Raw genomic sequence first — 50,877 nt, forward strand, 5'->3', positions numbered from 1 at the left:
GTTTGAGTGATGGGGTGACGGAGAAGGGTAGGTCAGCCGGGTGTTGGACGTCCCGGTTCAAACCTGTAGGCGGAGATGGCAGGTAAATCCACCGTCTCATTACGCCGAGAGGCGATGACGAGCGATTGCGTCAGCTCTCGCGAAGTGATTGAGCCCATACTCCCTAGAAAAACCTCTAAACGAGTTCGCCAGGTGACCGTACCGCAAACCGACTCAGGTGGACGGGTAGAGCATACCAAGGCGCTTGAGAGAACCGTGGTTAAGGAACTCAGCAAACTAACACCGTAACTTCGGAAGAAGGTGTGCCTGCTGATGTCAGGGGGCTTGCCCCTCGAAGCATCGGCGGGTCGCAGAGAGCAGTGGGTAGCGACTGTTTAGCAAAAACACAGGACTCTGCTAAGCCGCAAGGCGACGTATAGGGTCTGACGCCTGCCCGGTGCCGGAAGGTTAAGGGGACTCGTTAGCTCGCAAGGGCGAAGCGGGGAACCGAAGCCCCGGTAAACGGCGGCCGTAACTATAACGGTCCTAAGGTAGCGAAATTCCTTGTCGGGTAAGTTCCGACCTGCACGAATGGCGTAACGACTTCCCAACTGTCTCAACCATAGACTCGGCGAAATTGCACTACGAGTAAAGATGCTCGTTACGCGCGGCAGGACGAAAAGACCCCGGGACCTTCACTACAACTTGGTATTGGTGTTCGGTACGGTTTGTGTAGGATAGGTGGGAGACTGTGAAACCTCAACGCCAGTTGGGGCGGAGTCGTTGTTGAAATACCACTCTGATCGTATTGGACACCTAACGTCGAACCCTTATCGGGTTCACGGACAGTGCCTGGCGGGTAGTTTAACTGGGGCGGTTGCCTCCTAAAATGTAACGGAGGCGCCCAAAGGTTCCCTCAACCTGGACGGCAATCAGGTGTTGAGTGTAAATGCACAAGGGAGCTTGACTGCGAGACTTACAAGTCAAGCAGGGACGAAAGTCGGGATTAGTGATCCGGCACCCCCGAGTGGAAGGGGTGTCGCTCAACGGATAAAAGGTACCCCGGGGATAACAGGCTGATCTTCCCCAAGAGTCCATATCGACGGGATGGTTTGGCACCTCGATGTCGGCTCGTCGCATCCTGGGGCTGGAGTAGGTCCCAAGGGTTGGGCTGTTCGCCCATTAAAGCGGTACGCGAGCTGGGTTTAGAACGTCGTGAGACAGTTCGGTCCCTATCCGCTGTGCGCGCAGGAGACTTGAGAAGGGCTGTCCCTAGTACGAGAGGACCGGGACGGACGAACCTCTGGTGTGTCAGTTGTTCCGCCAGGAGCACGGCTGATTAGCTACGTTCGGAAGGGATAACCGCTGAAAGCATCTAAGCGGGAAGCCTGCTTCAAGATGAGGTCTCCCACAGGGTCAACCTGGTAAGGCCCCCAGTAGACGACTGGGTTGATAGGCCGGAGGTGGAAGCGTGGTAACACGTGCAGCCGACCGGTACTAATAGGCCGAGGACTTGACTCACATATCTACTCACCAACTGGTGAGTGCGCATCGCGTCCACTGTGCGGTTCCCGAGATACGGTCGGGAACGCCCAAAGAAAGCGCCCGCGCTTTCGACTGACATCTCCATAGAGTTTCGGCGGCCATGGCGAAGGGGAAACGCCCGGTGACATTCCGAACCCGGAAGCTAAGCCCTTCAGCGCCGATGGTACTGCCCTGGTGACGGGGTGGGAGAGTAGGACGCCGCCGGACATTCTTTGCGATGAGGGCCACCCTGAATTCTCGGGTGGCCCTCATCGATTTTCCGGGCAGGAGGTCAGGTGGACCAGGGCGCATCCGCGGGCAGGCCGCGCCGGCATCGGCCGGGCGGGCCGTCGCGCGGCTCGACGCCGGCTGCGCGCGAGTCCGGCGCTGCCGCTCGGCGCGCCGCACCCCGAGGGCACCCGCGGCCCGAGCCGGCGGAGTCGACCCGACCACGGCGCCGCGTGCCGGCCGCCCCCGAGCCGGACGAGGACGCGACCCTCGCCGAGCTCGACCGCGCGACCCGGGCGCAGCTGCGGACCCTGCCCGCGCAGCTCGCCGACGACGTCGGTCGCCACCTGGTCATGGTCGGGCGCCTGCTGGAGGAGGATCCCCAGACGGCGTACTTGCACGCCGCGAAGGCCCAGGCGCTCGCCTCCCGCGTCAGCGTGGTGCGCGAGGCGCTCGGGCTGGCCGCGTACCGGACCGGGAGGTGGGCGCAGGCGCTGGCCGAGCTGCGCGCCGCCCGCCGGATGGGCGGCCACGACGACCTGGTGCCGTTGATCGCGGACTGCGAGCGGGCGCTCGGTCGGCCGGAGCGGGCGCTGGCGCTCGCCGGTGACCCGGCGGTGGCGCGGCTGGACGAGGCGGGTCGGGTGGAGATGCTCATCGTGGGCGCGGGCGCGCGCCGGGACCTGGGGCAGCCGGAGGCGGCGGTCCTGGCCCTTCAGGTCAAGGAGCTGACCCCACCGGTGCTGCGGCCTTGGACGGCCCGGCTGCGCTTCGCCTACGCGGACGCGCTGGCGGCCGTGGGACGCGACGCCGAGGCGCGGCGCTGGTTCGCCGCAGCCGTCGAGGCCGACGTGGAGGGGGAGACCGACGCCGCTCTTCGCCTCGCCGAGATGGACGGCATCGTGGTCGAGCCGCCGGGGCCCGACCCCGGTGTGGTCGTGGTGACCGACGCCCTCGTCGACGCCGAGGAGTGCGACTAGGTCCGGTCCGACCCGTCCACGTGGTCCACCTGGTCCATGCGGTCCACCTGGTCCATGCGGTCCACCTGGTCGAGGAAGCGCATGATCCCGACCACGTTGGACCGGTCGGCGTTGAGGTGCTCGTAGCGGGCCACCCGACCGGGGTCGGCGAGGAAGGCCGCGTAGCGCTCCAGGGTGGCCTCGCGGACGCGGGCCACGGCGTGGTCGAGGTCGAGCCCGTCCGTGCGCGCCCCGCGCACGAGCTCGACCCACAGCCGCAGCTCCTCCTCCGAGCGGGCCAGGGTCGCCCCGACGTCGGTGACCGGCCCGAAGTGGCTGAACAGCAGCCGGGTGGGCGCCTGGTCGCGGAACCGGTGCAGGGAGTCCACCGCCAGCTCGAGGTCGAAGTCGGGGGGCGGTGTGGACGGCCGGAGGTCGGCCGTCTCCGGGATGTAGATCCCCGCGGCGTCGCCGACGTACAGGTCGCCCGTCGCGGAGTCGACGAGACCCAGGTGGTGCTTGGCGTGACCGGGGGAGTGGAAGGCAGCCAGCCGCCGGCCCTCCCCGAGGTCGACCGAGCCGGTCTCGCCAAGGGACCGGATCCGGGCCGCGTCGGTCGGCCGGAGCAGGCCGAACACGTCGTCGAGCACCGACCCGAAGACCTGCCGGGCGCTGGCGAGCAGTCGTTCGGGATGGGCCAGGTGCCGGGCGCCGCTCTCGTGGACGACCACCTGGGCCTTCGGGAACGCCGCGGCGAGGTCACCGACGCCTCCTGCATGGTCGAGGTGCACGTGGGTCACCACGATCGTCGCGAGGTCGTCGGGGCCGACGCCGAGCTCGCGCAGGCCCGCGACGACGGTTCCCGCCGACGTGGCGGTGCCGGTCTCCACCAGGCAGGGGTGTGCGGAGCGGATCAGGTAGGCGCTGGTGATCCCGGGGTAGCCGGACATGGTGGTGTCGACGAGGAACACCTCGCCGCCGAGTGGCACCGCAGCGTCCACAGCCGATCTCCTCTCGCCCTCGTCCCCATCCTGCCGGACGGGCCGGCTCCCTCCCCTCGGGTCGCAGCAGGCTGGAGCGTCACCCCCCGATGCGCAGGAGGCTGCATGTCCGCGACCACTCCCGCCCACCTCAACGAGGTCCACCTCGTCGGTCGGCTGTCCGCACCGCCCGTCGAGCGGGAGCTGCCCTCCGGCGACCACGTGGCCCTCTTCCGGGTGGTCGTCGAGCGCCCGGTGGGAGCCGCCGGAGCACCGGTGGACACCCTGGACTGCGCCGCCTGGCGGGCCGGCCTTCGACGTGCGGTGTCGCGGTGGAACGCCGGCGACGTGGTCAGCGTCGACGGCCAGCTGCGCCGCCGGTTCTTCCGGCGGGCGCAGGGGCTCGGCAGCCGCTACGAGGTCGAGGTCAGCCGCGCGCGGCGCCTCAGCCGGCCGACGTGACCGGGGGCTCGAGCACGCGCAGGAGCAGGCCCGAGCGCGGCTTCGGCCAAAACGACGTGGACTTGCGCGGCATCCGGACCCCCCGCCCGGCGAGGTCGAAGACGGTGCCGATGTCGACCGGGGCGAGCAGCACCGCCGTCCCGCCGGCCTCCGCCGCGCGGCGTACCGCGTGCTCGGCGTCGTGGTGGTAGGTGACCGCCTCGTCGGGCACGCCCCAGGCCGGCAGCACGACGTGGTGCAGCACGACGGTGTCCAGCGCGCGCCACTGGGGTGGTCGTTCGTCCGGCGCCAGGGCGGCTCGTACCGTGCGGTCGACCGCCGCCCGGTCGTCGACCCGCGCGACCCGGGCCTCGCCCCCCGGCCCGACCAGCAACATCTCCCCCGCGCTCAGGCGGGGCAGCCGGTCCCACCACTCGGCTCCCGCGTCCTCGAGGCGGACCCCTTGTGGGGCGCTCGCCCGCGCTGGGACCACCCCGTCCACGTGGCGGTGGATCGCCGCCAGCCGCGGGGGGTAGGCCTGGAGGTCGACGAGCAGCGCCAGGCCCCGCTCCCACGGCCCGCCGGGCCGGCCGGCCCGAAGGCGCCGGTACGCCGCCAGCCGGTGGTGCCCGTCGGCCACCAGCGCCTGGCGTCCGGCGAGGTCCCGCGCGACGCGGGCGAGCGTTTCGGGGTCGGTGAGCGCCCACAGCCGGTGGCGCAGCCCGTCGGGGGTCACGGCCTGCGCGAGGGGCTGCGTCGTGGCCACCTCGTCGACGGTGCGGGTGGTCGTCGCATCGTCACCGTGGAAGAGCAGCCAGATGGGCTCCAGGTTCGCGCCGGTGGCCGCCATCAGGCGCGTGCGGTCCTCCACCGGACCGGGCATGACGTCCTCGTGCGCCAGCACCGCGCCGCCCTCGGGGTCGCCGAGGCCCAGGGCCCCGATGACCCCTCGCTGGAGGACGCGGGTGCCCTCGGACTGCTCGTAGACGTACAGCGCGTCGAGCTCGTCGGGGACAACCACCCCCTCGGCGATCCACGTGCTCAGGGTGCGCGCCGCGGCGGCCGCCGGGTCCGGCCCCACGGGCAGGACCAGCCGGACCACGTTGTGCTCGTCCCGGTGAGCGAGGGCGAGCGCCTCGTCGCGCTCCACGACGTCGTACGGCGGCGCGAGCACCGCCCCCAGCGGGATCCGCGGCGCGTAGCGCCACGCGCGGAATCCCGCCAGGGAGAGGGTGTCCGGTCCCGCCACGCGCCGCATCGTACGGTGGGCCCGTGGACCACCCGGCGCTCGCCGCCAGCTACGACGGGACGATCCTCGACCTCGACGGCACCGTGCACCGCTCGGGAACGCTCATCCCGGGCGTCCTCGAGGCGCTCGCCGAGTCCTCGCAGCGCTACGGCATGCAGCACGTCTTCGTGACGAACAACGCCAGCCGCACGCCGGAGGAGCTCGCGGCAGACCTGCACGGCCTGGGCATCGAGGTCGAGGCCGATCACGTCTTCACCAGCGCACAAGCCGCGGCCCGGCTGCTCGTCGACCGGGTGCCGGCCGGCTCGCCGGTCCTCGCGGTGGGTGGCTCCGGGGTCCGTGCCGCCCTGGAGGCGGCCGGCTTCCGGTTGGTGGAGCGCTCGGACACCGGACGCCCGGTCGCCGTGGTCCAGGGGTGGTTCCCGGACCTGGCGTGGCGGCTGCTCGCCGAAGGGGCGTTCGCGCTCGCGGCCGGTGCGCTGTGGGTGGCCACCAACCTCGATGCGACGCTGCCGACCCACCGCGGCCTGGCTCCCGGCAACGGGTCCTTCGTCCGGGTGCTCGCGGCCACGACGGGGCGTGAGCCGGACCTCGTCGCCGGGAAGCCCGGTCCGGGGATCCTCCTCGAGGCCGCCGCAGTGCTCGGCCTGCGCCGGGCGCTCGTCGTGGGGGACCGGCTGGACACCGACATCGAGGGTGCCCGGGCCGCCGGCCTCGACAGCCTCCTCGTGCTGACCGGGGTGACCGACGTGTGGCAGCTGCTCCAGGCGCCGGTCAGCCGGCGCCCGACCTACGTCGGCGCCGGCCTGGACGCTCTCCTGCGACCGACCTCCCTGCCGGTCATCGTCGACGGGGTGGTCACCTGTGGAGCGGCGTCGGTCGTACGCGGCTCCGACGGCGTCCTCGACCTCCATGCCGCGGGTGACCGGCTGGACCTCCTGCACGCCTCGTGCGTGGCCGCGTGGTCCGAGGACGCTGCCCAGGTAAGGCTGTCCGGCCCCCTGGCGGCGGCACTGGGCGTGTCGGTCCAGGGGTAGCGTGGGGCCGTCGACCGAGGAGCGGTCGACCCGACCAGGGTCCGGACCGGAGGAGCGATGGTCTACGACGCGATGCGGGGCTACCTGCAGCTGGCGCTGGGGCTGACCGAGGTCAGCCGGCAGCGGGCCAACGAGGCAGCCCGGGCGGTCGCCGCCCAGTTCGGCATCACCGGCGAGGACGCCATCGCCGGGGCCGGCGCCGCGGCCGGGATCGCCAGCCAGCAGGTGCAGACGCTGGCCGAGGACCTGTACGAGGCGGCCCGCAGCAACCGCAAGCTGCTGACCGACCTGGTCCGCACCGAGGTGGATGTGGTGATGACCCGGCTGGCGAGCGTGGACCCGCGGCAGGTGGAGGCGCTGCGCGGCGCCCTCGCCAGGCTCGAGGAGACCCTGGCCGCGCTGCTGAGCTCGCGTCCGGGCGTCCCGGGCAAGACCTCCTCCGTGGCCTCGGCCCGACCGCTGCGCCCCGAGGCGCCCGGTGCCGCAGCGCCACCGCCACCCACGAAGGCGGCCAAGAAGACCACGGCGACAGCCAAGAAGGCGACGGCAGCGAAGAAGACCACCGCGAAGAAGACCACCGCGAAGAAGACCACCGCCAAGAAGACCACCGCCAAGAAGACCACGGCCAAGAAGACGGCGGCCAAGCAGACGACGGCCAAGCAGACAGCGACGGCAGCGCCGGCTCGGCCGGCCACGGTCTCCGAGGCCACCGTCGCCGATGCAGCGCCGATCTTCGCGTCGAGCACGGGAACATCGCAGACCGGCTCATCCGACACCGGCTCATCTGACACCGGCTCATCCGACACCCGCTCATCCGACACCGGCACATCCCACGTCGTCACACCGGCCACGGCCTCCGTCCTCGACACCCGGCAGCGAGCGGACGCCACCGGCGGCGAGGTGGCTGCGGAGGAGGTCATCGTCATCCCCGCCGTGGGCGATGAGGTCGAGGCGGGCTCCCCGGACTCGCCGTGACCGAGGGACCCCACGCCGTCGAGGCCAGCGACGGCTCCGACCACCTCGCCACCGACCCCGGCGTCGGCCCGACGCAGGACGAGGTGCTCGCCCGGCGCGTCGCACCTGTCGCTGACGCCCTGGCCGGGCTGGACACGCTGGGCGAGTCCTCGCTGGAGGAGCACGTCGCGGTCTTCGAAAGGATCCACCGCGGACTGCAGGACGCGCTCGCCGACGTGGACGCCGAGACCTGATCGCGTGCCCAGGGCCCGCCTCGACATCGAGCTGGTCCGACGTGGCCTCGCGCGGTCGCGTGAGCACGCCCAGGAGCTGCTCGCCGCCGGTCGGGTGAGCGTCGCGGGGACGTCGGCGACCAAGCCGGCCACGCAGGTGGCACGCGACACACCCATCGTGATCGCCACGGCAGGACCGGCGGACGGGTACGTCTCCCGCGGCGGCCACAAGCTCGCCGGCGCGCTGGACACCTTCTCGGACCTGGCCGTCGACGGGCGCAGGGCGCTCGACGCGGGAGCCAGCACCGGAGGGTTCACCGACGTGCTGCTCCGGCGCGGCGCTCGTCAGGTCGTGGCGGTCGACGTCGGCTACGGCCAGCTGGCCTGGAGCCTTCGCACCGACGAGCGGGTCGTCGTCCTGGACCGCACCAACATGCGCACGCTGGGCGTCGAGCAGGTCCCTGGCGGGCTGGTGGACCTCGCCGTCGCCGACCTGTCCTTCATCTCGCTGGGCCTGGTGCTGCCCTCCCTCATCGGCGTGACCATGGCCGACGGAGACCTCCTCGTCATGGTCAAGCCGCAGTTCGAGGTGGGGCGCGAGCGGCTCGGCCCGGGCGGCGTCGTCCGCGAACCCGCGCTGCGGGCGGAGGCGGTGCGTACGATCGCGGAGCGGGCCGCCGCCCTCGGGTGGGGCACCGCGGGGGTCACGGCCAGCCTGCTGCCCGGACCCGCCGGCAACGTCGAGTACTTCCTGTGGCTTCGCGCCGGAGCTCCTGGACCCGACCCGCGCGCCATCGAGCGCGCCATCGTGGAAGGACCGCCGTGACCGTCCCCGCGCGTCGGGTCCTCCTCGTCTCGCACCCTTCCCGCGAGGTGGCCCGCCACGCGGTGCTGGCGGCGACCAAGCGCTTCCTGGAGGAGGGCGTCGAGGTCGTGGTCCCGGTGGAGGACGCCTCACCGGAGCTGCCCGACGTCCAGGTCAGCCGAGACGCCGCGGGGTGCGACGTGGCGATCGTCCTCGGCGGTGACGGGACGATGCTGCGCGCGGCGGCGCTCACCCACGGCGCTCGAGTCCCCGTGGTCGGGATCAACCTCGGACATGTCGGCTTCCTCGCCGAGGCCGAGGAGCGGGACCTCGCCGCCGTCGTCGACCAGGTGGTCGCCGGGCGCTGGAGCGTCGAGCAGCGCCTGGCCCTGGACATCACCGTCACGCGGGAGGGGGCGCTCGCGGAGCGGCTCTGGGCGGTCAACGAGGCCTCCCTGGAGAAGGCCGATCGACAACGCATGATCGAGGTGGTCGTCGAGATCGACGGCCGCCCGCTGTCCCGCTGGGCGTGCGACGGCGTGGTCTGCGCGACACCGACCGGGTCGACGGCCTATGCCTTCTCGGCGGGTGGGCCGGTGGTGTGGCCGGAGGTCGAGGCGTTGCTGTGCGTCCCGATCAGCGCCCACGCCCTGTTCGCCCGGCCCCTCGTCGTGGCCCCGACGTCGGTGATCGCGATGGAGCTCATCGGGCGGGTCGAGGCGGTGCTGTGGTCCGACGGGCGGCGCAGCGTCCCGGTCCGGGTCGGGGACCGGATCGAGGTACGTCGCAGCGACGAGCCACTGCTGGTGGCACGGCTGGAGCAGACGCCGTTCACCGACCGGCTGGTGGCCAAGTTCGCCCTGCCCATCGAGGGATGGCGGGGACGGCCGGGGTCGCAGCGGTGATCGAGGAGCTGCGGATCAGCGATCTCGGAGTCATCGACGAGGCGGTGCTCGAGCTCGGCCCCGGTCTGACCGTCCTGACCGGGGAGACCGGGGCCGGCAAGACGATGGTCGTCACCGCGCTCGGCCTGCTGCTCGGCGGCCGCGGTGACGCGGGTGCCGTTCGCGCCGGCCGGCCTCGTGCGGTGGTCGAGGGGCGAGTGCTCGCCCCGGATGCGGTCGTCCGGCGGGCGGAGGAGGCCGGGGCCGTGCTGGATGACGAAACGTTGATCCTCGCGCGCACGGTGACGGCCGAGGGGCGGTCGCGGGCCCACGTGGGTGGGCGCCAGGCGCCGGTCGGGCTGCTCGCCGAGCTCGGGGAGGAGCTCGTGTCGGTGCACGGCCAGTCCGACCAGCAGCGCCTGCTGAGACCCTCGCGGCAACGGGAGGCGCTGGACCGCTACGCGGGGCCGGCCGTGCTCGAGCCACTGGCGAGCTACCGGGACGTCTTCGGCGAGCTGCGCGAGGCCGAGCGCGAGCTGGCGGAGCTCACCACGCGGGCCAGGGAGCGGGCCGAGGAGGCGGATCTGCTGCGCGGCGGGCTCGCCGAGGTGGAACGCGTCGCCCCCGAGGCGGGGGAGGACCTCCGCCTGGCCGAGGAATCCGAGCGGCTCGGTCACGCCGGTGAGCTGGTGGCGGCGGCACGGGCGGCCCACGACCTGCTGACCGGGGGCGGTGAGGAGGGCGCCGATGCCGGCACGCTCGTCGGCCTCGCCCGCCAGACGCTCGAGCAGGCGGCCGGTTACGACCCCCGGCTCGCCGACCTGGCGCGCCGGGTGGCCGAGGTGTCCTACCTGCTGGCCGACGCCTCGGCAGACCTCTCCGGCTACGCCGAGGGGGTGGACGCCGACCCGGCCCGCCTGGCCGCGGTCGAGGAGCGCCGGGCCCAGCTGTTCGTCCTGACCCGCCGCTATGGGGGAAGCGTCGAGGAGGTGCTGGCCTGGGCCTCCAGGGCGGGCCTTCGCCTGGTGGAGCTGGACTCCGACGACGAGCGCATCGCCGAGCTGCGGGCGCGTCAGGAGGCCCTGGGACGCCGGGTACGGGCGCTCGCCGAGGAGGTGAGCAGCGCCCGCAGGGCGGCTGCCGAGGCCTTCGCCGAGCAGGTCAGCGCCGAGCTGGCGGCACTGGCCATGCCCCAGGCCCGGCTGACCGTCGACGTGACCTCGGTGGACGCCGCGGAGCTGTCCAGGTACGGCCCCGAGGGAATCGACACCGTCGAGCTGCGCCTCGCCGCTCACCAGGGTGCGCCGATGCGGCCGATCGCTGCCGGTGCCTCCGGGGGCGAGCTGAGCCGCGTGATGCTCGCCGTCGAGGTGGTGCTCGCGGGCGCGGACCCCGTGCCGACGGCCGTCTTCGACGAGGTGGACGCGGGTGTCGGCGGGCGCGCCGCGGTCGAGGTGGGGGCGCGCCTCGCCCGCCTGGCACAGACGGCCCAGGTGCTCGTGGTGACGCACCTGCCTCAGGTGGCGGCGTACGCCGACGCGCACCTGCTCGTCGAGAAGGACGCGTCCGACGGCCGTACCCGCGTCGTGGTCCTCGAGGGGGAGGCGAGGGTGGCCGAGCTGACGCGCATGCTCGCCGGGCTCGAGGGCAGCCGGACGGGGGCGGCGCACGCGCGGGAGCTGCTGGACGCCGCCGCTGCGCTGAAGGGCGGATCACCTCGGAGGTGATCAGTCGGTGAGACAATCGCCACCGATGAGGCTCCCCTTCCTGCACCGACGCCGGGTCGTGCCGACGCTGCCTGGTGTCACGGGCACGGTGCGGGTCGACCGGCGGACCAAGAACCTCACCAAGCGGCTTCGTCCCGGCGACATCGCCGTCATCGATCACGTGGACCTCGACCGGGTGAGCGCCGAGGCGCTCGTGGGCTGCGGCGTGGCGGCGGTGATCAACGCCGCGCCGAGCATCAGCGGGCGGTACCCGAACCTCGGACCGGAGATCATCGTCGGTGCGGGGATCCCGCTCGTCGACGACGTCGGCCCGGAGGCGATGACCCGCCTGCGCGAGGGTGAGTCCGTCCGCGTCGACAGCGAGACGATCTACCGCGGTGAGGACGCCCTGCTCAAGGGGGTCGCCCAGACGCCCGAGTCGGTGGCGACCGAGATGGAGGAGGCGCGGGCCGGGTTGTCCGCGCAGCTGGAGTCCTTCGCCGGCAACACGATGGAGTACCTGCGACAGGAACGCGACCTGCTGCTCGACGGCGTCGGGGTCCCCGACATCCGCACCGACCTCGAGGGCCGCCAGGTCCTCATCGTCGTGCGGGGCTATCACTACAAGGAGGACATCGTCACGCTTCGGCCCTACATCCGGGAGTACCGCCCGGTGCTCATCGGGGTGGACGGCGGTGCCGATGCCCTGCTGGAGGCCGGGTACCAGCCGGACCTCATCGTCGGAGACATGGACTCCGTCTCCGACGACGCGCTGACCTGTGGTGCCGAGCTCGTCGTGCACGCCTACCGCGACGGGCGCGCGCCCGGCCGGGCTCGGCTGGAGGCGCTGGGGCTGGGGCCCGTGGTGTTCCCGGCGACCGGGACCAGCGAGGACGTGGCGATGCTGCTCGCCGACGCCAAGGGCGCGAGCCTCATCGTGGCGGTGGGAACTCACGCGACGCTCGTGGAGTTCCTCGACAAGGGCCGGGAGGGCATGGCGAGCACCTTCCTCACCCGGCTGCGCGTGGGCGGCAAGCTCGTCGACGCCAAAGGCGTGAACATGCTGTACCGCAGCAGGATCGCGACCTGGCAGGTGGTCTTCCTGGTCGGCGCGGGCCTGCTCGCGCTGGCGGCCGCCATGGCGGCGACGCCGCTGGGCCGCTCGTTCTACGACATCGTGGGCTCGCGGTGGAACGACTTCACGTTCTGGCTGCGCAGCATCGTCTGAGAGGCACCGGTCCGGCCGTTGATCGACTTCCGCTATCACCTCGTCTCGCTCGTCGCCGTGTTCCTGGCCCTGGCGGTGGGCATCGTGCTCGGCGCCGGGCCGCTGAACGACACCCTCGGCAACGCCCTGGAGAAGCAGACCAAGGCGCTGAGCACGCAGAAGCGCGACCTGCAGAGCCAGGTCAGCAGCCTGCAGAACCAGGTGGGCTACGGCGAGGACGTGGCCTCCGACCTGGTCGCACCCATGGTGTACGGGCGCCTCACCGGCCAGCGCGTGGTCGTGATCCAGCTCCCGGGAGCGGACGGGAAGCTGGTCAACTCACTCACCCGCACCCTCGTCCAGGCCGGGGCCACGGTCTCCGGAGCCGTGCGGGTCGAGTCCTCCTACGTCGACCCGAGCAAGTCGGTGCTGGTCGGTGACCTCGCCAGCCGGCTGGCGCCGAGCTACCTGCAGATGCCGATCACCGGTCCGTACGACGCCGCCGCGCTGCTGCTCGCCGAGAGCCTGGTCACCCGCGTCAGCGACCTGTCGGGGCGGCCCGACACGGAGTCGGTCACCGTGTTCAGCGGCTATACCCAGGCCGGGCTCCTCAAGGTGGCCGGCAGCGTGGACCGGCGGGCCGACCTGGCCCTCGTCGTCGCGCCCGGCGCACCCGCCTCGCCGAGCGACACGACCGACGCCGCGAACCAGGCCCTGCTGCCACTCGTGTCCGACCTGGCCGACGCGGGGCACGGGGTCCTGGTGGCCGGGCCGGTCGGCAGCGCCGGTGACGGTGGGTTCGTCCGCGCGGTTCGCGGCGACCACGACGCCCGGGCGAGGGTCAGCACGGAGGACATGGCCTCCCAGCCGTCCGGCCAGATCGGGACGGTCCTCGGTCTCGTCGAGCAGGCCCAGGGCGGGGTGGGCCATTACGGCAACGGCCCCGGGACGACCGGGGCGCTGCCGCAGCTCACCCCGCTCGGCACCCCGGTGGCGAGCACGACGTCCTCCTCCTCCCCGAGCCCGTCGTCGCGATGACGGCGGCCGGGCGTCTCGGCGCGTGTGCCGTGGGGGCCGGCCTCGCCTGGGCGGGCACGGCACGATGGATCCGAGGAGGGCCGGTCGAGCGGAGGGCGCCGTGGTGGCGGACCAACTACCGGGGCCGCACGGTCTCGCTCGCCGAGGGCCCGCTCCTCCTCGCCGGCTCCACGGCCGGCCTGCTCGTCGTGCCTGGGCTGGACGCCAGGCGCCGGGTGGCGGCGCTGGCAGCGCTGCTCGTGGCTGGTGGCCTGGGCGCTGTCGACGACCGGGCGGAGGCCACCCGCGCCGCCAAGGGGCTTCGGGGCCACCTCGAGGCACTGCGGGGCGGCGAGGTCACCTCCGGGAGCCTCAAGCTGGTCGGCATCGGCGTGGTCGGTCTGGCGGCTGGAGCCATGCTTCGCGACCGTCCGGCCGAGCGGCTCGCGGCGGGGGTGCTCGTCGCGGGGTCGGCGAACCTGGTCAACCTGCTCGACCTGCGCCCCGGCCGGGCGCTGAAGGCGGGCCTGCTCGGGGCCGGTCACCTGCTGGTCCGCCCGGGGGCGGGGGGTGCCATCGTGGCCGGTGGGGCCGGGGCGGCCGCGGCTCTCCTGCCCACCGACCTCGGCGAGACCTCGATGCTCGGGGACTGCGGCGCCAACGCCTTCGGCGCCCTGGTCGGGTCCGGCTTCGCCGTCCACGCCTCGCCCCGCGGGCTGCTCGCCGCCGCGGCACTCGTCGTCGCGCTGACCCTGCTCAGCGAGCGGGTCAGCTTCACCGAGGTCATCGAGGCCACCCCCGGCCTGCGGGAGCTCGACCGGCTCGGCCGGGCTCGGTGAGCCAGCGGGGCTCGGTGGCCGCGGGGGTCGCCGGCGGTGCGGCGGTCATCGCGGTCGTCACCGTGCTCGCGAGGGGGATGGGCCTGCTGCGGCAGTTCACCTTCACCCGTGCCGTCGGCGTCACTTGCCTCAACAGCGTCTACACGACCGCGAACACGGTGCCGAACATCGTCTTCGAGGTCGTGGCCGGGGGTGCCCTGGCCGCTGCCGTCGTACCGGCCGTCGTCGCCACGCTCGAGCGAGGTGACCGCGAGAGCACCACGGCAACCGTGTCGGCACTGCTGACCTGGACCATGCTCGTGCTGCTGCCCGTCACCGGGCTCGGCTACCTGCTGACCGGCCCGATCGTGCACGCGCTGCTGGGGTCCGGCGGCGCGCACTGCGCTGACCAGATCGACCTCATGCGCGGCACGGCCGAGCTCATGCTGCGCGTCTTCCTCGTCCAGGTGCCGCTGTACGGGCTCTGCGTGGTGCTGGCCGGCGTCCTCAACGCGCACCGTCGCTTCCTCGCACCCGCGCTGGCCCCGCTGGTGTCCAGCGTCGTCGTGATCCTCGCCTACGCGACGTACGCCGTCCTCGCGCGCGGCCACCGCGGGTCACTCGTCGCCCTGACCGGGACGGAGCGGTCGGTGCTGGCGTGGGGGACGACGGCCGGCGTCCTGGCCATGCTGCTCACCCAGCTCCCGGGGTCGGCGCGTCTTCGCCTGGGCCTGCGTCCGGCGCTGCGTTTCCCCGACGGGGTCGCGGGCCGCGTCGGCGGTCTCGCGCTCGCCGCGGTCGCGGTGGTCGCCGCCCAGCAGGGCAGCACGGCCGTGGTCGTCCGTCTGGCGAACAGCCGTGGCACGGAGGGTGCCCTGGGTGTCTGGACGGTCGCCTGGACCGTCTTCCTGCTGCCCTGGGCGGTTCTCGCGGTACCCATCGCGACCAGCGCCTTCCCTCGGCTGGCCGCCCACCACGCGGCGGGGGAGACGGACGCGTTCGCGGCCCTGACCTCGGGGGTCACCCGGACCGTCCTGCTCGTGTGCGCCGTCGCCGGCGGCGCCCTCGCCGGCAGCGCCCCCGCCGTGGCCCGGGTCGTCGCCCTCGGCGTCCCCGGGCCACCGGCCACCCACACCCTCAGCCTGGCCATCACGGCCTTCGTCCCCGGACTGCTCGGATACGCGCTCGTCGCCCACCTCACCCGAGCCCTCTACGCCGCCCTCGGAGCCCGCGCGGCGACGCTCGGGGCGGTGCTTGGCTGGGTCGTCGTCGTCCTCGTCGATGTCCTCCTCGTCACTCGGGTTCGGGCCGACCAGGTCGTCACCGCGCTCGGGGCGGGCAACTCGGTGGGCATGACCGTCGCCGGCGTCGCCCTGTTGGTCGCCGCCCGGCGGCGGCTCGGTTCCGGCGCGACCTCCGGCGTGCTGCGCGCGGCCGGTGTGGCGGTGGCCGCGGGGGTGATCGGCTTCGTGGCTGCCCGCGCGGTGCTCCTCGTGACCGGTGCCGGGGAATCGGTGCTGGCCTCCCTGGTCCTCGCGGTGCTCGTGGGGGCGCTGGGGCTCGCGGTCGGCAGCGCGGTGGCGTGGACGCTCGCCCGATCCGATGTCGACCGGGCGCTCGGTGCCGTCCGGCGCAGCGTCGCCCGATGAGGGTCTGCCTCGTGCTCGGGCCGAGCGCCGGTGGCGTCGGTGCCCATGTCCGGTCCCTCGCCGCCGGGCTGGTCGCCCGGGGGCATGCGGTGACGGTGCTCGGCCCGCGGGAGACGACGGCCCGCTTCGCGTTCGAGGGCACTGGCGCTGCCGTGGTCTCGCTGGAGATCTCCGACGCCGTACGTCCGGGCCGGGACGCCCGCGCCGTCCGGACCCTGCGCGCGAATCTTCGGGGCAGTGACGTGCTCCACGCCCACGGCCTGCGCGCCGGCCTCGTCGGCGTCGCCGCGGACCGCGTCCCGGCCCGCGGCGGCCACCGGATCCCGCTGGTGGTCACCTGGCACAACGCGGTCCTCGCGTCGGGTCCCCGCGCGGTGGCGCTGTCCGTGCTCGAGCGGGTGGTCGCGCGCGGGGCGGACGTCACGCTGGCCGCATCCTCTGATCTCGCCGAGCGCGCCCGGCGGCTGGGGGCGCGCGACGTCCGCGACGCGCCGGTGAGCGCCCCGGCGCTGCCGGCTCCGGCGCGCTCCCCGGATGAGGTACGCACGAGGCTGGGGCTCGGGGACGACCCGCTGGTGCTCGCCGTGGGGCGGCTGGCACCGCAGAAGGACTACCCCACCCTCCTCGACGCAGCGGCGCGCTGGCGAGAGATCGGGCCGGTCGTGGCCATCGCCGGGGCGGGACCCCTGGACGGGCAGCTGCGCCACCGCGTCGAGTCCGAGCACCTGCGCGTGCTCCTGCTCGGGTCCCGCGACGACGTCGCGGATCTGCTCGCGGCCGCGGACGTCGTGGTGGTCCCCAGCCGCTGGGAGGCTCGCGCCCTGGTCGCGCAGGAGGCGCTTCGCGCCGGGGTGCCTCTCGTGGCCAGCCGGGTGGGCGGGCTGCCCGAGCTCGTGGGCGATGCGGCGGTCCTGGTCCCGCCCGCCGATCCCGTCGCCCTGGCCGGGTCGGTCGAGCGCATCCTCGGCGACCCGGCGCTCGCGGCGCGGCTGCGGGCGGCCGGCCCGGCCCGCGCCGCGACGTGGCCCGGGCCCGAGCAGACGGTCGAGCAGGTGGCGGCGGTCTACTCGGCGCTGACCGGGGCGAGCTGATCGCCGGCCCCCACCTCCAGGAGGACGTCGAGCAGCGCGAGCGCGTACGCCTCCTCCGGGTGAGCACCCTCGGTCCGGCGCTGCTCGCCGAGCAGGGTGTAGGTGACCACCCAGGAGCCGTCGAGGCGCTCGAGGCGGCGGAACAGCCCGCCGAGCAGGTCCCGCAGCTGGCCCTCGTACGGCAGCCAGAGGGCCTGGTCCTGCTCGACGGAGTCCAGGGCCCACTCGGTCACCCCGTTGAAGCCGATCTCGCGCCCGGTGGGGAAGTCGTGCACCTCCACCGTCATGTCGGAGAGCACGAAGACCTCCTCGTCCATCCCCCGGTCGGGGAGGACGAAGCGGTCGCCGCGCGCGGGCGACCAGCGCAGGCCGGCGGCGCGCAGCGAAGCGGCCAGGGGGACGGGCAGCACGCTTCCCAGTATCGTCGGGTGCGGCTGATACGCTCGAACCCCGTGGACAGGTGGGTCCTCCCGCCGCACAGAAACGACCACGGGAGCTGTCGTTGGCCGTCCCGCAGACCACCAAGCACCTGTTCGTCACCGGCGGCGTCGCCTCGTCGCTGGGCAAGGGTCTCACCGCCTCGAGCCTCGGCAACCTGCTGAAGGCGCGCGGCCTGCGGGTCACCATGCAGAAGCTGGACCCGTACCTCAACGTCGACCCCGGGACCATGAACCCGTTCCAGCACGGCGAGGTGTTCGTCACCGACGACGGGGCCGAGACCGACCTGGACGTCGGGCACTACGAGCGCTTCCTCGACACCGACCTGCACGGCTCGGCGAACGTGACGACCGGGCAGGTGTACTCGAGGGTCATCGCCAAGGAGCGCCGCGGGGAGTACCTCGGGGACACCGTCCAGGTGATCCCGCACATCACCAACGAGATCAAGTCTCGTATCCGCGAGATGGGCGGGCCGCACGTCGACGTGGTCATCACCGAGGTCGGTGGCACGGTGGGCGACATCGAGTCCCTCCCGTTCCTCGAGGCGGCGCGACAGGTGCGCCACGAGGTCGGCCGCGACAACGTCTTCTTCCTGCACGTGTCGCTGCTGCCCTACATCGGGCCCTCGGGAGAGCTGAAGACCAAGCCGACCCAGCACTCCGTGGCTGCCCTGCGCAGCATCGGTATCCAGCCGGACGCGATCGTGCTGCGCGCCGACCGCCCGGTCCCCGGCGGCATCAAGAAGAAGATCAGCCTGATGTGCGACGTGGACGAGGAGGCCGTGGTCGCCGCGGTCGACGCCCCGAGCATCTACGACATCCCCAAGGTGCTGCACGGGGAGGGACTCGACGCCTACGTCGTCCGCCGGTTGGGGCTGCCCTTCCGCGACGTCGACTGGACCGCCTGGGACGAGCTGCTCAGGAGGGTCCACCGGCCGGTCGACGAGGTCACCGTGGCGCTGGTGGGCAAGTACACCGACCTACCGGACGCCTACCTCTCGGTGACCGAGGCCCTGCGCGCGGGCGGCTTCGCCAACGACGCGAGGGTCAACCTGCGCTGGGTGACCTCCGACGACTGCGAGGCTCCCGAGGGGGCGGCTCGCGAGCTGGGCGACGTCGACGCGGTCTGCGTCCCGGGCGGGTTCGGTGTACGAGGCATCGAGGGCAAGCTCGGCGCGATCCGCTACGCCCGCGAGCACGCCATCCCCATCCTCGGGCTGTGCCTGGGCCTGCAGTGCATGGTGATCGAGTTCGCCCGCAACGTCGCCGACCTCGAGGACGCGAACTCCGCCGAGTTCGAGCCGGCGACGCCGCACCCGGTGATCGCGACGATGGCCAGCCAGGTCGACGTCGTCGAGGGCAAGGCCGACATGGGCGGCACGATGCGCCTCGGCCTCTACCCGGCGGTCCTTCGCGAGGGGACGCTGGTGGCGGAGGCGTACGGCCAGACCAACGTCGACGAACGGCACCGGCACCGCTACGAGGTGAACAACGCCTACCGGGAGCAGCTCGAGGACGCCGGACTCCTCTTCTCGGGCACCTCACCGGATGAGTGGCTCGTGGAGTTCGTGGAGCTGCCCCGCGACGTGCACCCGTGGTTCGTCGGGACGCAGGCGCACCCCGAGTTCCGGTCGCGACCGACCCGCGCGCACCCGCTGTTCGCCGGGCTGGTCGCTGCCGCGCTCCGCCGGCAGGCGGAGACCCGCCTGGAGCTGCCCGTGACGGTCACCGCGTGACGCCGCACGCTGCCGTCGCGGGGGACGAGCCCCTGAGCTACCCGGTGCGCGCCGCGCGCACGGTGTTCAGCGGCCGCGTGTGGGAGGTGCGCAGCGAGGACGTCGACCTGGGCGCCGCCGGGGTGGTCACCCGGGAGTACATCGCGCACCCCGGAGCGGTCGCCATCGCCGCCCTCGACGAGGCGGACCGGGTCCTGCTCGTGCGCCAGTACCGCCACCCGGCACGTCACCTCATGTGGGAGCTGCCGGCCGGGCTGCGCGACATCCCCGGCGAGCCCCCGCAGGTGACCGCGGAGCGCGAGCTGTGGGAGGAGACCCACCACCGGGCCGGCCACTACGAGCTGCTGCTCGACACCTTCCTCAGCCCGGGATCGTCCAGCGAGCGGCTGCTCGTCTTCCTCGCTCGCGACGTACGGCTTGCCGACGGCGACCGTCACGAGGGGGAGGCCGAGGAGGCCACGATGCAGACGGCGTGGGTCCCCCTCGACGAGCTGACACGCGGGGTCCTCGAGGGCCGCTTCCACAACCCGTCGCTGACCCTCGGGGTGCTGGCGCTGGCCGCCCGCCGCGGAGGCGCGTGAGCGGGGTCGTTGCAGGCCACTCCCGCAGTGGGACCCCAGGGGCCCGGACGGCGCTACGCTCTCGGAAGCCCTCGCCGGGCGCGGAGCCTCTCGCCGACAACGGAGTCGGCGCGCCGCAGCGTGCAGAAGTGGACGTGCATAGCCGTGAAGGTCGGGATCCCCACCGAGGTCAAGAACCACGAGTACCGCGTCGCCATCACCCCCGCCGGCGTGAACGAGCTGGTACGACACGGCCACGAGGTCTACGTCCAGCAGGGTGCCGGGATCGGCTCCTCGATCACGGACGAGGAGTTCGTCGCAGCGGGCGCGAGCATCCTCGGGACGGCCGATGACGTGTGGGGGACCGGTGACCTGATCCTCAAGGTCAAGGAGCCGATCGCGGAGGAGTACCACCGCATGCGCTCGGGGCAGACCCTGTTCACCTACCTGCACCTCGCCGCGTCGAAGGAGTGCACGGACGCGCTCCTGCAGCAGGGTGTGACGGGCATCGCCTACGAGACCGTTGAGCTGCCGGACCGATCGCTGCCGCTGCTCGCCCCCATGTCGGAAGTCGCGGGCCGGCTCGCGCCCCAGGTGGGCGCCCACTGCCTGATGCGCGCCCAGGGCGGCCGCGGCGTCCTGATGGGCGGAGTCTCCGGGGTGTACGCCGCCAAGGTCGTCGTCATCGGAGCCGGGGTGTCCGGGCTCAACGCCGCCGCCATCGCCCTCGGCATGCAGGCCGAGGTGCTGCTGCTGGACAAGAACATCGAGCGGCTGCGCCAGATGGACCGCATCTACCAGGGACACGTGCAGACCGTCGCCTCGAACGCCTACGAGGTCGAGCGCGCGATCCTCGACGCGGACCTCGTCATCGGGGCGGTGCTGGTCCCCGGTGCGAAGGCGCCGACGCTGGTCACCAACGAGCAGGTGTCACGCATGAAGCCGGGCTCCGTCCTCGTCGACATCTCCATCGACCAGGGGGGCTGCTTCGAGGACTCGCGCCCGACGACGCACGCCAACCCGACCTACCCGGTCCACCAGTCGGTGTTCTACTGCGTGGCGAACATGCCCGGCGCGGTGCCGCACACCTCGACCTACGCCCTCACGAACGTCACCCTGCCCTATGCCGTCGAGCTGGCGAACAAGGGCTGGCGGCAGGCGTGTAGCGACGACCGGGCGCTGGCGCTGGGGCTGAACACCCACGCCGGCCACGTCGTCTACGGCCCGGTCGCGGAGGCGCACGGGATGAGCGTGCTCCCGCTGCAGGAGGCGCTCGCCGGCTGAGCCGGTCGGGGGGAGCCGCTACGCTCCCGGCGTTATGTCAGGTCTGAAGATGTCGGGCACCGTGGCGAGCGCGCTGGCCACCTACCTCGACCATCTCGGCGTCGAGCGTGGGCTGTCCGCGAACACGCTGACCTCCTACCGGCGTGACCTGACGCGCTACGAGAGCTTCCTCGCCGCCCGCGGGATCGACGAGCCGGACGCGGTGGGGGAGGGCGACGTCTCGGCGTTCCTGCAGCACCTGCGGGCCGGGGACGCGCAGCACCCGGCCCTGTCGGCCGCCTCCGCGGGTCGCGCCGTGGTCGCCGTGCGTGGTTTCCACCGCTTCTGCGCCCGCGAGGGCCTCACCACCTCGGATCCTTCGGCGAGCGTCCGTCCGCCGGCCCCCCCACGTCGGCTGCCCAAGGCGATCCCGGTCGAGGAGGTGACCGCGCTGCTGGATGCGGCCGGAGCGGGCGATCCGCCTCGCTCGCTGCGCGACCGGGCCCTGCTGGAGCTGCTGTACGGCGCTGGGGCGCGCATCTCGGAGGCGGTGGGGCTCGACGTCGACGACGTGGACCTGGATCGCGGGACGGTGCTGTTGCGCGGCAAGGGTTCCAAGGAGCGGCTGGTGCCGATCGGGTCCTACGCCCGCTCGGCACTGGACGACTACCTGGTGCGAGCCCGCCCGGGGCTCGCCGAGCGTGGACGCGGGACGCCGGCGCTGTTCCTCAACGCGCGCGGCGGGCGGCTCACCCGGCAAAGCGCCTGGGTGGTGATCCGGGACGCCGCCCGACGAGCTGGGCTCGAGGGGGCACACCTGAGCCCGCACACGTTGCGGCACAGCTTCGCCACCCACCTGCTGGACGGCGGGGCCGACGTGCGCGTCGTCCAGGAGCTGCTGGGACACGCGTCGGTCACGACGACCCAGATCTACACCAAGGTGACCGTCGAGCGCCTGCGCGAGGTGTACGCAGCCGCCCACCCCCGTGCTCGCTGAGGTCCACGGACCGGCTTGCCCCGGCGAGGGGTGGCCCCTAGGCTGCGGCCTCCGGAGCCGTCAAGCCGACGTGTGTCTCCAAGGCTAGAGAGGCAAGACCACAGGTGGATATGTCGACAAGTGGCGAGCTCGGTCCCACCGGCCGGCCGGTCCCGACCCTGCCCGAACCCACCCGTCCGCTCGCCCACGGGCCGGCCCGCGTGGTCGCCCTGTGCAACCAGAAGGGCGGGGTGGGCAAGACCACGTCGACGATCAACCTCGGGGCGGCCCTCGCCGAGCTCGGCCGGCGGGTTCTCCTCGTGGACTTCGACCCGCAGGGAGCCCTCTCGGTGGGGCTGGGTGTGAATCCCCATGAGCTGGACCGCACCGCGTACAACCTGCTCGTCGAGCCAGGGATCACCGTCGACGACGTGCTGCTGAAGACCAACGTTCCCGGCGTCGACCTGCTGCCCAGCAACATCGACCTGTCCGCCGCCGAGGTCCAGCTGGTGAACGAGGTGGCGAGGGAGCACAGTCTGGCCCGGGTGCTGCGGCCGGTGGTCGAGGACTACGACTACGTGCTGATCGACTGTCAGCCCTCGCTCGGCCTGCTCACGGTGAATGCGCTCACGGCGGCGGACGGTGTCATCGTCCCGCTCGAATGCGAGTTCTTCGCCCTGCGCGGGGTTGCCCTCCTCATGGACACCATCCAGAAGATACGTGATCGGCTTAACCCTCGACTTGAGGTTGAGGGAATTCTCGCCACTATGTACGACTCCCGCACCGTCCACGGGCGGGAGGTGCTGACCCGCCTCGTCGAGGCCTTCGGAGACACCGTGTTCCACACGGTGATCTCACGCACCGTCCGCTTCCCAGAGACCACCGTCGTGGGGGAGCCGATCACCAGCTATGCCTCCAGCTCCGCGGGTGCGGGGGCCTACCGGTCGCTCGCCCGAGAGGTGCTCGCCCGTGACGCGGCCCGGCGACCGGCCGAGCCGGTGGCCCCGTGAGCCGCCGGGCCAGCCTGCCCGGGGCGGCCGAGCTCTTCCGGGCCACCGGTGAGGAGGTCCCCGCCCGGCCGATGGCCGCGGTTCCTGACGCCGCGACCGGTACCGGGGAGGAGATGTCCACACCGGCGCCGTCGGCGAGCTCGGGGGTGCGCCGGACGGCGCGGCGGCGGGTGCGTCCCGGCGAGCGTCGTCCCTCCGGGCGGGAGCGGCACGACGAGAAGATCACCGTCTACCTGTCCGCCGACGAGCTGTTCGACCTCGAGCAGGCTCGCCTCGTGCTGCGCGGGGAGTACGGCCTCGCGCTCGACCGGGGCCGGCTGGTCCGCGAGGCACTGGCCGTCGTGATCGCCGACCTGGACGCCCGTGGCGAGGGCAGCACGCTGGTTCGTCGCTTGCGCGAGGGCTGAACCGGCTCGGCTACCGTGGCCCGGTGACCTCCGCCCTCGGGGACGACGCGGCGCCGCTCGCCCCCAGCGTGTCCGCGGGAGCCTTCGAGGTCCACCTGCCGGTGTTCGACGGGCCCTTCGACCTGCTGCTGGGACTGATCGCCAAGCACAAGCTCGACGTGACCGAGGTGGCGCTCTCCCGGGTCACCGACGACTTCTTGGCCCACATCCGCGCGTTCGGGCCAGGGTGGGACCTGGGCCAGGCCAGCGAGTTCCTCGTCGTCGCGGCCACCCTGCTCGACCTCAAGGCGGCGCGGCTGCTCCCCGCGGGGGAGGTCGAGGACGAGGAGGACCTCGCCCTGCTCGAGGCGCGGGACCTGCTCTTCGCCCGACTGCTGCAGTATCGCGCGTTCAAGCAGGCCGCCGCTTCGATCGCGGAGCGGCTGGCTATCGGTTCCCGGCGCTACCCGCGGGCCGTCGGCCTCGATGATCGCTTCGTGGGCCTGCTACCCGAGGTCCTGCTCGGCCTCTCACCGGAGCGCTTCGCCGCCGTCGCGGCGCAGGCGCTGACCCCGCGCCCCGCGCCCACCGTGTCGCTGGCCCACCTGCACGCGCCCCTGGTCAGCGTGCGGGAGCAGGCTGCCCTGCTCGTCGCGAGGCTGCGCGACGCAGACGCCGCGAGCTTCCGCGCGCTCGCAGACGACGCTCCCGACACGCTGACGGTCGTCGCGAGATTCCTGGCGGTCCTGGAGCTCTACCGTGAGGGCGCGGTCGCCTTCGAGCAGGTGACGCCGCTCGGTGAGCTCGTGGTCCGCTGGACCGGGGCGGGGGCCGACGTCGACGACGTGGATGAGTTCGAAGGAGCCGGCGAGCCGAGTCCGACGGCTGAGGAGGAGGAGCGCAGCGTGATCGAGGGCGTGGGCCTATGAGCGAGGGTGATCGTGCGGAGGAGCCCGTCCTCGACCTGCGCGAAGGCGGTGCGGACGCCGGCGAGCAGCCGGCGGCATCACGCGAGGCGGGGGATCGCGAGCTCTTCGCCGCGCTCGAGGCGATCCTGCTCGTGGTGGACGAGCCCGTGTCTGAGCTGACCTTGGCGCAGGTCGTGGAGCGGCCACGGGCCGAGGTCGCGGGCGCCCTGCGGCGCCTGGCCCGTGACTACGACGAGGAGGGACGTGGGTTCGAGCTGCGTGAGGTCGGCGGTGGGTGGCGCTACTACACCCGGCCGGAGCTTGCGCCGTTGGTGGAGCGGTTCGTCCTGGACGGGCAGCAGTCCCGGCTGACCCAGGCGGCGCTGGAGACCCTGGCGGTGATCGCCTACCGCCAGCCGGTGTCGCGAGCGCGGATCGCGGCGGTGCGCGGGGTCAACGTCGATGGCGTCGTCCGAACCCTGACGACCCGTGGCCTCGTCGAGGAGGCCGGGACCGAGCCGGAGACGCACGCCCTGCTCTACCGGACCACGTCCCTGTTCCTGGAGCGACTGGGCCTGCGCTCACTCGAGGAGCTGCCGCCGTTGGCCCCGTTTCTGCCTGAACTTGATGCATTAGAAGAGGAGATAGACCTTCTCTCAACTAGAGAGTTAGACATAGACTCGGATGAATGACCAACCCGACCACCCTTCGCCCGAACGCCTGCAGCCCGAACGCCTGCAGAAGGTCCTCGCCAGGGCGGGAGTCGCCAGCCGCCGTGCGTGCGAGGCGCTGATCGCCGAGGGGCGTGTCGAGGTGGACGGTGTCGTGGTCAGCAAGCTCGGGACACGCGTCGACCCGAGCACCGCGGTGATCCGGGTCGATGGGGTGCGGGTCTCCGTCTCCTCGCACCAGGTGTACCTCATGCTCAACAAGCCGGCCGGGGTCGTCTCCACGATGGCCGATCCGGAGGGCCGGCCCTGTCTGGGCGATTACGTCGGGAGCAACAGGGAGCGGCTGTTCCACGTGGGTCGCCTCGATGTGGACACCGAGGGTCTGCTCCTCCTGACCAACGACGGCACCCTCGCCCACCGGTTGGCCCATCCGTCCTTCGAGATCCCGAAGACCTACCTGGCGGACGTGCCGGCGCCGCTGCCGCGCGACCTTGGACGACGGCTGCGCGAAGGGATCGACCTCGAGGACGGCCCGGTCCGTTTCGACTCCTTCCGAGTCGTCGGAAGTACCGCGTCGCGAGCCCTGGTGGAGGTCACCCTCCACGAGGGTCGCAACCGGGTGGTGCGCCGCAGCTTCGAGGCCGTGGGCTTCCCAGTGACGCGGCTGGTGCGGACCGCCATCGGACCGGTGCAGCTCGGTGAGCTGCGTCCCGGCAAGCTTCGGCCGCTGTCCAGCAAGGAGCTCGGTGCGCTCTTCGAGCTCGCCGGTCTTTGACCGATGCGTCGGTGGAGGATGAAACAGCTCAGCAGCTTTGTCGACATTCTGTGGCCTGAGCTACTGGGCTTGAGAACCAACTTATCGATATCAGCACGCAGATTCATCCTCCCTGATATCGACAAAGAGACTTTTGCTGGCCCAGCGCTAAACCCGACTCATCGACAAAATGCTTTATGCATCTAGTGGTCGATAGGTGAGTCGTCTCAGATTGGGCACCGGCCCGGTGCTACGGCCCTGGGGCGGGCCTCCCCTAGGGTTGGGGCGGCGACCAACCAGGGCGAGAGGAGGGTGGGTCGGTGTCGATCCGTGCCGTGCGCGGCGCCACCCAGCTGCGCGCGGACGACCCGCGCGAGATGGCTGACGCTGTCGTCGAGCTGGTCTCCACTCTGCTGGCGCGCAACGAGCTCGCGATCGCCGACCTGGTCTCGGTGCTGTTCACCGCGACGCCCGACCTGACCAGCGAGTTCCCGGCCGCGGCGGCCCGCACGCTCGGCCTGGGAGAGGTTCCCCTGCTCTGCGCCCAGGAGATCGACGTCGCCGGGGCGCTGCCCCGTGTGGTCCGTCTCATGGCGCACGTGGAGACGTCTCGCGCCCGGTCCGAGATGGTCCACGTGTACCTGCGCGGCGCTGAGGTGCTGCGTCAGGACCTGGCCCAGTGAAGCCACCCCGGTGAGCCTGCAGAGCGCCCTCGTGGTGGGCGCCGGCCTGATCGGGACCTCGGTCGCGATGGCGTTGACCGACGCCGGGACCGCCGTGTGGATCGAGGACGTCGACCAGGGCAGGGCGCGCGTCGCGTCCGAGCTCGGCGCGGGCCGCACGGGGCGCCCGCCGGAAGAGCCGGACATCGTCATCGTGGCGGTCCCTCCAGGCGCGGTCGGGTCAGTCGTCCAAGAGCTCAGCGGTATTTATCTCAGGTGCATTTTTACTGATGTTGCCTCAGTTGCCTCTATCCCTCAAGCAGATGTCGAGTCTTTGGGCCATGATGTCGCCCAGCGATTCGTCGGTGGACATCCCATGTCGGGGCTCGAGCGCTCTGGTCCCGCCGCCGCACGCGCGGATCTGTTCCGCGACCGTCCTTGGGTGCTGACTCCGGGGCGGGAGTCCTCGCAGCGTGCGCTGGGGCGAGCGAGAGCGGTGGTGGCCGCCTGCGGGGCGGACCTGGTGGAGATGAGCCCGCAGCGCCATGACGAGGCCGTGGCGCTGGTGTCCCACGTCCCCCAGCTGGTCTCGAGCCTCACCGCGGCGCGTCTGGAGGACCAGCCGGAGGACCTCGTCGCCCTCTCCGGGCCGGGTGTGCGCGACGTGACGCGCATCGCCGCCTCGGACCCCGACCTGTGGACCGGCATCCTCGACGCGAACGCATCGGCCGTCCTTCCGGTCGTCGAGGACCTGCGCCGCCAGCTCGACGACGTCGCGGCGGCGCTGGCGACCCTGGCGTCCAGGGGAGCCGGGTCGGACGAGCAGGAACAGGCTCGCGCGAGCGTGCGGCGTGCGCTCGCAGGAGGGGTGCGCGGCAGGGCCCGGATCCCCGGTAAGCACGGTGGTCGACCGACCCAGTTCGCGGTGGTCACGGTCGTGGTCGCGGACCAGCCCGGCGAGCTGGCGCGGATCTTCGCCGCCGCGGCCGCCGCATCGGTGAACATCGAGGACGTCACCCTGGAGCACGCCTCCGGGCACCCTCTCGGCAGCCTGCTCCTCCAGGTGCAGGCCGGGTCGGTCGGCGCCCTGGTCGAGGCGTTGTCCCGCGAGGGGTGGACGGTCCACTCCTGAGCGCGCACGAGGACCGCACCGAGATCCGGCTCGCTACTCTCGGGACATGGCCCCCGACGAGCCCAGCGACCCGGCACTGCGCCGCGCGGTCCTGGCGGTCGACGGGCCCTCGGGGTCCGGGAAGTCCAGTGTCTCGCGCGGGGTGGCCCGTCGCCTTCGCCTTCGCTACCTCGACACCGGGGCGATGTACCGCGCGGTGACGTGGTGGATGCTGGCCAACGGGGTGGACGTCGACGACCCCGACTCGGTCGCGTCGCGGGTCGGCGAGATCGGTCTCGAGGTCTCCACCGATCCGGAGCATGCCTCGATCGCGGTGAACGGGACGGATGTGTCGGGTCCCATCAGGGGGCCCGAGGTGACTGCCGCGGTCAGCGCCGTGAGCGCCGTACCGGCCGTGCGTGCCCGCCTGGTCGATCTGCAGCGAGCCGCCGTAGGCGAGGGCGGCATCGTCGTCGAGGGACGCGACATCGGGACCGTCGTGCTGCCGGACGCCACGCTCAAGGTCTTCCTCACCGCCCACGAGAGCGTCCGCTCGACCCGTCGAGCCGATGAGCTGCGGGAGCGCGGGATCCCCGCCCCCGCCGACTCGCTGGAGTCCATCCGGCGCCGAGACCGGCTCGACAGCACCCGAGCCGTGTCCCCCCTCCAGCGGGCCGAGGACGCCGTGGTCGTGGACGCGACCGACCTCGGGCTGGGCGACGTGATCGACCTCGTGGCTCGACTCCTGCTGGACCGGCTCGCCCGGCCAGGCGTGGGTTCCGCCCCCGCGGCCCTGGCAACGGGCCAGCAGTGGGTAGCGGGCCAGCAGTGAGCGAGGAGGACGACAGCGCGACTGGAGACGACGGCGCGCTTCCGGTCCTCGCCGTCGTCGGACGGCCGAATGTGGGCAAGTCCACGCTCGTGAACCGCGTGCTCGGGCGGCGAGAGGCGGTCGTCGAGGACGTACCAGGCGTGACGCGGGACCGGGTCGCCTACGAGGCGAACTGGAACGGACGGGCGTTCACCGTGGTGGACACCGGCGGCTGGGAGCCCGATGCGCAGGGACTGGCCGCCACGGTGGCAGCGCAGGCCGAGGTGGCGGTCGCGGCGGCAGACGCGGTGCTGCTCGTGGTCGATGCGACGGTGGGCATCACGGACACCGACGAGGCGGTCGCCCGGGTCCTGCGACGATCGGCCAAGCCCGTGGTCCTCGCGGCGAACAAGGTCGACGACGCTCGGGGTGAGGCGGAGGCCGCTGCCCTGTGGAACCTCGGGCTGGGGGAGCCGCACCCGGTGTCGGCCCTGCACGGCAGGGGGAGCGGCGACCTCCTCGACGCCGTGCTCGACGCGCTGCCGGAGGCGCCCCGGGAGGTCTTCGGGGCCGAGGGCGGGCCGCGGCGGGTGGCGCTCCTCGGCCGGCCCAACGTCGGCAAGTCCAGCCTGCTCAACCGGCTCGCGGGCACCGAGCGAGCGGTGGTGCACCCGGTCGCCGGGACGACGGTCGACCCGGTGGATGAGATCGTGGAGCTCGGCGGGCGTACCTGGCGCTTCGTCGACACCGCAGGGATCCGCCGTCGAGCCGACGAGGCGTCTGGCCACGAGTACTACGCGGTGCTCCGCACCCAGGCGGCCCTGGAGAAGGCGGAGGTCGCCATCGTCCTGCTCGATGCGAGCGAGCCGCTGACCGAGCAGGACGTTCGGATCCTCTCCCTCGTGGTCGACGCGGGGCGCGCCCTCGTCCTGGCTCTCAACAAGTGGGACCTGGTCGACGAGGAGCGGCGGGTGGCTCTCGACAAGGAGCTGGACCGGGAGCTCGTGCGACTGCCCTGGGTCCCTCGGGTCAACGTGTCCGCCCGCACCGGCCGCCATGTCGATCGGCTGGTACCGGCACTGGAGAAGGCCCTGGCTGCCTGGGAGCGGCGCATCCCGACGGGCCGGCTCAACGCCGTGCTGGGGGAGATCGTCGCCGAGACCCCGCCCCCGGTCCGCGGCGGCAAGGCACCGCGCATCCTCTTCGCCACCCAGGCGGGCGTGCGCCCGCCTCGGTTCGTGCTGTTCGCCACCGGCTTCCTCGAGGCGTCCTACCGCCGCTTCCTCGAGCGCCGCTTCCGGCAGCTCGAGGACTTCACCGGCACCCCGATCGAGATCAGCGTCCGGGTCAGGGACAAGCGGGGCGTCAGGGACAAGCGTGGTCGGAGAACCTGAAACCCCACTCCGGTAGAGTGGCGCGCGCCCGCTCGAGGGTGCCGGGACGTGGCGCAGCTTGGTAGCGCACTTGACTGGGGGTCAAGGGGTCGCAGGTTCAAATCCTGTCGTCCCGACGGCAGCTCCAGAGTCGCCGAGGGCCGGACCCGTGAGGTCCGGCCCTCGACGCGTCGACGGCGTCCGTTCCGGTGTCACCCCGTATCAAGGCCCGAGCCCGCGTGCTCACCTGTCGGGGAAGATCGTCGGCCGAGGGCGCTCAGGGTGTCCCGGGAGGGGCGGGGGATGGGACACGCGGACGTGCCCGCGCGGACGACGTGGGCGCTGCCATGAGCGCTGCCTCGGCGCGCGTCGACTCGCAGCGCTATGACGTGCTCCTGCTCGACGCGGCGAGCCGGCAGAGCCTCGCCACCGCTCGCAGCCTGGGCCGGGCCGGTCTGCGCATCGTCATGGGGGAGTGCTTCGCCGAGTGCGACCCGCGTCAGCCCGTACCGGGCTTTCGTTCGCGGTACTCCAGCCGCAACCTCGTGCTCCCGAGCTTCGCGAGCGATGCGGACGCGTTCGCCAACGCGGTCGTCGACTTCGCGGACCGGCACCCCACCGCCGTGGTCCTCCCGGCGAGCGACGGCGCGATCGCCGCGCTGGCGCCGGTGCGGGACGACCTGGCGGCGCTCGGAGCCCGACTCGCCCTGCCGTCGGACTCCGCGCTGGAGGTGGCGGCGCACAAGGGACGGACCCTCCAGGTCGCGCGCGATCTCGGGATCAGCCACCCGAGGACCAGCCACATCCAGCAGCTGGACGATCTCCCCGACCTGCTGAGCGGGTTCGACTTCCCGCTCGTGCTGAAGCCGACCTCGTCCTGGGTGCGCAAGGCCGTCACGCGCCTGCAGGCCGTCGAGGTCATGAACGAGGCCGAGGCCGTCACCGTGGCGGACTCCTTCCTGGCCGCGGGGGCAGAGGTCCTCGCGCAGCAGCTGGTCCGTGGCCGGCGCGAGGGCGTCACCTTGTTCATGGTCGACGGGGAGGCCCGCGCGGCGTTCGCGCACCTGGAGCATCGCTGCAGCCCGGCCCTCGGCGGCGCGTCCGTGGTCCGCGAGAGCATCCCTTTGCCGGCGGACATCTACCGCCCGTCGGTGGAGCTGGTGTCCGCTCTCGGGCTGCAGGGACTTTGCGAGGTCGAGTACCGCAGAGACGGTGACGGCAGCCCGTTGCTCATGGAGATCAACGCGCGTCTCGCCGGGCCGGTGGAGACCGCTCTTCGTGCCGGTATCGACTTCCCGCTCATGCTCTGGCGATGGGCGGTGGACGCCCCGGTGGAGCGGGTCAGCGGCTACCGCACCGGCGTGCGGATGCGGTGGTTGCGCGGAGACATGCGCTGGCTGCGGGACAACTACCGGCGCCGCGGGCGGCCGGACAGCGTCACGGCGACCCAGGCCGTCGGGACATTCCTCGCGGAGTTCGTCCGGACCCGCCACTACGACGTCCTCGACTGGCGCGACCCCCACCCGTTCCTGGCCGAGCTGCGCATCACCGCGGCCTCGGCCCTCAGCCGTTCGCGGCGATCGCCGTCTTCGGTCTCCGATCTCGCTCGGAAGGGAGCAGCACGTGTCATCTGACCGCCCGCTCGTCATCGGGGCCGGGCCGTTCGGCCTGTCCGTCTCGGCGCACCTGCACGCGCTCGGCGTCGACCATCGCATCGTGGGCCGAACGCTGGACACGTGGCGGGCGCACATGCCGAGCGGCATGATGCTTCGCTCCGAACCCTACGGCTCCGACCTGGCCGCCCCCGTGCCCGGCTACGACGTCGGCGCCTATTCACGCCTGCACGGCCTGGACTACGTCGACCGTCTTGGGCCGCTGTCGATCGAGCGATTCCTCGACTACGCGGACTGGTACGTCGAACGCTTCGTGCCTGACGTCGCCGACGTGACGGTCACCGGCGTGACGCCTGTCGACGGCGGCTTTCGCGTGAGTTTCGCGGAGGAGGCCGACCAGATGTTCGGCTCCGTCGTCGTCGCGACCGGCGTGCTGCCGTACAAGGTCGTCCCGGATCAGCTCGCGAGCCTGCCGGCCGAGCTGGTCTCGCACACCTCCGACCACCACGACCTCGCCACCTTCCGGGGCCGGTCGGTGGCCGTCGTGGGGGGCGGGCAGTCGGCCCTCGAGACGGCTGCGCTGCTGCACGAGGCGGGAGCCCAGGTGCACGTCATCGTCCGCGCCCCAGCGCTGAACTGGCTCGAGCCCAACCCTGAGCATCTCAGCGCGCTCGGTCGGGTCCGGCGCCCGGTGAACAAGCTGTGCGAAGGCTGGCACTGCGCCTTCTGGAACTCCCCGGCAGCCTTCCGCATGCTTCCTCGTGCGGTTCGGGTCACGAAGGCGCGAACCGTCCTCGGACCGGCCGGGGCGTGGTGGCTCCGCGCGCGGGTGGAGGGGCGGGTCGACGTGCTGACGGGCCATCGGGTCCTGCGGGCGACGGCGGCAGGAAGCGGCGTCCACCTCGACCTCGGCGGCGGGCAGCGCCAAGGGCTCGACGTGGACCACGTCATCGCGGGAACGGGCTTTCGCATCGATGTGGGCCGGCTGCCCTTCCTCTCGGTCGAGCGGCTGCGGACCCTGAACGGATACCCGGTGGTGAGCCGGGCCGGGGAGTCGAGCCTTCCGGGCCTGTACTTCGCCGGCGCGCCGGCGGCGGTGAGTCTCGGACCGTCGGTGCGCTTCATCGCGGGGACGCACACCAGCGCGCGACAGATCGCCCGCTCGGTCTCCCGGCGAGCTCCGGCGTCACCGGCTCGTCCCGCCGCGGGGATGCTCAGTCGGTCAGGATGACGTAGAGGCCTGTGGCGATGGCGAGGACGACGAGGGCGAAGCACACGGCCGCGCCGGTCAGCCGGACCACACGGGTCACCGGTGGAGCGTCCTGGGCCGAGGAGACCCCGACCAGGCCGAGCGCGAAGAACACGACGATGCCGACTCCGCAGACCAGGCCGCCCAGGAGGGCCTGACTCAGTGCGCTGACGTTCACCCACTCAGACATTGGCGTATGGCTCCCGGGCGTCGGGGAGCGGCCGGTCGGCGGTCTCGGGCGCGTTGACGTTCGAGGCGTTGACCGGTGCCTTGCGGGCCGCGCGGAAGATGAGTCCAGCCGCGAGGATCGACAGCGCGAAGACGACCAGGACGCCGGCGCTGCCCCCGATCGCGGTCGCGAGCCGCCAGGCGAGAGCCCCCACCAGAGCAGCGGACGGCAGCGTGATGACCCACGCCGTGACCACCCGTCCGGCGACGCCCCAGTGGACCCCCGCGACCCGGCGGCCGACCCCTGAGCCGACGACGCTCCCGGTGACGACCTGCGTGGTGGAGAGGGGGTAGCCGAAGTGGGTGGAGGCGAGGATCACGGCTGTCGCCGAGGTGGACGAGGCGAACCCCTGGGGAGTCTCGATGTGGGTCAGCCGGTGCCCGACGGTCCGGATGATGCGAAACCCTCCGGTGGCCGTACCGATCGCGATGGCGAGCGCACACGAGAGCACCACCCACTCGGGGATGCCGGCGTTCGGCGAGATGGTCCCGTTCGCGATGAGCGCCAGGGTGATCACGCCCATCGTCTTCTGCGCGTCGTTGGTCCCGTGGGCCAGAGCGAGCAGCGACGCCGACCCGATCTGTCCGATCTTGAACCCGGCCTCGCGGACCTGGGTGCGCACGCCCCGGATGAGGACGTACACGGCCAGCGTCGCGATGCCCGCGATCCCGGCGGCAGCGACCGGCGCGAGGACGCCGGGCACGATCACCTTGGACACCAGGCCGTGCACCTGGATTGCGTTGACGCCACCGGCGATGAACGCGGCGCCTACGACACCGCCGATCAGCGCGTGGGAGGAGCTGGACGGGAAGCCGAGGTACCAGGTCACGAGGTTCCACATGATGGCGCCGACGAGACCGCAGAACACGACGGTCAGGGTGACCGAACCGGTGTTGACGATGCCCTTGGCGATCGTCGCCGCCACCGAGAGGGACAGCAGCGCACCGACGAAGTTGAGCGCGCCGGCCATCAAGACGGCGGCCCGTGGCCGCATCGCCCCCGTGGCGATCGATGTTGCGACGGCGTTCGCGGTGTCGTGGAAGCCGTTGGTGAAGTCGAATCCGAGCGCCATGAGGACGGTAAGGGCCAGCACGACGTCATCGGCGCTCACAGTGATCACTATGGCATGCGCCTCCGTGGCCACGAGGGCCAGAAGTCCCGACTCGTTGGGTAGCCTCGAGGAGGAACCGGGACGATCGCCGGACCGCGAGTGGAGGACCCAGGGCGTGGAGGTCCAGGAGACGCACGTGCAGACGACGCGCGTCCTCACCGTCCCTAACGCCTTGTCCCTCCTGCGCCTGCTCGCCATCCCGCTGTTCCTCTGGCTGGTCCTCGTCCCGGAGGCGGACGGGTGGGCGGCCCTCGTCCTCGTCCTCAGCGCGTTCACCGACTACCTCGACGGCTACCTGGCCCGGCGCTGGCACCAGATCTCCCGGGTGGGGCAGCTGCTGGACCCCGTCGTCGACCGGCTCTGCACGGTCGCGACCTTGCTCGGGCTGGCGATCCGCGACATTGTGCCCTGGTGGTTCGTGGCTCTCCTGGTCTTGCGTGACGTCATGCTGGTCGCCACCGGCCCGACGTTGCGCCGCCTCGGCCTGACCGCCCTGCCGGTCCACTTCCTGGGCAAGGCGGCGACCTTCAACCTGCTGATCTCGTTCCCGCTCCTGCTGCTGGGCGCCGGGTCAGGGACGGCGGCGGCGATCGCCTCGACGTTCGGGTGGGCCTTCGCTATCTGGGGTGCCGCGCTGTACTGGTGGTCGGGCCTGCTCTACGTCGAGCAGGTGCGCCGGCTCGCCGGCGGACCCGCCCGCGTGGTCGGGGCCCCGACGGGAGGTGTCGCGTGAAGGCCGTCGTGATGGCCGGCGGCGAGGGGACCAGGCTGCGCCCGATGACGGCGACGCTGCCCAAGCCGCTGCTGCCCGTGGTGCACAAACCGATCATGGAGCACGTCCTGGACCTGCTGAAGCGGCACGGGATGACCGACACCGTCGTCACCGTGCAGTTCCTCGCCTCGATCCTGCGCAACTACTTCGGGGACGGCGAGGAGCTCGGCATGCGGCTGACCTACTCCTCGGAGGAGACGCCGCTCGGGACGGCGGGCAGCGTCAAGCGGGCCGAGGCCGAGCTGCGTGACGGCAGCTTCCTCGTGATAAGCGGGGACGCGCTCACCGACATCGACCTGTCCGCCCTCGTGGACTTCCACCGCACCAAGGGTGCGATGGTCACGGTGTGTCTGACCCGCGTGGCCGACCCGGTGGAGTTCGGGATCACCATCACCGACGACGAGCACCGGGTGCAGCGCTTCCTCGAGAAGCCGTCATGGGGGCAGGTGTTCAGCGACACCGTCAACACCGGTATCTACGTCATGGAGCCTGAGGTCTTCGACCACGTCCCGGAGGGTCAGGTGGTCGACTGGTCGGGCGACGTCTTCCCGAAGCTGCTGGCCGACGGGCTGCCGGTGCTCGGTCACGTCAGCGACGGGTACTGGGAGGACGTGGGGACTCTCGAGTCCTACCTGCGCGCCCAGGTCGACGTCCTCCTCGGCAAGGTCAAGGTCGTCATGCCCGGTTTCGAGGTCTCGCCCGGGGTGTGGGTGGGTGAGGGCTCGGACGTCGACCCGGACGCGACGGTCAAGGGGCCGGTGTACATCGGCGACTACTCCAAGGTCGAGGCGGGCGCCGAGCTGCGCGAGTTCACCGTCCTGGGTAGCAACGTCGTCGTGCGCGAGGGTGCCTTCGTCCATCGCAGCGTCATCCACGACAACGTCTTCGTGGGACCGCACACCAACATCCGCGGCTGCGTCGTCGGCAAGGGGACGGACCTGATGCGCGCCAGCCGGGTCGAGGAAGGCGCGGTCATCGGCGACGAGTGCGTCGTCGAGGAGGAGGCGATCATCTCGCCCGGGGTGAAGGTCTACCCCTTCAAGACGATCGAGGCCGGCGCTGTCGTCCACGACAGCGTGATCTGGGAGAGCCGGGGCACCCGCTCCCTGTTCGGGCCACGCGGGATGTCGGGCATCGTCAACGTCGAGATCACTCCGGAGCTGGTCGTGCGGCTCGTCTCGGCGTACGCCTCGACCCTGCGCAAAGGCGCGGCGGTGACGGTGAGCCGGGACCACTCCCGCGCCGCGCGCGCCCTCAAGCGGGCCGCGATCGCGGCTTTCAACGCCTCCGCGATAGACGTCCGTGACCTCGAGGTCGCCCCGCCACAGGTCACCAGGCTCACCGCGGTCCGCCAGGCCGGAGCCGGTGGCCTGATGATCCGGACCACGCCCGGCGTCCCCGACTCCGTCGACATCGTCTTCCTCGACGACACCGGCGCGGACCTCGCCCCCTCGGCTCAGCGCAAGGTCGAGCGCATCCTGCAGCGGGGGGAGTTCCGGCGCGCCTTCCCGGGCGAGATCGGGGACCTGTCCTTCCCGCCTCGTGCCGTGGAGTCCTACGTCCAGCACCTGACCGGGGCCGTCGACATCTCGGGTATCGGGGCCGGTGAGGTCAAGCTCGTCGTCGACTGCGCGGGTGGGGTTGCGTCGTTGATTCTTCCGACGCTGCTCAGCCGGGTGGGGGTCGACGTCCTCACCGTCAACGCCCGCCTCGACGACGCCAACCCGACCGAGAGCCCGGCCGAGCGCCGCGAGGCCCTAGCCCGTCTCGGGGGGCTGGTGGCCTCCTCCCGAGCCGCCTTCGGAGTCCGCTTCGACCCGGTCGGCGAGCGGCTGAGCATCGTCGACGACACCGGACACCCGATCGAGGACGAACGGGCGCTGCTGGTCTTCCTCGACCTCATCGCTGCCGAGCGGCGCGGCAAGAAGGTCGCGCTGCCTGTGAGCACGACGCGGGTGGCGGAGCAGGTGTGCCGCTTCCATGGCGTCGAGGTCGAGTGGGTGACCACCGCCCCGGACTCCATCGTCCGCGCCGCGGCATCGCCCGACCTCGCCGGCGCGGGGGACGGACGAGGCGGGTACGTGGTCCCCGAGGCGAGCCCGGCCATCGACGGCAACGCCGCGTTCCTTCGCCTGCTCGGCCTGGTCGCGCGCACCCGCCTGACCCTCTCCCAGATCGAGGCCCGGATCCCCACGGCGCACGTCCTTCGCGCCGACGTGGAGACCCCGTGGGCGGCGAAGGGCCAGGTGATGCGCTCTGTCATCGAGGCCGCCGGCGGGCGCGGTCTCGACACCACCGACGGGGTCCGGGTCGTGGAGGACGACGGCCGCTGGGCGCTCGTCCTGCCCGACCCGTCGCAGGCGATCACCCACCTGTGGGCCGAGGGCGGCACCGAGGACGAGGCGGCCGACCTGCTCCAGGAGTGGGCGAGCGTCGTCGCGCGGGCCGGCCGGTAGCATCGGCGCCCGGCGAACGCTCGACCGACGACGACCTCTCGGAGCAGCCCGTGCACCCGGACGACCTCAAGTACACCGCCGAGCACGAGTGGGTGCGCCCCGAGGGCGCCCACGTCCGCGTCGGCATCACCGACTACGCCCAGGAGCAGCTCGGCGACGTCGTCTTCGTCTCCCTCCCGGGCGTCGGGGACCAGGTGAGCGCGGGGGAGTCCTGCGGGGAGGTCGAGTCCACCAAGAGCGTGAGCGACATCTACGCCCCGGTGAGCGGCGTCGTCACCGCCCGGAACGAGACGCTCTCGGACTCACCCGACCTGGTCAACTCCGACCCCTACGGCGGGGGCTGGCTCTTCGAGATCGAGCCTGCCGACCCCGCCGCCACGGACGCGCTGCTCGACGCGGCCGCCTATCGAGGCCAGATCGGGGAATGAACCCTCGACCCTCGATCTGAAGTCGAGGGTTGGCTCCTCCGTTCGGCCACCGCGATCGAGGCCCGGTTGACCTGCGACCCGGTGGCCGCCTAGGTTTCCTCGAGCCCGGATGGAGAGTTTCCGGGTGCCGTCGTGGGGATGGCGGGACGCGTCGATGGCGGGCGAGGAGGGACCGGGGCGATGGCGTCGCAGCAACCTGGGTCGCCCGAGCAGGGGCCGCCGGAGCAGGAACCGCCGGAGCCGGAACCACGCGACCACACCTCCACCCTCAACCTGGGGGCGCTGGGACCCGACGCCGACGTGGAGGCGCGGCTCGAGGCCGAGGCGCCGGAGGAGGTCCAGGCGCTCGCACCCGGCACGGCCCTGCTCGTCGTGCAGCGGGGGCCCAACGCGGGGTCGCGCTACCTGCTGGACTCCGCTGTCACGAGCGTCGGGCGCCACCCCGACTCCGACATCTTCCTCGACGACGTGACCGTCTCCCGCCGGCATGCCGAGTTCCGCCGGGACGCCTCGGGATTCCGGGTGGTCGACGTCGGCAGCCTGAACGGGACCTATGTCAACCGGCACCGCATCGACGACGTGGTACTCGCGGGCGGGGACGAGGTCCAGGTGGGCAAGTACCGCCTGCTCTTCCTCGCCGGCGTCGAGGCGGGCACATCGTGAGCGCCACCGTTCCCGCCCGGGCCTACATGAGCATCGGGGACGTGCTCGCCCGGCTACGCCCCGACTTCCCCGACGTGACGATCAGCAAGATCCGCTTCCTCGAGTCCGAGGGGCTGGTCGAGCCGCAGCGCACCGCGTCCGGCTATCGGAAGTTCACCCACGAGGACCTGCAGCGGCTGCGGTACGTGCTCGCTGCCCAACGCGACCAGTACCTGCCGCTCAAGGTGATCCGTGAGCACCTGGACGCCATGGACCGCGGCCTGCAACCGCCCGACACCCCCGGCGCACGCCCCCGGGTGCCGGTGTCCCTCGTGGCCGAGGACGGCCTGCCCACCGCCGAAGCGTTCGCCAGGGACCCCTCCGAGCTGCGCCTGTCCCGGCAGGAGCTGCTCGTCGCCGCCGGTGCGAGCGAGCAGCAGCTGAGCGAGCTGGAGAGCTACGGCCTGGTGCACGCGAGGGGCAACCACTACGACGGGGACGCCCTCGCGGTGACGAAGGTCGTCGCGGAGATGGCCGTCTTCGGGCTCGAACCGCGTCACCTTCGCGCCTACCGCGCGGCGGCCGACCGCGAGGTCGGGCTCGTTGAGCAGGTCGTCGCGCCGCTTCGCCGGGGGCGCGGCGCCGACGCGGCCGGGCGTGCCGACGAGGTGCAGCGCGAGCTCGCCGCCCTGTCTGTGCGGCTGCACGCCGCACTCGTCAAGTCGGGTCTTGCCTCGCGGGCGTAGGCTCGCGTCATGCAGGAGCTCGACGTCGTCGGCGTCCGTGTCGAGATGCCGTCCAACAACCCGATCGTGCTGCTCCGCGAGGTGGGCGGCGACCGCTACCTGCCCATCTGGATCGGGACGGGGGAGGCGACGGCCATCGCCAACGCCCAGCACGGCCTGGTCCCGCCCCGGCCGCTGACCCACGACCTGATGCGCGACCTGCTCGAGGCGCTCGGCCAGAAGCTGCTGCAGGTGCGGATCACCTCCCTGGAGGACGGGGTCTACTACGCGGTTCTCGTGCTGAGCGGCGGTGCCGAGGTGAGCGCCCGCCCCTCTGACGCGATCGCCCTGGCCCTGCGCACTGGCTCGCCGATCTTCGGGGCGGAGGAGGTGCTGGCCGAGGCCGGGATCGCCATCCCGGACGACCAGGAGGACGAGGTCGAGAAGTTCCGGGAGTTCCTGGACCAGGTCTCGCCCGAGGACTTCTCCGAGCAACCCTGACCCTCGACCTCCGGTCGAGACTTTCACGGGATCGAGTGGCGTGTCGACGCCACCGGTCGTTGACGCGGGCCGGTGCCCGCCCTAGCGTGACTCGACGGCGAATCCCACGCCTGTCGTTCACCGCCTGTCTGGTTCGGTTGTCTCGGGCAGCAGGTCGGACCCGCTGGACGACGGCGCCGGGGTGGGGTGCGCCGGCTTCCCCACGAGTTCGGAGGTTCCCGTGACGGGAGACCCGCAGGACCCCACGGCACCGGCGCCGGTCGACGAGGGCGCGCGCCTGCGAGCCGGGGAGCAGGGGCTGCTCTTCGACGCCGCCGTCACCACCCTGCCGGCCGACGTGGGCTACCGCGGCCCGACGGCCTGCGCGGCCGCGGGCATCACCTACCGCCAGCTGGACTACTGGGCGCGAACCGGTCTGGTGGAGCCGAGCATCCGCCCGGCGCACGGGTCGGGCACCCAACGGCTGTACTCCTTCACCGACATCCTCGTCCTCAAGATCGTCAAACGGCTGCTGGACACCGGGGTGTCCCTGCAGCAGATCCGCAGCGCCGTCCAGCACCTAAGGGACCGGGGCGTGGCGGACTTGGCGCAGATCACCTTGATGAGCGACGGAGCGAGTGTCTACGAGTGCACCTCGGCCGACGAGGTCATCGATCTCGTCCAGGGCGGGCAGGGCGTCTTCGGCATCGCCGTGGGACGCGTCTGGCGCGAGGTCGAGGGCTCCCTGGCGTCGCTTCCCGGAGAGTCCACCGGGCACGAGGAGCTCACCGCGGAGCACCCGGGCGACGAGCTGGCGGCGCGCCGGCGTACCCGCGCCACCGGCTGACCGGCCGGGCGCCGTCGCGCGGCTTAGACTAAGCGGGCCGACGACCCCGCGCGGGAGAGTCCCCTCACAGCCGGTGAGGGGCGCCGAAGGAGCAACCTCCCCGGAATCTCTCAGGCGAGCAGGACCGGGCGGACGAGGCGCCTCTGGAGCGGGCACGTGACAGAGGGGGAACCTCTCGTGCGCGCCCGCGCGCGGGCCGGACCCGATCCGCCGGAGGCTCCCGTGCCCCTCGACCACATCCCGCTCGCCGACCTCGAGTCAGCGGGCTCCTTCCTGCCCCGACACATCGGTCCCTCGGCCGACGAGCAGGCGAAGATGCTCGCCGCGGTGGGGCGCGGCAGCCTCGAGGAGCTGCTCGACGAGGCGGTCCCCGCCGCCATCCGCGATCGCGGCGCGCTCGAGCTCGCATCGGCCACCGAGGCCGAGGTGGTCAGGGAGCTGCGCGAGCTGGCGTCCCGCAACACCGTGCTCGTCCCGATGATCGGCCTGGGCTACCACGCCACGCTCACCCCACCGGTCATCCGCCGGGGGGTGCTGGAGAACCCCGCCTGGTACACCGCCTACACGCCCTACCAGCCGGAGATCAGCCAGGGGCGGCTGGAGGCTCTCCTCGCCTTCCAGACCATGGTCGAGGACCTCACCGGCCTGCCCACCGCCGGTGCGAGCCTGCTCGACGAGGCCACGGCGGCCGCCGAGGCGATGGCCCTGGCCCGGCGGGTCAGCGCCGTCACCGGCGAGGTCTTCCTCGTCGACGAGGACACCCACCCGCAGACCCTCGCCGTGCTGCGCACCCGCGCGGAGCCTCTCGGCATCCACGTGGTCACCTTCGGCTGCGCGGACGGCCTGCCCGACCACGACGCCTTCGGCCTCCTGCTGTCCTACCCCGGCTCCTCGGGCGAGGTCCGCGACCACACGAGGCTGGTCGAGGACGCGCACGCACGGGGAGCCGTCGTGAGCGTCACGACGGACCTGCTCGCGCTCACCCTCCTGCGGCCGCCGGGGGAGATCGGCGCCGACGTCGTCGTGGGCAGCTCCCAGCGCTTCGGCGTCCCGCTCGGGTACGGCGGCCCGCACGCGGCCTTCATGTCCGTCCGTGCCGGCCTCGAGCGCAACCTGCCGGGCCGGCTGGTCGGGGTGAGCGTCGACGCCGACGGCACCCCGGCGTATCGGCTGGCGCTGCAGACGCGCGAGCAGCACATCCGCCGGGAGAAGGCGACCTCGAACATCTGCACCGCCCAAGTGCTGCTCGCGGTGATCGCGGCGGCGTACGCGGCCTACCACGGGCCGGACGGCCTGCGGATGATCGCCCGGCGCACCCATCGGTACGCGACCCTGCTCGCGGCGGGCCTGCGCGCCGGGGGCCGCACGACGCGCACGCAGCGCTTCTTCGACACCGTTCAGGTCAACGTGCCGGGACGGGCCGCCGAGGTGGTGCGCGCCGCCCGCGAGCTCGGGGTGAACCTGCGTCTGGTGGACGTGGACACCGTGGGGATCTCCACCGACGAGACCACGACCAGGGAGCACGTCGGGGCGGTGTGGGCCGCCTTCGGGGTCACTGCGGCGCTGGACGCGCTCGATGAGACCGTCGGCGAGCCCTTCGCCGGCAGCGGGCTCGAGCGGGAGAGCGGCTTCCTGAGCCACCCCGTCTTCACCACCCATCACAGCGAGACGGCGATGCTGCGATGGCTGCGGTCCCTGGCGGACAAGGACCTGGCGCTGGACCGCACGATGATCCCGCTGGGCTCCTGCACGATGAAGCTCAACGCCACCACCGAGATGGAACCGATCACCTGGCCGGAGCTCGCCGACCTGCACCCCTTCGCGCCGGTGGAGGACGCCGCGGGCACCCGCGAGCTGGTACGTCAGCTGGAGTCGTGGCTGGCCGAGATCACCGGCTACGACGCCGTGTCCCTGCAGCCCAACGCGGGCAGCCAGGGCGAGCTCGCCGGCCTGCTCGCCATCCGGGCGCACCATCGGGCCGGTGGTCACGCGGAGCGCGATGTGTGCCTGATCCCCAGCAGCGCCCACGGCACCAACGCCGCCTCCGCGGTGATGGCCGGGATGCGCGTGGTGGTCGTGCGCTGCGACGAGCACGGCAACGTCGACCTCGACGACCTGCGGGCCAAGGTGTCCGAGCACGCGGCCGACCTGGCGGCGCTGATGATCACCTACCCGTCGACGCACGGGGTGTTCGAGGAAGGCGTCCGGGAGATCTGCGCGCTCGTGCACGACGCTGGGGGACAGGTGTACGTCGACGGCGCGAACCTCAACGCGCTGGTCGGGCTGGCCAGGCCCGGCCGGTTCGGGGCCGACGTCAGCCATCTGAACCTGCACAAGACGTTCTGCATCCCGCACGGCGGTGGTGGCCCGGGCGTCGGGCCGGTCGCAGTCCGTGCCCACCTGGCGCCGTACCTGCCGAGCCATCCCCTGGTGCCGGAGGCGGGGCCGCGACCTGGCGTCGTCGGCCCGGTGAGCGCCGCACCGTGGGGCAGCGCCGGCATCCTGCCCATCTCGTGGGCCTACATCCGCCTCATGGGCGGGGACGGGCTGGCCGCGGCGACACGCGCCGCCATCCTTGGCGCGAACTACCTCGCCCACCGACTCCAGCCGCACTATCCCGTGCTCTACACCGGTCGCGGCGGGCTGGTCGCCCACGAGTGCATCGTCGACCTGAGGGCCATCACCAAGGAGACCGGCGTGAGCGCCGAGGACGTCGCCAAGCGGCTGATCGACTATGGCTTCCACGCGCCGACGCTCGCCTTCCCGGTGGCTGGGACCCTGATGATCGAGCCGACCGAGTCGGAGAACCTGGAGGAGCTCGACCGGTTCGTGGCGGCGATGGTCGCGATCCGCGGCGAGATCGAGCGGGTCGGACGAGGCGAGTGGCCCCGAGACGACAACCCGCTGTGCCAGGCGCCGCATACAGCCGAGCACCTCGCGGGGGAGTGGGTCCACCCCTACACCCGCGAGCAGGCGGCCTACCCGCTGCCGTCCCTTCGGCGCGGCAAGTACTGGCCGCCAGTGCGCCGTATCGACGGTGCTCGGGGCGACCGCCACCTGGTCTGCGCCTGCCCGCCGCCGGAGGCGTTCGCCTGACGCTTAGGGTCAGGGGATGGCCGGACCGGTGAGCGTCGTCGCGGGGGTGGGTACAGCGCTCGGCGCCCACTCCTACCCGCAGGCCGAGATCACCGACGCGTTCGTCCACTACGTCCTGGGGGCCGACGGCGAGCCACGCACGGCCGCGGCGCTGCGGCGCTTCCACGACAACAGCGGGGTGCAGACCCGTCACCTGGCGCTGCCGCTGGCGGCCTACCCGGGGCTGGACGGGTTCACCGGCGCCAACGCCGCCTGGCGGGAGGTCGCTGTCGGCATGGGGGCCGGCTGCGCGCGTGAGGCGCTGTCGCGGGCCGGGCTGGTCGCGGCCGACGTCGACCTGGTGGTGTCCACCACGGTGACCGGCGTGGTGGTGCCCTCCCTGGACGCGCTGCTCGTCCCCGTGCTCGGTCTGCGCGACGACGTCAAGCGGGTCCCGCTGTTCGGGCTCGGCTGCGTCGCCGGCGCGGCGGGCATCGCCCGCATCCACGACTACCTCTCCGGGCATCCCGATGGGGTGGCTCTGCTGATCGCGGTGGAACTGTGCTCGCTCACCGTCCAGCGCGACGACACCTCGATGGCCAACCTGGTCGCGAGCGGGCTGTTCGGCGACGGCGCGGCGGCAGTGGTCCTCGTCGGCGAGCGCCGCGCTCGGGCGCTGGGGCTGACCGGCCCCGCCGTGCTCGCCAGCCGCTCGCGCTTCTACGAGGACACCGAGGCCGTCATGGGCTGGGACGTCGGGGGGAGCGGCTTCAAGGTGGTCCTCGCCCCCACGGTCGCCGACGTCGTCCGCACGCATCTCGGGACCGATGTCAAGGGCTTCCTCGCCGATGAGGGCCTCGAGGTGCACCAGCTGGTGCGCTACATCGCGCATCCCGGTGGGCCCAAGGTCATCGACGCGGTGACCGAGGCGCTGGGCCTGGCCCCGGACGCGCTCGCCGTGACCCGTACATCGTTGCGGCAGAAGGGGAACCTGTCCTCCGCGTCGGTGCTCCACGTCTTGCGCGACGCCCTGGACGCCTCGCCCCCGGGGTCGGGGGAGCCGGCCCTGCTCATGGCGATGGGCCCGGGCTTCTGCGCGGAGCTGGTCCTGCTGCAGTGGTGAGCCGCGTCCGGGCGGAGGAGGGTTGACCACGTGAGCTCGCAGGGCTGGTACGTGCTGCTGCTGCTCGCCGTCGCGGGCGAGCGGCTGGCCGAGCTGGTCCTGTCCCGGCGCAACGCCGCCTGGTCGCTCGCCAGGGGAGGGGTCGAGACAGGGTTCTCGCACTATCCCGCCATGGTGGCCCTGCACACGGGTCTGCTCCTGGGCTGCCTCGGCGAGGTGCTCATCGCCCACCGGCCGTTCATCCCGGCCCTCGGCTACCCGATGCTCGCCCTCACCCTCGCCGCTCAGGGGCTGCGGTGGTGGTGCATCGCCACCCTGGGACCGCGCTGGAACACCCGGGTGATCGTCGTGCCCGGCATGGCGCCGGTCACCTCGGGGCCGTACCGCTTCGTGCGCCACCCGAACTACGTCGCGGTCGTCGTCGAGGGCATCGCCCTGCCGCTCGTGCACACGGCGTGGATCACCGCGCTGGTGTTCAGCGTGTGCAACGTGCCCCTGCTGCGTACCCGGCTTCGCGTGGAGGAGGCCGCCCTGGCCACCTTGCCGGCCGGTCCCCGGACGCTCTCGTGAGCGTCGTCGACCTCGTCGTGGCAGGAGGCGGTCCGGTCGGCCTGACGACCGCGTTGTACGCCCGCGCGGCGGGCCTTCGGGTCCTCCTGGTAGAGCCTCGGGCCGGGGCCGTGGACAAGGCCTGCGGCGAGGGTGTCATGCCCAGCGCGGTCCTGCGGCTGGCCGCGCTCGGGATCGGGCTGCCCGGCCGGCCGTTCCGGGGGATCACCTACATCGACGCGGCCGGGCGCTCGGTGACCGCCGACTTCCCGCGCGGCCCCGGGCAGGGGGTGCGCCGGGTGGCGCTGCACGACGCCTTGCGCACGGCCGCGCACGCTGCCGGGGTGGTTCGGGTGGTCGGCGCCGTGACGGCCGTCCGCCAGACGAGGACGCAGGTGCGCGTCGAGGCCGACGGGACGACGTACGTCGCCGCGTATCTCGCGGCCGCGGACGGGCTGCACTCGGGCATCCGCCGCCAGCTCGGCCTGGACCGGCCGGTCCGGCGGGCTCGCCGCTACGGCTTGCGCCGCCACTTCCTGGTGGAGCCGTGGTCGGACCACGTCGAGGTGCACTGGTCGGACCATGCGGAGATGTACGTGACGCCGGTGGGCCACGACGTGGTCGGGATCGCCGTCCTGACCGGCCGCCGGGGGAGGACCTACGCGGAGTGGCTGCGCGACTTCCCGATCGTCGCCGACCGGCTGCGCGGCACCACGGCGGTCTCTCCCGTGCTCGGCGCGGGCCCGCTCCGCCAGCGCGCCCGGGCGGTCCGCGCTGGTCGCGTGCTCCTCGTCGGGGACGCCGCCGGGTACGTCGACGCGCTGACCGGCGAGGGCCTGGCGGTCGGGATCCACGGGGCGCAGGCCCTCGTCGACGCCGTCGCGGCCGACCGGCCCGAGACCTATCCGCGGGCGTGGCGGGACCTGACCAGGACCTCGAGGCTGCTCACCGAGACCCTGCTGCGCACGACCAGCGTCCCGGTGCTGCGTCAGGCCCTGGTCCCCTCCGCGCGGGCGCTGCCTTGGGTGTTCCGTGCCGCGGTCGCTCAGCTCGCCTGAGCCGGATCCGGATGAACCGGACGCGACCGGCGACGGCCATCAAGGGCAGCTCCCGGCCGGTCGATGAATGCCCCATGGACACCTGCGTCCGGTGCGGCGCCGGGCTGCCCGCCGGGGCCGCCTGGTGCTCGCTGTGCCACACACCGCGCGGTGCCGCCCCTGCCGCGGCGCCAGCGCCCACCCGCGCTAACGCTCCCGTCCCCGCCGCCCTCGTCCAGCGCACCCGCTACGGGCACTCCGAGGTCACCTTCGGCCTCACCGGACGCATCGTGATGACCGTGCTGCTCCTGGCCCCGCTCGGTCTGTTCGCCTTCGCCATCGCCGCCGGCTTCGGCATCGTCGGCATGGGCATCTGGGCCGTGGTCGTCGTGCCGTGGGGGCTGCGTGACATCTGGAAGTCCTCGCACCGCCGCGGGCTGACCTCCGCGGTCCCGCCACCGGCCGTGTCCGCCGAGCGCTTCGGCGGCGGCCCCTCCAACACCTGACGAAGCCCGGCGATGGCCCCGGGGGACGGCCTGTTCTCCTTTACCTTACATAATGTCCATTATCGGCGTTACCACCATGGGGTCGCGCCCGTCAGGCGGGCCCGGTGGGCGCTGGTGTGGTAGCGCAGGGTCGCGAGTCCCTCGACCGCCAGCCGGTCGTGCAGCGCGGCGACCTCCTCGAGCAGGACCTGACGCTCGTCCGACGCCATGAGCGCGACATAGCTGCGTGAGGCGACCAGCCCGACCAGCTCCTCGCGGGTCAGGCGCTGGGCGTTCGGGAAGTCGGCCGCCTCCAAGGGCGCGAACTGCGGGCCCACGACGATCTCCTCCGCCCACGGCCGGCTGGCCTTGGCGTCCTCCTCACCGATGAGCTCGGCCAGGCCCGCCCCGAGCGGGTCGTCGGTGCGACGCAGGTTCCAGACCAGGCCGAGCACCCCGCCTGGTCGCAGCACCCGGGCGGCCTCCGCCGAGGCGGCGACCGGGTCGACCCAGTGCCAGGCCTGGGCGTAGGTGACCGCGTCCACCGAGGCGTCGGCGAGCGGCAGCACCTCCCCGCCGGCTCGCACCCCCGCGGCGGTCGGGACCGCGTCGTGCAGACGGGCGAGCATCGGTTCGGAGGGCTCGACGGCCACTACCTCGTGCCCGGCCGCCAGGAGCACCCTGGAGAGCTTCCCGGTGCCCGCGCCCACGTCGGCGACCCGCTTCGGTCCGGGGCCGACCAGCCAGCGGACCGCGTCGAGCGGGTACTCCGGCCGTGAGCGGTCATAGACCTCGGCGACCGCTCCGAAGGAGACCGCCCTGGCTCGGTGCTCGTCTTCAGAACGGCCCATGCGCGTGACGATACAAACCGCGGGAACACCGACGGCGGGGCATTCGTTGTGACGGGTGAACCAACCATTCCTGCCGGCCGTGTCACGGCGTTGGGAGGACACCATGGGCGAGGCCATGCGGGGCACCCGGCTCGGTGCGACCAGTTATGAGTCGGACACGGGCGTCGAGCTCGCGCCGCGCCGCTGGAGCAGGTATGACTGCCCGAACGGCCACAGCTTCGAGGTGCCCTTCAGCGTCGAGGCCGAGGTTCCCTACACCTGGGAGTGCCGCTTCTGCCGGGCGGAGGCGATCCTGCGTGACGGCGAGGAGCCCGAGGCGCACAAGCACCGTCACCAGCGCACGCCGTGGGACATGCTCCTCGAACGGCGCTCGGTGGACGACCTGGAGGCCCTCCTCGACGAGCGGCTGACGCTGCTGCGTGACCGAGGTGGCGCCGGTGTCGTGCTGCACGAGGCCCGGGAGGTCGTCGCGGAGCGCGGTTCGCGCCGGCGGGCGAAGGTCCCCGGCGGGCCGGACCGCAAGAGCGCCTGACCCCTCCCCCTGGTCAGGCCGGCGGCGGCGGCTCGTCCTCGCGGATGATCTCGCCCCGGATGACGCGGTCGTCGTCGATGCGCGGGCTGCGGGTCCACACGGTGAAACCGCCCGGACCCGTGACCGCGGTGAAGCGTCGGACGAACCACGACGCGACGGCACCGCGCAGCAGCACCCGCACCAGCGGGACCAGCAGCAGGAGCCCGATGACGTCCGAGATGAACCCGGGCCAGATCAGCAGGATCCCCGCCGCGAACAGCAGCGCCGAGTCCCCGGCCGCCCGACCCTGGGCTCCGGTCTGGGCGGCACGCATCCAGTCCCGCCCCGTGCGTCGCAGTACGTAGATGCCGAGGACGGCCGCGGCCGCGAGGAGTACGACCGTCCACCAGCCGATGAGCTTCGCGACGACGACGATCGACGCGATCTCCACCAGCGGGGCGACGACGAACAAGAAGAACGCGAACAGGCTCACGCCGGGCTCCGCTCCTTGGGGCGCAGGGCACGGGCGACCTGGCCGGCGCGGTGCCGGGTCCCCCACACGGTGACTCGCCACAGCGCCTCACCGACGATGGCGCGGTTCATCTTGCTCGCGCCGAGCTCGCGCTCGACGAAGGTGATCGGGACCTCCACGACGCGAAGGCCGCGCTGCACGGCGCGCCAGACCAGGTCGACCTGGAAGCAGTAGCCCTGCGACGCGACGTCGTGCAGGTCCAGCTGGCGCAGCGCGGAGGCGCGGAACGCGCGGAACCCGCCGGTCGCGTCGTGGACGGGGATGCCGAGAGCGATCCGGGCATAGGCGTTGCCACCGCGGGAGAGAAGCGCCCGGCGGCGCGGCCAGTTCTCCACCGACCCGCCGGAGACCCAGCGGGACCCGAGCGCGACGTCGGCGCCGTGGTCGATCGCGGCGAGAAGCAGGGGCAGGTCCTGGGCGCGGTGCGAGCCGTCGGCGTCCATCTCGACGACGACGTCGTAGCCCTGCGCCATCGCCCACGCGAAGGCGTCGAGGTAGGCCGCACCCAGACCCTGCTTGACCTGGCGGTGCCGTACGTGCACGGCGGGGTCGTGCGCTGCCAGCTTCTCGGCGAGCTCGCCGGTCCCGTCCGGGCTGCTGTCGTCGACCACGAGGACGTCGGCGTCAGGGACCGCGGCGCGCACGCGCGCGACGCTGCGTTCGAGGTTCATCACCTCGTCGTAGGTGGGCACGCAGACCAGTACGCGCGGCCCCGAGCTCATGGCGTCGATGTCGGCTCCTCTCGTCGGCGGCCGCCCAGGACCACGGCGCCCACGCCCACGAGGACGAGCAGCAGCTCCACGGTGTTCCCGAGCCGGTCCGCCAGCGTACGGCTATCGGAGAGCCGCACCTGCTGCACCACCGTCGCAGGGGTGAACAGCTGGGTCCGCTGGACGACGCGGCCGTCCGGGGCGATGGCCGCGGAGATGCCCGACGTGGCGGCGATGAGCACCCAGCGGCCGTGCTCGACCGCCCGCAGCCGGCTCATGGCGAGCTGCTGGCGGGTCTCCGGGGTGTGCCCGAAGGTCGCGTTGTTGGTCTGCACGGCGATCAGCTGGGCACCGGCGTCGACGGTGCGGCGGACCAGGGTGTCGTCGGAGACCTCGAAGCAGATGACGTCGCCGACCCGCGCCGGGCCGATCTGCAGCACACCGGGCCCGGCCCCCTTGGCGAAGTTCCGGCTGACCCGGTCCACGGCGGAGGAGAAGAAGCGGGCCAGCCTGCGCATGGGGATGTACTCGGCGAAGGGCACTGGGTGCTGCTTGACGTACACCGGACCGGGACCGGGTGTCGCGCTGAGCAGCGGACCCCACACGATGCCCATGTTGAACAGGGTGTTCGGGTCCAGCGGGTTGGTGACGACCGCGCCGACGAGGACGGGTACGCCGACCGCGTCGACCGCCTCCTGGATCAGCTCGCGGGCCTGCGGGTCGGCGTACGGGTCGACGTCGCTGGCGTTCTCCGGCCAGATGACCAGGTCCGGTCGGGCGACGCGCCCGGCCGCGACCGCGGCCGCGAGACGCTGCGTCTCGGCCACGTGGTAGCGCAGGACCTGCTCCTGCTGGGTCTCGATGTCCAGGCCGATCCGGGGGACGTTGCCCTGGACGAGCGCGACGGTGACCGCCCGACCGCGAGCCACCGGCGCCGGGACGGCGGCCGCCGCGAGAGCGAGCACCACCAGCGCGGCCAGGCAGCCGGCGGCCGGGGCGACGCGGTGCCGGCGTGCCTCGACCAGCCCGACGGCGAGCAGCATGCCGATGAGGGCGACGACGAAGGTCACCAGCGGCGCCCCGCCGAGGGAGGCGACCCGCAGCCAGGGCGCGTCGGCCTGGGAGAAGGCGAGCCGGCCCCAGGTGAAGCCGCCGTACGGCCACCGGCCGCGGACCGCCTCCTCCACCACCCAGACCGCGGCTCCCCCGACGACCGCGCCGGGTGCCGGCAGCCGTGAGCACAGGGCCACTCCCACGCCCAGGGGCGCGAAGTAGAGCGCCTGCACCACGGCGAGGATCAGCCACGGGACCGGGCCGACGTAGACGCCCGTCCAGTGCAGCAGGGGGACCATCTCCCCGAGGCCGAAGGCCAGCCCGACGAGCGCGGCCGCTCGCCAGCGCAGCCCGCGGACCGCCAGCGCGAGCGCCGCGACGCACAGCGGGGCGAGCCACCACAGGCCGTACGGGTCGAAGGCGAAGGTGAGCGCGACACCGGCCAGGGCCCCGGTCAGCGGGCGTGGCCACCGTCGGCGCGGGCGGGTCGTGGGGGGGACGACGGGCCGCGGCGTGTCCGTGGTCGCCGTGCTCACGACGATCACGGTACGCGAGCAACCACTGCCCGACTCCGGCCCTGGGCAATAGCGTGGCCTCATGGCTCTCAAGCACCCGCAGGCGACCACGCGCCCCCACCGAGACCTGCCCGGCGACCCGATGCTGGTCAGCGACTCCATCGTCGCCCGCCGCCGGCTGCTCGCCCACGGCACCAGTCCCGACGTGGCCTATCAGCTGGTCCACGACGAGCTGATGATCGACGGGAACGCCCGGATGAACCTGGCGACCTTCGTCACGACCTGGATGGAGCCGCAGGCCGAGCGGCTGATGGCCGAGTGCCTCGACAAGAACATGATCGACAAGGACGAGTACCCGCAGACGGCCGAGCTCGAGGTGCGCTGCGTGGAGATCCTCAGCCGGCTGTGGCACGCCCCGGACGCCGCGACCGCAACGGGGTGCTCCACGACCGGGTCGAGCGAGGC

The 50,877-nt window shown here is 72.5% G+C and carries 51 protein-coding genes, 1 tRNA gene, 2 rRNA genes and 1 riboswitch; of the genes, 45 read left to right on the plus strand and 9 right to left on the minus strand.

Translation table 11 applies throughout. The annotated features are described in order from the left end of the window. From VMI11_01630 to VMI11_01640, 3 genes are all read left to right on the plus strand, one after another. Positions 1 to 1,500 (plus strand): 23S ribosomal RNA (locus VMI11_01630); the annotation flags it as partial. A 114-nt stretch (positions 1,501 to 1,614) separates the two neighbouring features. Continuing rightward, positions 1,615 to 1,731 (plus strand): 5S ribosomal RNA (gene rrf / locus VMI11_01635). A 233-nt stretch (positions 1,732 to 1,964) separates the two neighbouring features. Continuing rightward, positions 1,965 to 2,711 (plus strand): hypothetical protein, encoded by a 747-nt coding sequence (locus VMI11_01640; GenBank protein HTY71107.1) that lies wholly within the window; start codon positions 1,965 to 1,967, stop codon positions 2,709 to 2,711. On the opposite strand, the gene VMI11_01645 is transcribed toward VMI11_01640, so the two are convergent. Continuing rightward, positions 2,708 to 3,691, minus strand: coding sequence for an MBL fold metallo-hydrolase (locus VMI11_01645; GenBank protein HTY71108.1), 984 nt, complete (start codon positions 3,689 to 3,691; stop codon positions 2,708 to 2,710). The genes VMI11_01640 and VMI11_01645 overlap by 4 nt on opposite strands. 105 nt (positions 3,692 to 3,796) lie before the next feature. Between VMI11_01645 and VMI11_01650 the strand changes: the two genes are divergently transcribed. Beyond that, the gene (locus VMI11_01650; protein HTY71109.1) at positions 3,797 to 4,132 is read left to right on the plus strand and encodes a single-stranded DNA-binding protein; all 336 of its coding nucleotides are present in this window, start codon (positions 3,797 to 3,799) and stop codon (positions 4,130 to 4,132) included. Here the strand turns inward: VMI11_01650 and VMI11_01655 are convergent. Continuing rightward, entirely contained in the window at positions 4,116 to 5,360 is a 1,245-nt protein-coding gene (locus tag VMI11_01655) for a DUF1015 domain-containing protein (protein ID HTY71110.1), read from the minus strand. The two genes, VMI11_01650 and VMI11_01655, sit on opposite strands and share 17 nt — an antisense overlap. Positions 5,361 to 5,383: 23 nt before the next feature. On the opposite strand from VMI11_01655, the gene VMI11_01660 reads away from it, so the two are divergent. Genes VMI11_01660 through VMI11_01710 form a run of 11 tightly spaced genes read left to right on the plus strand, consistent with a single transcriptional unit; the run spans position 5,384 to position 16,761 of the window. Continuing rightward, entirely contained in the window at positions 5,384 to 6,397 is a 1,014-nt protein-coding gene (locus tag VMI11_01660; protein ID HTY71111.1) for an HAD-IIA family hydrolase, read from the plus strand. 57 nt (positions 6,398 to 6,454) lie between these two features. Then, on the plus strand, positions 6,455 to 7,372 hold the full coding sequence (locus VMI11_01665) for a hypothetical protein (protein HTY71112.1): 918 nt from the start codon (positions 6,455 to 6,457) through the stop codon (positions 7,370 to 7,372). Continuing rightward, positions 7,369 to 7,605, plus strand: coding sequence for a hypothetical protein (locus VMI11_01670; protein HTY71113.1), 237 nt, complete (start codon positions 7,369 to 7,371; stop codon positions 7,603 to 7,605). The genes VMI11_01665 and VMI11_01670 overlap by 4 nt, the downstream gene beginning before the upstream one ends. Before the next feature lie 4 nt (positions 7,606 to 7,609). Further along, a complete protein-coding gene (locus tag VMI11_01675) occupies positions 7,610 to 8,410 on the plus strand; it encodes a TlyA family RNA methyltransferase (protein HTY71114.1) in 801 nt (266 codons plus the stop codon). Then, complete coding sequence (locus tag VMI11_01680) at positions 8,407 to 9,294, plus strand: NAD kinase (protein ID HTY71115.1); 888 nt, start codon at positions 8,407 to 8,409, stop codon at positions 9,292 to 9,294. Before VMI11_01675 ends, VMI11_01680 begins: the two co-directional genes overlap by 4 nt. Continuing rightward, positions 9,264 to 11,000 (plus strand): DNA repair protein RecN, encoded by a 1,737-nt coding sequence (gene recN, locus VMI11_01685; protein ID HTY71116.1) that lies wholly within the window; start codon positions 9,264 to 9,266, stop codon positions 10,998 to 11,000. The genes VMI11_01680 and recN overlap by 31 nt, the downstream gene beginning before the upstream one ends. Before the next feature lie 25 nt (positions 11,001 to 11,025). Further along, entirely contained in the window at positions 11,026 to 12,207 is a 1,182-nt protein-coding gene (gene steA, locus VMI11_01690) for a putative cytokinetic ring protein SteA (GenBank protein ID HTY71117.1), read from the plus strand. 18 nt (positions 12,208 to 12,225) lie between these two features. Continuing rightward, entirely contained in the window at positions 12,226 to 13,224 is a 999-nt protein-coding gene (locus tag VMI11_01695) for a copper transporter (protein HTY71118.1), read from the plus strand. After that, complete coding sequence (locus VMI11_01700; GenBank protein ID HTY71119.1) at positions 13,221 to 14,042, plus strand: hypothetical protein; 822 nt, start codon at positions 13,221 to 13,223, stop codon at positions 14,040 to 14,042. Before VMI11_01695 ends, VMI11_01700 begins: the two co-directional genes overlap by 4 nt. Then, positions 14,039 to 15,670: a lipid II flippase MurJ gene (locus tag VMI11_01705; protein HTY71120.1), complete on the plus strand. Its 1,632-nt coding sequence runs from the start codon at positions 14,039 to 14,041 to the stop codon at positions 15,668 to 15,670. The genes VMI11_01700 and VMI11_01705 overlap by 4 nt, the downstream gene beginning before the upstream one ends. Then, positions 15,667 to 16,761 (plus strand): glycosyltransferase family 4 protein, encoded by a 1,095-nt coding sequence (locus VMI11_01710; GenBank protein ID HTY71121.1) that lies wholly within the window; start codon positions 15,667 to 15,669, stop codon positions 16,759 to 16,761. The genes VMI11_01705 and VMI11_01710 overlap by 4 nt, the downstream gene beginning before the upstream one ends. On the opposite strand, the gene VMI11_01715 is transcribed toward VMI11_01710, so the two are convergent. After that, entirely contained in the window at positions 16,734 to 17,171 is a 438-nt protein-coding gene (locus VMI11_01715; protein HTY71122.1) for a pilus assembly protein CpaE, read from the minus strand. The two genes, VMI11_01710 and VMI11_01715, sit on opposite strands and share 28 nt — an antisense overlap. 92 nt (positions 17,172 to 17,263) lie before the next feature. On the opposite strand from VMI11_01715, the gene VMI11_01720 reads away from it, so the two are divergent. The 16 genes from VMI11_01720 (at position 17,264) to VMI11_01795 (ending at position 32,263) form a co-directional block, all read left to right on the plus strand. After that, positions 17,264 to 18,934, plus strand: coding sequence for a CTP synthase (locus VMI11_01720; GenBank protein ID HTY71123.1), 1,671 nt, complete (start codon positions 17,264 to 17,266; stop codon positions 18,932 to 18,934). Continuing rightward, positions 18,931 to 19,515, plus strand: a complete 585-nt coding sequence (locus VMI11_01725; protein HTY71124.1) for an NUDIX hydrolase — start codon at positions 18,931 to 18,933, stop codon at positions 19,513 to 19,515. Before VMI11_01720 ends, VMI11_01725 begins: the two co-directional genes overlap by 4 nt. Before the next feature lie 144 nt (positions 19,516 to 19,659). Beyond that, on the plus strand, positions 19,660 to 20,778 hold the full coding sequence (ald, locus tag VMI11_01730) for an alanine dehydrogenase (protein ID HTY71125.1): 1,119 nt from the start codon (positions 19,660 to 19,662) through the stop codon (positions 20,776 to 20,778). A gap of 34 nt (positions 20,779 to 20,812) precedes the next feature. Then, positions 20,813 to 21,754: a site-specific tyrosine recombinase XerD gene (gene xerD, locus VMI11_01735; protein HTY71126.1), complete on the plus strand. Its 942-nt coding sequence runs from the start codon at positions 20,813 to 20,815 to the stop codon at positions 21,752 to 21,754. Between the two features lie 110 nt (positions 21,755 to 21,864). Further along, on the plus strand, positions 21,865 to 22,743 hold the full coding sequence (locus VMI11_01740) for a ParA family protein (protein HTY71127.1): 879 nt from the start codon (positions 21,865 to 21,867) through the stop codon (positions 22,741 to 22,743). Next, a complete protein-coding gene (locus tag VMI11_01745; GenBank protein HTY71128.1) occupies positions 22,740 to 23,150 on the plus strand; it encodes a hypothetical protein in 411 nt (136 codons plus the stop codon). The genes VMI11_01740 and VMI11_01745 overlap by 4 nt, the downstream gene beginning before the upstream one ends. 68 nt (positions 23,151 to 23,218) lie before the next feature. After that, positions 23,219 to 24,058, plus strand: a complete 840-nt coding sequence (locus VMI11_01750) for a segregation/condensation protein A (protein HTY71129.1) — start codon at positions 23,219 to 23,221, stop codon at positions 24,056 to 24,058. After that, complete coding sequence (gene scpB / locus VMI11_01755; protein HTY71130.1) at positions 24,055 to 24,729, plus strand: SMC-Scp complex subunit ScpB; 675 nt, start codon at positions 24,055 to 24,057, stop codon at positions 24,727 to 24,729. Before VMI11_01750 ends, scpB begins: the two co-directional genes overlap by 4 nt. Next, on the plus strand, positions 24,722 to 25,483 hold the full coding sequence (locus tag VMI11_01760) for a pseudouridine synthase (GenBank protein HTY71131.1): 762 nt from the start codon (positions 24,722 to 24,724) through the stop codon (positions 25,481 to 25,483). Before scpB ends, VMI11_01760 begins: the two co-directional genes overlap by 8 nt. Before the next feature lie 299 nt (positions 25,484 to 25,782). Beyond that, a complete protein-coding gene (gene aroH / locus VMI11_01765; GenBank protein ID HTY71132.1) occupies positions 25,783 to 26,145 on the plus strand; it encodes a chorismate mutase in 363 nt (120 codons plus the stop codon). Between the two features lie 10 nt (positions 26,146 to 26,155). Further along, a complete protein-coding gene (locus VMI11_01770) occupies positions 26,156 to 27,256 on the plus strand; it encodes a prephenate dehydrogenase (GenBank protein HTY71133.1) in 1,101 nt (366 codons plus the stop codon). A 46-nt stretch (positions 27,257 to 27,302) separates the two neighbouring features. Then, positions 27,303 to 28,067 carry a (d)CMP kinase gene (gene cmk, locus VMI11_01775; protein HTY71134.1) on the plus strand — a complete coding sequence of 255 codons (765 nt, stop codon included), beginning with the start codon at positions 27,303 to 27,305 and terminating at the stop codon, positions 28,065 to 28,067. Continuing rightward, on the plus strand, positions 28,064 to 29,440 hold the full coding sequence (gene der / locus VMI11_01780; GenBank protein HTY71135.1) for a ribosome biogenesis GTPase Der: 1,377 nt from the start codon (positions 28,064 to 28,066) through the stop codon (positions 29,438 to 29,440). Before cmk ends, der begins: the two co-directional genes overlap by 4 nt. A gap of 42 nt (positions 29,441 to 29,482) precedes the next feature. After that, positions 29,483 to 29,556, plus strand: a tRNA-Pro gene (locus VMI11_01785). A gap of 210 nt (positions 29,557 to 29,766) precedes the next feature. Beyond that, positions 29,767 to 31,053, plus strand: a complete 1,287-nt coding sequence (locus VMI11_01790; protein ID HTY71136.1) for an ATP-grasp domain-containing protein — start codon at positions 29,767 to 29,769, stop codon at positions 31,051 to 31,053. Continuing rightward, positions 31,043 to 32,263 (plus strand): FAD-dependent oxidoreductase, encoded by a 1,221-nt coding sequence (locus VMI11_01795; protein ID HTY71137.1) that lies wholly within the window; start codon positions 31,043 to 31,045, stop codon positions 32,261 to 32,263. Before VMI11_01790 ends, VMI11_01795 begins: the two co-directional genes overlap by 11 nt. On the opposite strand, the gene VMI11_01800 is transcribed toward VMI11_01795, so the two are convergent. Beyond that, positions 32,247 to 32,471 carry a hypothetical protein gene (locus VMI11_01800; GenBank protein HTY71138.1) on the minus strand — a complete coding sequence of 75 codons (225 nt, stop codon included), beginning with the start codon at positions 32,469 to 32,471 and terminating at the stop codon, positions 32,247 to 32,249. The genes VMI11_01795 and VMI11_01800 overlap by 17 nt on opposite strands. Continuing rightward, the gene (locus VMI11_01805; protein HTY71139.1) at positions 32,464 to 33,621 is read right to left on the minus strand and encodes an inorganic phosphate transporter; all 1,158 of its coding nucleotides are present in this window, start codon (positions 33,619 to 33,621) and stop codon (positions 32,464 to 32,466) included. The genes VMI11_01800 and VMI11_01805 overlap by 8 nt, the downstream gene beginning before the upstream one ends. 115 nt (positions 33,622 to 33,736) lie before the next feature. Between VMI11_01805 and VMI11_01810 the strand changes: the two genes are divergently transcribed. The 12 genes from VMI11_01810 to VMI11_01865 all read left to right on the plus strand — a co-directional run bounded on the left by VMI11_01810 (position 33,737) and on the right by VMI11_01865 (position 46,261). Then, positions 33,737 to 34,354 carry a CDP-alcohol phosphatidyltransferase family protein gene (locus VMI11_01810; protein ID HTY71140.1) on the plus strand — a complete coding sequence of 206 codons (618 nt, stop codon included), beginning with the start codon at positions 33,737 to 33,739 and terminating at the stop codon, positions 34,352 to 34,354. Further along, positions 34,351 to 36,849 (plus strand): sugar phosphate nucleotidyltransferase, encoded by a 2,499-nt coding sequence (locus VMI11_01815; GenBank protein ID HTY71141.1) that lies wholly within the window; start codon positions 34,351 to 34,353, stop codon positions 36,847 to 36,849. The genes VMI11_01810 and VMI11_01815 overlap by 4 nt, the downstream gene beginning before the upstream one ends. 50 nt (positions 36,850 to 36,899) lie before the next feature. After that, positions 36,900 to 37,277, plus strand: coding sequence for a glycine cleavage system protein GcvH (gcvH, locus tag VMI11_01820; protein HTY71142.1), 378 nt, complete (start codon positions 36,900 to 36,902; stop codon positions 37,275 to 37,277). A gap of 180 nt (positions 37,278 to 37,457) precedes the next feature. Next, the gene (locus VMI11_01825; protein ID HTY71143.1) at positions 37,458 to 37,940 is read left to right on the plus strand and encodes an FHA domain-containing protein; all 483 of its coding nucleotides are present in this window, start codon (positions 37,458 to 37,460) and stop codon (positions 37,938 to 37,940) included. A gap of 26 nt (positions 37,941 to 37,966) precedes the next feature. Then, positions 37,967 to 38,665: a MerR family transcriptional regulator gene (locus VMI11_01830; GenBank protein HTY71144.1), complete on the plus strand. Its 699-nt coding sequence runs from the start codon at positions 37,967 to 37,969 to the stop codon at positions 38,663 to 38,665. Positions 38,666 to 38,674: 9 nt separating this feature from the next. After that, positions 38,675 to 39,145, plus strand: a complete 471-nt coding sequence (locus VMI11_01835; protein HTY71145.1) for a bifunctional nuclease family protein — start codon at positions 38,675 to 38,677, stop codon at positions 39,143 to 39,145. A 277-nt stretch (positions 39,146 to 39,422) separates the two neighbouring features. Then, complete coding sequence (locus tag VMI11_01840; protein ID HTY71146.1) at positions 39,423 to 39,971, plus strand: MerR family transcriptional regulator; 549 nt, start codon at positions 39,423 to 39,425, stop codon at positions 39,969 to 39,971. 41 nt (positions 39,972 to 40,012) lie between these two features. After that, positions 40,013 to 40,108, plus strand: a riboswitch (glycine riboswitch). An 85-nt stretch (positions 40,109 to 40,193) separates the two neighbouring features. Further along, positions 40,194 to 43,067: an aminomethyl-transferring glycine dehydrogenase gene (gene gcvP / locus VMI11_01845; GenBank protein ID HTY71147.1), complete on the plus strand. Its 2,874-nt coding sequence runs from the start codon at positions 40,194 to 40,196 to the stop codon at positions 43,065 to 43,067. A gap of 28 nt (positions 43,068 to 43,095) precedes the next feature. After that, positions 43,096 to 44,169 carry a 3-oxoacyl-[acyl-carrier-protein] synthase III C-terminal domain-containing protein gene (locus VMI11_01850; protein ID HTY71148.1) on the plus strand — a complete coding sequence of 358 codons (1,074 nt, stop codon included), beginning with the start codon at positions 43,096 to 43,098 and terminating at the stop codon, positions 44,167 to 44,169. A gap of 30 nt (positions 44,170 to 44,199) precedes the next feature. After that, complete coding sequence (locus VMI11_01855) at positions 44,200 to 44,739, plus strand: isoprenylcysteine carboxyl methyltransferase family protein (GenBank protein ID HTY71149.1); 540 nt, start codon at positions 44,200 to 44,202, stop codon at positions 44,737 to 44,739. Further along, positions 44,736 to 45,776: an NAD(P)/FAD-dependent oxidoreductase gene (locus VMI11_01860; GenBank protein HTY71150.1), complete on the plus strand. Its 1,041-nt coding sequence runs from the start codon at positions 44,736 to 44,738 to the stop codon at positions 45,774 to 45,776. The genes VMI11_01855 and VMI11_01860 overlap by 4 nt, the downstream gene beginning before the upstream one ends. Positions 45,777 to 45,787: 11 nt before the next feature. Beyond that, on the plus strand, positions 45,788 to 46,261 hold the full coding sequence (locus VMI11_01865; GenBank protein ID HTY71151.1) for a hypothetical protein: 474 nt from the start codon (positions 45,788 to 45,790) through the stop codon (positions 46,259 to 46,261). A gap of 68 nt (positions 46,262 to 46,329) precedes the next feature. Here VMI11_01865 and VMI11_01870 read toward each other — a convergent pair whose 3' ends face one another. Next, positions 46,330 to 47,091 carry a class I SAM-dependent methyltransferase gene (locus VMI11_01870; protein HTY71152.1) on the minus strand — a complete coding sequence of 254 codons (762 nt, stop codon included), beginning with the start codon at positions 47,089 to 47,091 and terminating at the stop codon, positions 46,330 to 46,332. Positions 47,092 to 47,194: 103 nt separating this feature from the next. Between VMI11_01870 and VMI11_01875 the strand changes: the two genes are divergently transcribed. Beyond that, complete coding sequence (locus tag VMI11_01875) at positions 47,195 to 47,623, plus strand: RNA polymerase-binding protein RbpA (protein ID HTY71153.1); 429 nt, start codon at positions 47,195 to 47,197, stop codon at positions 47,621 to 47,623. Positions 47,624 to 47,636: 13 nt separating this feature from the next. Here the strand turns inward: VMI11_01875 and VMI11_01880 are convergent, their stop codons facing one another. Genes VMI11_01880 through lnt form a run of 3 tightly spaced genes read right to left on the minus strand, consistent with a single transcriptional unit; the run spans position 47,637 to position 50,433 of the window. Beyond that, a complete protein-coding gene (locus VMI11_01880; GenBank protein ID HTY71154.1) occupies positions 47,637 to 48,095 on the minus strand; it encodes an FxsA family protein in 459 nt (152 codons plus the stop codon). Next, a complete protein-coding gene (locus VMI11_01885; GenBank protein ID HTY71155.1) occupies positions 48,092 to 48,856 on the minus strand; it encodes a polyprenol monophosphomannose synthase in 765 nt (254 codons plus the stop codon). The genes VMI11_01880 and VMI11_01885 overlap by 4 nt, the downstream gene beginning before the upstream one ends. Further along, positions 48,853 to 50,433, minus strand: a complete 1,581-nt coding sequence (lnt, locus tag VMI11_01890; protein HTY71156.1) for an apolipoprotein N-acyltransferase — start codon at positions 50,431 to 50,433, stop codon at positions 48,853 to 48,855. Before lnt ends, VMI11_01885 begins: the two co-directional genes overlap by 4 nt. Positions 50,434 to 50,554: 121 nt before the next feature. Between lnt and VMI11_01895 the strand changes: the two genes are divergently transcribed. After that, positions 50,555 to 50,877, plus strand: a 323-nt coding sequence (locus VMI11_01895; protein HTY71157.1) for a pyridoxal-dependent decarboxylase, incomplete at its 3' end; no start/stop codon positions are given.

It is taken from the genome of Actinomycetes bacterium (genome assembly GCA_035506535.1).
GTDB lineage: Bacteria > Actinomycetota > Actinomycetes > DATJPE01 > DATJPE01 > DATJPE01.

Bases quoted from the DNA above. Each gene is read 5' to 3' on its own strand.
- VMI11_01875 (HTY71153.1), top strand. From the start codon at position 47,195: ATGGGCGAGGCCATGCGGGGCACCCGGCTCGGTGCGACCAGTTATGAG.
- VMI11_01835 (HTY71145.1), top strand. From the start codon at position 38,675: ATGCAGGAGCTCGACGTCGTCGGCGTCCGTGTCGAGATGCCGTCCAAC.
- VMI11_01790 (HTY71136.1), top strand. From the start codon at position 29,767: ATGAGCGCTGCCTCGGCGCGCGTCGACTCGCAGCGCTATGACGTGCTC.
- VMI11_01800 (HTY71138.1), bottom strand. From the start codon at position 32,471: ATGTCTGAGTGGGTGAACGTCAGCGCACTGAGTCAGGCCCTCCTGGGC.
- VMI11_01710 (HTY71121.1), top strand. From the start codon at position 15,667: ATGAGGGTCTGCCTCGTGCTCGGGCCGAGCGCCGGTGGCGTCGGTGCC.
- cmk (HTY71134.1), top strand. From the start codon at position 27,303: ATGGCCCCCGACGAGCCCAGCGACCCGGCACTGCGCCGCGCGGTCCTG.
- VMI11_01825 (HTY71143.1), top strand. From the start codon at position 37,458: ATGGCGTCGCAGCAACCTGGGTCGCCCGAGCAGGGGCCGCCGGAGCAG.
- VMI11_01865 (HTY71151.1), top strand. From the start codon at position 45,788: ATGAACCGGACGCGACCGGCGACGGCCATCAAGGGCAGCTCCCGGCCG.
- scpB (HTY71130.1), top strand. From the start codon at position 24,055: ATGAGCGAGGGTGATCGTGCGGAGGAGCCCGTCCTCGACCTGCGCGAA.
- VMI11_01740 (HTY71127.1), top strand. From the start codon at position 21,865: ATGTCGACAAGTGGCGAGCTCGGTCCCACCGGCCGGCCGGTCCCGACC.
- recN (HTY71116.1), top strand. From the start codon at position 9,264: ATGGCGGGGACGGCCGGGGTCGCAGCGGTGATCGAGGAGCTGCGGATC.
- VMI11_01870 (HTY71152.1), bottom strand. From the start codon at position 47,091: ATGGGCCGTTCTGAAGACGAGCACCGAGCCAGGGCGGTCTCCTTCGGA.
- VMI11_01830 (HTY71144.1), top strand. From the start codon at position 37,967: ATGAGCATCGGGGACGTGCTCGCCCGGCTACGCCCCGACTTCCCCGAC.
- VMI11_01665 (HTY71112.1), top strand. From the start codon at position 6,455: ATGGTCTACGACGCGATGCGGGGCTACCTGCAGCTGGCGCTGGGGCTG.
- xerD (HTY71126.1), top strand. From the start codon at position 20,813: ATGTCAGGTCTGAAGATGTCGGGCACCGTGGCGAGCGCGCTGGCCACC.
- VMI11_01760 (HTY71131.1), top strand. From the start codon at position 24,722: ATGAATGACCAACCCGACCACCCTTCGCCCGAACGCCTGCAGCCCGAA.
- steA (HTY71117.1), top strand. From the start codon at position 11,026: ATGAGGCTCCCCTTCCTGCACCGACGCCGGGTCGTGCCGACGCTGCCT.
- VMI11_01650 (HTY71109.1), top strand. From the start codon at position 3,797: ATGTCCGCGACCACTCCCGCCCACCTCAACGAGGTCCACCTCGTCGGT.
- VMI11_01700 (HTY71119.1), top strand. From the start codon at position 13,221: ATGACGGCGGCCGGGCGTCTCGGCGCGTGTGCCGTGGGGGCCGGCCTC.
- VMI11_01885 (HTY71155.1), bottom strand. From the start codon at position 48,856: ATGAGCTCGGGGCCGCGCGTACTGGTCTGCGTGCCCACCTACGACGAG.